Source organism: Luteimonas sp. BLCC-B24 (assembly GCF_028550595.1).
Classification (GTDB): Bacteria; Pseudomonadota; Gammaproteobacteria; order Xanthomonadales; family Xanthomonadaceae; genus Luteimonas.
Window position 1 is genome coordinate 1 of sequence record NZ_JAQQGN010000009.1, and the last position, 56,344, is coordinate 56,344.

Sequence of the window (56,344 nt, forward strand, 5' to 3'; positions counted from 1 at the left end):
TCTTGCGCATGTCCGTCCTCTCTCGGTGACGGACTCTACCTAGCTTCGAGTGGTACGGCTCAGTGGGGGCAGGTCAAACTTCTAAATCTGATCCTTCGGTCAACACTTCTGGCCCGCACGTTGTGAGGAATGCGATGAATGGTGTCAGGGGCAATTGTCTCGCAGCACACCCTATACAGAGGTAACGTCTGACTCGGGTGGTTTGGAGCGGTCGAAGACGTTGCAAGGCTGCCGATTCTGGTTGCAGTGCTCATGCAGACGATCTTCAGCTGCGGATCACGGCGTCGACAATGGATGGGTGGGCACGCGGCGAGTTTGAGGGCGGGCTGAGGCTCGAACCGGCTGCCCAGTGGCCCTACACTGTCGTTCCTCAAGTACTGTGAGATCGGTCGTGCCCGAGATCGTCTTCAAAGGCAAGGAATACGTCTACAACCACCATCTGACGGTGCCCTACCGACCGCTGGTGGCGGATGCCGAGAAGGGGGTTGGCGCGCCCGATCTGGCCGGCAACCTGGTGGTGCATGGCGACAACCTGCACGCGCTCAAGAGCCTGCTGCCGCGCCATGCCGGTGCGGTGGACCTGGTGTTCATCGATCCGCCCTACAACACCGGCAACGAAGGCTGGTGCTACAGCGACGGCGTCAACAGCCCGATCATGAAGGAGTGGTTGTCCAGCAATCCGGTGGACAGCGAGGACATGCTGCGGCACGACAAGTGGCTGTGCATGATGTGGCCGCGGCTGGTGCTGCTGCGCGAGCTGTTGAGCGAGCGCGGGTCGATCTGGATCACGCTCGATGATAATGAAGTGCATCGGGCGCGGATGGCGTTGGATGAGATTTTTGGTGGTGATAATTTTGTCGCAACGGTGATCTGGCATAAATCCGACAGCCCGAAGAACACGGCTGAATATTTCAGCCAAGATCACGATTACGTGCTTGTTTATGCAAAATCAAAGGAATCGTGGGAGCTAAACCTTCTCCCGCGTAGCGACGAAATGCTGGCGCGTTACAAGAATCCGGACAACGACCCGCGGGGGGCGTGGATGGTCAGCGATCTGGATGCAAGGAATTATTACTCGAAGGGTACTTACAGCATCGTTACACCTGCGGGAAGGACTATCGAGGGTCCTCCGCAAGGGCGCTATTGGTCGGTCAGTAAGGAGCGGTTCGAGGAGCTGGATAAGGACGGTCGGATCTGGTGGGGTCCCGATGGGCGCGCGGATCCAAACATCAAGCGCTTCCTGAGTGAAGTGAAGCAGGGCGTGGTGCCTCAGACGATGTGGCACTGGAGTGATGTAGGCAGCACCCGTCATTCCAAAACCGAGCTTGTGCGAATGTTCTCGGATCGCTCGACCGATGACATCTTTGTAACGCCGAAGCCTACTGCTCTGATCGAGCGGATCGTGCAGATCGGCGCCTCTCCCGACGCCATCGTCCTCGACAGCTTCGCCGGCTCCGGCACCACCGCCCACGCGGTACTCAAGGCCAATGCCGCCGATGGCGGCACGCGGCGCTTCATCCTGGTCGAGGGCGAGGACTACGCCGACCGGCTGACCGCCGAACGCGTGCGTCGTGCGATCAAGGGCTACGCCTGGGTCGGCACTCAGCGGGAACCCCTGCTGGAGCAAAAGATCACCTTCACCCAGTTCAAGAAGGCCGACCATTGGCTCGCGCAGGTCGAGGCGATCAAGGCCCGCGAGGGCTTCGCCGACGGCGACCTGGCCGAGCAGGGCACCAGGAAGGAGAAGCGGTTCGACCGGATCGCCGTCAAGCTCGACGATGGCGTGCTGCGGGTGGAAGGCGAGAAGAAAATTTCGAAACGAGTCGAGGGACTGGGTGGCGGATTCACGTACTGCACGCTGGGCGAGCCGCTCGACCTGGACAAGCTGCTGTCGGGCGAATCGCTGCCGGCATTCGACGCGCTGGGCGAATGGCTGTTCCACACGGCCACCGGCGGCACCTTGCCGCCGCGTCCAAAGAAGCGACCCGAGTGGTATCTCGGCGAGGCCACGGATGCGCACGTCTGGCTGGTCTACCGGCCCGAGCTTGCGTTTCTCACCAGCCCGGATGCCGCGTTGACGTTGTCGCGTGCCAAGGAACTGCAAACGTGGGGCCGCGAGCACGATGCCGAGCGCGGCCAGCCGAAGCGGCACCTCGTGTTCGCCCCGGCCAAGTATCTGAGCAACCGGCAACTGGCCGAACACGGCATCGACTACGCGCCATTGCCGTTCGCGCTCTATCGGGAGGCTTGAGATGAGCAGCCGCGAGCGCTTCGACCAGTATCGGCAGCAGTTCCAGACGGCCCTGGCGCGGCTGCGCGAGGTGCTGGTGCTCGACGAGAACGATGTCGTGCGGGATGCCTTGATCCAGCGTTTCGAGTTCAGCTATGAACTCGCCTGGAAAGCGATGCACGCGTGGCTGCGCAGCATGGGCGAGAACCCGCCGCGCATGGTGCGTCCGGTGCTGCAGGCCGCACTGCAGGCACAGTTGATCGACGATCCCGACGTGTGGGAACGCATCAAGGATTACCGCGACGAGACCAGCCACACCTACAACGCGGCCAAGGCGGTGGAAGTCGCCGCCTTCGTGCGCGCGGAGGCCGTGCCGGCATTCGAAGCGCTGGATCGCAAACTGGCGGCGCTTTGATGGCGAACGACGGGAGTGGAGATGTGGATTTCGGCATCGCGCCGGCCAGCGCGGCCAAGCTGACCGCGCTGCTCGAACGCATTCCCGGGCTGCGAACCGCGTGGATCTACGGGTCCAGGGCGCGCGGCGATGCACGACCGGATTCGGACATCGACCTGGTGCTCGACCTGCCGGAGGTCACGGCCACGGACTGGGCGCGGGCGGCCAACGCGATCCGTGATCTCGACATCATCTACAAGGTCGATGTGGCGCGCTGGCAGGATGCGCTGGCGCCGGATTTCCGCGCCAACATCGAGCGCGACCGCAGGGTCTTCTGGGCGAGCCGAATGCATTCGGTCGACATCGAATCCATTGGCGTCACCGCGCTGAAGCCGTTCCAGAGCCGGGTGCTGGGCGCATTCGATCGCTACTTGGACTTGCTGGTGCAACATCGCGGACAAGCCGAGGTGGCGGCCAAGGCGCTGCGCGCGGCTGAAATCGATCCTCCGCCGGAGCTGCGCGATTTTCCGCGCAGGGCCTGGGACGCGTTGCGTGGCGAGCAGGCATTGCCGCCTGCGTTCGTGGATCAGCCGCACTCGAGTCGCTTCGACGGCGCTGGCCATCCGATCCCCAATCTGTGCTTCAAGGTGCCGACCGGCGGCGGCAAGACCCTGCTCGCCGCCGCGGGCGTGGCGCGGGTCTTTTCGTCCTATCTCAATCGGCGCACCGGTCTGGTGCTGTGGGTGGTGCCGAACGAGGCGATCTATCGGCAAACGCTGAAGGCGCTGTCGGACCGCGACCATCCCTACCGCCAGATCCTCAATGTGGCCGGCGCGGGACGGGTCAAGATCCTGGAGAAGACCTCGCCGCTGACGCGCCTGGATGTCGAATCGCAGTTGTGCGTGATGGTGCTGATGCTGGCGTCGGCCGCACGCCAGAGCAAGGAGACGCTGCGCTTCTTCCGCGACCGCGGCAACGTGCTGGGGTTCCTTCCGCGCGAAGACGACATCGAGGGGCACTGGAACCTGCTGCAACAGGTCCCCAACCTGGACGTGTACGCACCGGTCGGCTTCCCGCAGGAAGACGCGCATCGGCAGAAGGGCAGCATCGCCAAGAGTTCACTCGGCAACGTGATGCGGATGCTGCGTCCGATGGTGGTGATGGACGAGGGGCATCACGCCTACACCGAGAACGCGCTGCGGACGCTGGATGGATTCAACCCCAGTTTCCTGCTGGAGCTGTCGGCGACCCCGCGCGTCGCATCGGCCAAGAACAGCGGCTCCAACATCCTGGTGGACGTGCGCGGTCGGGATCTCGACGACGCCGACATGATCAAGCTGCCGATCCACGTCGAGGCCCGGCACTGGGAGGACTGGCGCAGCTGCCTGAGTGCTGCCGTGGCGCAACTCGACGCCCTGCAGCTTGACGCCGAGCGCCTGCAGGGCGAGACCGCGCGCTACATCCGCCCGATCCTGCTGGTGCAGGTGGAGCGCACCGGCAGTGACCAGCGCGATGCCGGGTTCATCCATGCCGACGATGCCCAGGCCTACCTGTTGCAGATCGGCTTCCAGCCGCGACAGATCGCGATCAAGACATCGGAGAAGGACGAGCTCAAGCAGCCGGAGAACCAGAATCTGACCTCGCCCCAGAACGAGGTGCGCGCGATCATCACCAAGCAGGCATTGCAGGAAGGGTGGGACTGCCCATTCGCCTACGTGCTGTGTGCCCTGTCCGCGGGCCGCAATGCGGCGGCGATGACGCAGTTGGTCGGTCGCATCCTGCGCCAGCCCGGCACCGTCAAGACCGGATATCCCAGCCTGGACGCGTGCTACGTGTACTGCCACGACGTCGAAACCGGCGACGTCGTCAGGCGCATCAAATCTTCGCTGGAAGGCGAAGGCATGGGCGATCTGACGGTCAGCGTCCGGTCGAACGACCGCGACGGCAACGGGCAGCCGAATCTGTTGACGCTCAAGCGTCGGCCACAGTTCGCCAGGTTGCGCCTGTTCCTGCCCCGCGTGACCTGGGTGGAGAAGGGCGGACGGCGTGAGTTGGTCTACGAAAGCGATGTTCTTGCCGGCCTGGACTGGCACGCCGTCGATGTCGATGCGCTGGGCGTGCGTTGGGCACCGAGCAGCGTCGGCGGAGGAGACGGCAGGGTCTCGATCGGTCTGGACATCCTGGAGGATCGCGTGGGCATCCTTGTGGACGCGGACGTCCCCTCGCCGGATGTGCTTCGGCTGGATCGTGCGCGGCTGGTGCGGTCATTGCTGGACCTCGCACCCAATGCGTGGCTGGTGTGGCAGTGGGTTGAGGCCGTCATCGCAAGACTCCTGGCGCAGGGCTATTCGGAGGACGCGTTGGCCCGGTCATCGTCTTCATTGATCGAGCGCTTACGTGTGGATGTCGAACGCGAGCGGGATCGACTCGCGCAACTGCACTTCGACGCGCTCGCCGAGCAGGGGCGGATCGAATTTCGCCTCCGCGCGGACGCGACGGACTACGAATTGCCGCAGGTTTCCGAGGTGGACGTGTCGTCGCATCCGCCTTCGTTGCAGCGAGCGGATGCCAGGCCGGTAGACAAGAGCCTGCTGGAGCCTGCGTTGCGTCTTGCCGACATGAACGAATTCGAGGCCAACTTCGCGGGCTATCTCGACAGCCGCGAGGCGCTGCGTTGGTGGCATCGCAACGTCGCGAAGACCCAATACGGGCTGCAGGGCTGGAAGCGCAACAAGGTGTATCCGGACTTCGTGTTCGGGCACTGCATCGCGGGCGACACCTCGCGCACGGTTCTGCTGGAGACCAAGGGCGACCATCTCGCGGGCGCGAGCGATACCGAGTACAAGCAGCACTTGTTGAAGCGCCTTACGGCGATTTTCTCCGACGAGCGGGGTTTCAAAGCTGGGGAACTCGAACTGGCGCACGCCGGCAAGGAGGTGGTGGTCTGCGACTTGCTGTTCGAGCAGGCCTGGGAGGGCGAGTTCGCGGCTCGGTATTTCGGTTAGAGCATTCTCGATTCGGGGGCTGATGCTCCGTAGCGCCGAGCTTGCTCGGCTGCTCTTTCATACGCTCTGTGAAGCCGAGAGCAGCGGAGCAAGCTCCGCTCTACATGCGTCGGGCCTCGTGTCATCACTTGGATCAAGAGGCCGGCGTCGCGCAGGCGTCGGGTGCAGGCGGCGAGCCAGGGCACCAGCACCAGCAGGGAGGCGATCTGCAGCGGCAGCGGGCCGACGGCTTCGGCGACGATCCGGACCAGGGCCAGCACCATCGCCACGGCGATCACGAACCACCAGAAGTCCGCCCGGGGCGTGGTGCCCCTGAACTCCAGGCCGCGCAGCACGCCGTCGCGCATCGCGTCGAGCGCCGGCTGGCCGGACGCCGGGGTTCGCAGCAGCATGTAGGTAACGGGGTCAGGTTTACTTAATGTGGTTCGTCGACTGTTCGCCATGGGGCGGCGCCCCCGGCAACGGCGCCGCAACGACATGACCATGGCGTATCTGAGCAACCGCGACTCGCCGGTCTGCGACCGCCTGTTGACGTGGCTGCTCTGGCATCTGCCGCCGCCTGTTGAGAACGGTGAGCCGGGGGAGCATTGAGACGCATACGCGCCTGTGCCTTTTGCAGAAGGGGGGGCGGTTTCGAGAGCGGCGCCAGGCTTGCTTGGGCGGGTTCCACCTTGGGGCTGGGCGAAAATGCACACCCGTGAAACCGGAGGCGCCATGGGTGTCCCCGCTTCAGTCCAGCGTCTGGCGGCCGAGACAGCAAGATGGGGCGCGCGCATTGAGGGCATGACCGCGCCTGCCCCGCGCCCCAATCGTTTCAGCCTCGAAGATTCCATGATCGCCACCCTTCTCGTGGGCATGCTCTGTGTCTACCTGCTCAGCTTCTCGGTGATGTTCCTGCTCATCGGCCGCCGGCTGCATGGCGGGAAGATGGGGACCGATGCGTTTGCGGTCGGCAACCTGATGCTGGGCTCGGCCTATGTGCTGCAACTGCTGGAAGGGCCGCCGGGGTGGAGCGCGATGAGCGTGGCCAACCACTCGCTCACGCTGTGCGCACTGCTGGCCTACAGCGCGGGCGGAGCGCGCTTCTTCGGGCGGCCGCTGCCACTGGCCGCGCCCCTGGCGGTGCTGGGGCTGGGCTATGCGCTGGTGCAACTGGTTGTGCAGTGGGTCTGGGGCACGGAGGCACGCTATGCGCTGCTGTCGGCCCTGTGCGCGCTGTGCTTCGCGGGGATGGTGGCCGTGCTGCTGGCGGGGTTGCGTACGTTCGCGCGTGATCTGCGCGGCGAGGTGCTGCTGTTCGTCGTGCTGATCGCCGGCATCGGCGTGCTCAACGTGATGAAGCTCGCCAAGCTGCTGTCCGGCGGGCTGCCGGCGCTGAGCATGGACAGCCAGTTCCAGATGGTCTTCTACGTCTACATGTGCTCGCTGGCGACCATCATCCCGCCGGCCATCGTGTGGCTTGTGCTGCGGCGCCTGACCGATGCCCTGCGCGGAATGGCCGCGCACGATCCGCTGACCGGTCTGCTCAACCGTCGCGGCCTGACCGAAGCGCTGGACGCACGCTTCGCCCGGCGCGCCGGTGGTGCGCGTCTGCTGCTGGTGGACGTGGATCACTTCAAGCACGTGAACGACCGCTACGGTCATCAGGCCGGCGATGCGGTGTTGTGCGCGATTGCCGATGTATTGCGTGGCGCGGTAGGGGCGGACGACCTGGTCTGCCGGATGGGTGGCGAGGAGTTCGCGGCTGTCTGCATGGAGGCCGACGATGCCACCGCGCTGCAGTTGGCCGAGCGCATCCGCACCCGCATCGCCGACACCGCGCTGCTGCAGGCGCCCGGGGGCGAGGCGGTGCACTGCACGGTCACGGTTGGCGTCTCGGACACCTTTTGCGACGACGGCTCGCTGGCGCGGGCGATGCAGGCGGCGGATGCGGCGCTGTACCGCGGCAAGCACGCCGGGCGAAACCGGGTGGAGCGGGTGGCGTCGAACGTGGAGGCGCTGGCGCCTGCACGTTGACACTGCGAAGTTCGTCGGCCGCGCGGCGGTCTGTTGCGAATGATGGGGTCTGCGAATAAAGCGATTAACGGGGTCAGGTCCACGTTCAGTTCGACGGCGAGACCGGCTATCGCGCAGCGTTGCTCTCGACGCTCGCACGCACGCGCGAGTTGCTCGCCGACGGGTCGCTCTGAGCGGCGCGTCCGCGGCGACGGGTCGGTTACGATCGACGCGTCGTCGCGGGCCGTCGGGATGCCGTTCCAGCTCGGACGCCGTTACCAGGCGGCAGGCGCAGCGTCTTCGAGGGTGGCGCAGGGCGGGTGTTCACTCGCTCTCGTAGTCCGCACCGGGCGCGCCGGGAATGCCCGGCAGGCGCGGAACGATGTCCGGCACCAGGGCCGGGCGCGTTATGGGGGCGTGGCGCCCTTGCTCTGCGCCGGGTGTGCGGAACTGCACGGGTGGTCGCGATGGTTCGGCACATCGTGCGCGCTTCGCCCGGCGACGCGCCCGGCGCGTCCGTTGACACGCCGCGCACCCCTCCGGAAAAATCGCGCGACCTCACGGCGTGACCGCATGTCCGAGCCGCCGATCGAAGTGAGCGCCGAGGGCGTGGAGCCGAAGGCGCGCAAGACGGGACATCGCGCGAGCGATCTCGCCATCGGACTCGCGGCGCTGCTCATTTCGCTGATCTCGCTGGCCGTGGCGATCCACCACGGCAAGATGCAGGAACGGCTCGTGGCTGCGAACTCGTGGCCGTATCTCACCTACATCACCACCAACGGTGGATTCGGTGAGGAACCGGGGCGCATCGTGCTGGCGATCGAGAACGCGGGCAGCGGGCCGGCGCTGCTGCAGAACCTCGTGGTCCGTTACCGCGGCGAGGTGGTGAAGCATCCGCAGCATCTGCTCCAGCTGTGCTGCGGAGTCGCGCCGGGCGTGGATCTCACCCGGCAGGCGCCACCGCCGGCGGCTGCGGCGCAACTCGCACCCAGTGCCGTGGGCTCGGCGATCGGTGTCTACAAGCCGGGCATGCGCACCCGCGTGCTGGAGTACGCGGCCGATCCCGCGCAACAGGCCATCTGGGACGGGCTCAACAGCGCACGCGTGGAGCTGGAGTTCGATGCCTGCTACTGCTCGGTGCTCGACGAATGTTTCCGGTCCGACCTCGTCTCGATGACGCCCACGCGCGTCGACGCGTGCCCTGCGCGCGGGCCCGATACGTTCGGCGGCTGAGCGGCGACGGCATCAGAGCAACCTGGTTCGTGCCGCCGTCTGCCGGGCGAGTAGTCACCCTGGCTTTCATGCGTTCTGGCCCGACGTCGGCAGATTGATGACAGGGCTGACGCATCGGGCACCTGCAGGCAGCGGAGTCCGGCCTCAGTCGCAGCGCGGCAGGTGCACCGCCGACGGTGCATTCCGGTCTTCGCGGGCTCGCTGCGGGACAGTTGATGCGGCGCCGCCGTCGACGGGCCGTCGGGGCGCTGCGGTCTGCAACATCGAGGCCGTGCGCGCCAGCAGCTGCTGCAGGGCCGGAAGCGGCTCGCTGCACTCCACCAGCTCGGCGGGCCGTCCGAGCATCAGGATCTGGGCGATCAGCGCGTCGGGACTGTCGGCGCCGACCCGCAGCAGGCTGTGGGTGGCCGATTCGCACTCCAGGATGCCGCACCACAGAGGCAGCGCGGCTTCGAGTTCGGCCACCGTGCCCGGCACGCGCAGGGTGACGCGGCAGGCGAAGGGCGCGTAGGCGATGCCGCGTTCCAGCCGCGCGGCCACGTCGGCTGGAACCGCGCGCGGTGGAAACGCCGACCCCAGGCGCGGCGCGTGCACGCGGTCGACGCGGAAGCTGCGCCAGTCATCGCGGTCCTGGTCCCAGGCGATGAGGTACCAGCGGCGACCGAAGTTGGCCAGGCGCAGCGGTTCCACCCGCCGCTGGCTCGGCTCGCCCGTGTGGTTGCTGTACGCGAAGGCCAGCGTGCGGCAATCGCGGCATGCGGTGGCCAGGGTCTGCAGCAGGCCGGCATCCACCAGAGGCGGGCCGGTGCGCAGCGACAGCGTGACCGCATGCAGCGCACTGCTGCGCCGGCGCAGGCGCGCGGGCATCAGCTGGTCCAGCTTGGCGAGCAGTGCCAGGGCCGCGTCTTCGAGGCCGCCCACGTTGGCGCTGGCGGCGCGCAGTGCGAGGGCCAGCGTCACCGCTTCGTCGTCATCGAGCATCAGCGGTGGCAACTCGGCGCCGCGGCCGAGCGCGTAGCCGCCACCCACGCCCGAGGACGCCTCCACCGGATAGCCCAGCTCGCGCAGGCGATCGACATCGCGGCGCACGGTGCGCGCGTCCACCCCCAGTTCGGCAGCGAGCGCCGCACCGGCCCAGTGCCGCCGCGATTGCAGCAGGCTGGCCAATCGCAGCAACCGGGCGGACGTCGACAACACGCGGCCAGCGTATCGAGGACAGAAACTGTCCGCAACGCGGACTAGGCTCTGCGCATCCATCCACCGGGAGTCGCCATGACCACGTCCGCCGTCACGCTGTACCACAACCCCCAGTCCCGTTCGGCCGGCACACGCATCCTGCTCGAAGCGCTGGGCATCGACTACGCGGTGGCGTTGCTCGACTTCGCCAGCGGCCAGAACCGCACGCCGGAATTTCTGGCCATCAATCCATTCGGCAAGCTGCCCACGCTGGTGCATGGCGAGACGGTGCTCACCGAACAGATCGCCATCGTGATCTACCTGGCCGACCGCTTCCCCCAGGCCGCCCTCGCACCCGCGATCGACGACCCCCTGCGCGGCCCCTACCTGCGCTGGCTGGCGTTCTACGCCGGCTGCTTCGAGCCGGCCGTCGTCGACCGCGCCTACAAGCGCGAGCCCATCGAGGCCTCGGCCTCGCCGTACGGCGATTACGACACCGTCATCGCGACGCTGGCCGCGCAATTGGCGAAGGCCGACTATCTGCTCGGTGATCGCCTGACCGCGGCCGACCTGCACTGGGGCAATGCGTTGAAGTGGACCACCGGCTTCGGCATCGTGCCCACGCTGCCGGTGTTCATGGACTACATCGCCCGGGTCGATACGCACCCGGCCTGCGCGCGCGCCCGCGAACTCGACGCTGCGCTGCTGGCCACGATGGCCCCGTCGCCGACGACCTCGGCCGACTGACGGGTCGGGCGCCGCGTGCCGCGCCGGCGGATCGCGCGCTAGAACGGAATGACCGAGACCTCGCCCGGAATGTCGACCTGGCTCGCAAGGGCGATGGCGTCGTCCAGGGTCTCCGGGGCGTGTGCGCGGCGGTCAGCATCTCGTACGGCGCGGTGCCGTCGCCGATGCAGAACCAGTCGATGGCCTCCACGATGTCCTCCGCGTCGGCGCCCACCACGCCGACGTAGCGGACGCCTTCGTCGATCCATCCGGCCACGAGTACATCCAGTCCGGGGCGAAGGCCGCTTCTCGAGTGCAGCACGAGTTTTCGAACGGCTGTCATGGGGCGGAACGCTCCCGAAGTCACGGAGACGACGGTGCCAGCTTCACCCGGGTCGCGCCGCGGCCCGGTGAGTGTCGACGCGCGCTTGCTGCGTTGGAGCCACGTCCCGGCTTCGCGACGCCGGGCGCACGGTAGCGGGGCGGCGTCCGGTCACGAACGACGGGTGCCGCGCTGCGTGGGCGGTGCGGATGCGTCCATCCACACCGCCATGGGACCTGCCGGCTTGCCGAATCCGAACACGCGGGCGTCGACCATTCACGGCATGCAGGCCCGACCGCACGTAGCGTGTCCATCGACTCCTCGAAATGAAACGGTGAACGACATGCTCAAGTTTCTGGCTTCCACGGCCGGTGTCATCTTCCTGATCGGCCTGGTCGTGGTCATCGGTCTGTTGATGCTGATCTTCTAAGCGACAGGCAGCGCCCTCCGTGGGGCGCTGCGATCAGCCGGGTCCCGAGCCGACACCCGCTTTGCTGGACGTCCCGGCGCTGTCGTGGTGCGGCTCACGGCGCCGAGGCGGCCCGAACCCGTCATCGACCGCCCTGTCGTGATCACCGCGTCGCGTCGCCTCAGCGGCGGCGGCCGTTGGCCCCCAGGATGCCTTCAACGCGCCCTGAGCCAGTCGTGCAGCATCGACGGCGGCATCGGGCGCGCGAACAGATAGCCCTGGAACTGGTCGCAGCCCATGCCGATCAGGAGGTCGCGCTGGGCGACCGACTCCACGCCCTCGGCCAGCGCGCTCATGTGCATCACCTGCGAGATCTCGATGATCTTGCCGAGCAGGCGCTGCGCGCTGTCCTGGCTGACGGCCTCCTGCACGAACTGGCGGTCGATCTTGAGCTTGCGCACGGCAGTCCCCTGTCGTCCTCGGTGCCGGCGCCGGCTCACGCGTCGGTGCGGTCTCGGCGTGGGGCGTATCTCCCCACGAGACCTCACATGACCCTCCGTCCGCTGTCCGCTGCTGTCGCCATCGTCCTGTTGGCCCCCCCTTGCCTGCCCTCGCCCAAGGCGCACCCGCAACGTCGCCCGTCGATCTCGACCAGCTTCGCGTGGTCGGCGAGCGCCGGGCGCAATCCCCGCTCACCGCGCTGCCCGGCACGGTGTTGAGCGGGGATGCGCTCGTGCGTCGGCGCCAGGGCGGGCTGGGTGAAACCCTGGCCGGTCTGCCCGGCGTGCATCTGGACAGCTTCGGCGGCGGGGCCTCGCGCCCGGTGATCCGGGGCCAGACGCTGCCGCGCATCGAGATCCTGTCCGACGGCGCGGCGCTGTTCGATGCGGCCTCGGTCTCGCCCGACCACGCCATCACCACCGAACCGCTGCTGCTCGACGCGATCGAGGTCATCCGCGGACCGGCGGCGGTGATCTACGGCGGCAACGCCATGAACGGTGCGGTGAACCTGATCGACGGGCGCATTCCCAAGACGCTGCCGCGCAACGGCGCCAGCGGCAGCGCCGAGGTGCGGCTGGGATCGGGCGATCGCGAAACGGCCGGCGTGGGCGGGATCACCGCGTCGGCCGGGCCGCTCGCATTGCATGCCGAGGTCGCCCGTCGCCACGGCGACGACTACGACATTCCCGGCGGGCAGCTGCGCGATTCCTTCGCCGAGGGCAGTACCGGCGCGCTGGGCGCGTCGTGGATCACCGCGCGCGGCTACATCGGCATCGCCCACACCCGCCGGGGGAGCGAATACGGCCTGCCGGGACATTCGCATCTCAACGGCGTGTGCCACACCCACGACATCGATCTGCACTGCGAGGCCCACGGTGCGTACGAGGATCCGTTCGGCTCGTCGGACGACCACACCGCCTCCATCCGCCTGCGCCACGAACGCACCGACCTGCGCGCGGACTATGCCGACCCGTTCCCCGGCTTCGACCATCTGCGCCTGCGGCTGTCGTCCACCGATTACCGGCCTGACGAGATCGACGGCCCGGCGCTCTTCAGCCGCTACACCAACGAGGTGGAGGATGGCCGCATCGATCTCACCCACGCGCCGCTGTGGGGCTTTACCGGCACCTTCGGCGTGCAGTACACCGACGGCACCTTCAGCGGACTCAACGTCAACACGCTGCATCGGGAGTTTCCCGAGAACGGATATGCGCTGATGCCGCCCTATACCCACGTCACCCGCCAGTACGGCGTGTTCGTGAGCGAGCACCGCGCCTTCGGTGCGTTCGATCTCGATCTCACTCTGCGCAAGGACTGGCGGCGCATCCACGCGCCCGCGCCCGGCTTCCGCCATGCCCTCACGCCGCTCTACCAGGCGCTGTTCGAAGAGTGGTACGGACCCGACTGGGAGCAGGTGATCCGCGACGAAGTCACGGAGAGCTACATCGCGCGCAATCCGGAGGCCAGGCAGAACCCGCTGTCGGCGTCCATCGGCGGCACCTGGAATCTCGACGGCGGCTATGCGGTCGCGCTGTCGCTGGGCCGTACCCAGCGCGCCCCGAGCGTGCGCGAGCTCTATGCCTACGGCAACAATCTCGCCACCAACAGCTACGAAGTGGGACTGGTGCGCTCGCGCAGTGCATCGCCGACGTTCCCTGCGAACCGGCCCGATCTCATCGAGACCACACGCTCGGCCGATCTGACGTTCCGCGGCGCCGGCGGCCCGGTGGAGTTCGAGGTGGGCGTGTTCCACCAGGACATCGACGATTACGTGTTCGCACGCCTGATCGAAACCGACGACGCCACCGGCGTGGCACACAACTATCTGCTGTACACGGCGGCGGACGCCAGGTTCACCGGGGTCGACGGGCAGGTGAGCCTGCGCGTGGACGATGCGCACCGCATCACCCTGCTCGGCGACTCCGTGCGTGCCGATCTGCGCAGCGAGGACGACCGCGTGCCGCGGATGCCGCCGGGCCGCCTGGGCCTGCGCTACGAATGGACGCACGGCCCGTACGCGGCGGATGTCGAATACTTCCGCACCGCACCGCATCGCAGGACAGGATCGCGTCCTACGAAACGCGCACCGCGGGCTACGCATGCTCAATGCCGGCGTCGCCTATCGTCTGGCACTGAGCCCGCGCCAGTCGGCCGAGTTCTACATCCGCGCGACCACTCTGCTCGACGAGACCGCGTACGTGCACACCTGCTTCGTCAAGAACCAGTCGCCGATGCGCGGCCGGCACATGGTGCTGGGCGCGCGCTACACCTTCTGAGCCGGACGTGGCGCCGCACCCCGCGGGCGGCGCCGTGGTCGCGGGGCGCGGAGGGATCGAACGGAGTGCGGACGCACGGCGTCGCCTGCATCCGGTCTTGCCGGCGTCGTCGCTAGACTCGGCCGACCTCGACGCCCGGGAGCACCGTGGAGACCGAAGCCGACACCGAACGCCTCAATGTCGTCGAGCGCACGGGGCTCGAATTCCTGCGCCGCGGCTGCCGCCGCGACGGGAACGCGATCCGGCCGTGGACGGATGCCGACCGGGCGCGCGTTCGCGGACTGCAGACCTGGGCGATCGTGCTGTGCGGCCTCGCGGGTGCGGTGTCGGCCGCGCTGATCGGGGCGGCGGATCTCTGGCTGCAGGCGGTGCTCGTGCGCGGCGGCGAACCGTCGCTGCTGGCGCCGGGCGACGATCCCGCGTACTGGGCGGCGTATGGCGGCATCGCGCTGGTGCTGAGTCTGCTGGAAGTGTTGGCGATGTACTGGGTGCTGCTGCGCAGCGTGGCCGGGATCGCGGACGCCGCCGGGCTTTCCTTTTCCGGCCCCGAGGCCCGGGACGTGCTGACGACGGGCCTGTCGCGCGCGGCACTGGATATTCCCAACCCGCGCCGCGCGCTGCACGGCCTGGATCCGTACGCGCGGACCTCGCGGCTGAAGCTGCTGGCCTACACCGCGCTGTATCGCATCAAGGTCGGCGCGACCAGTTTCATCGTGCGCATTCTCGCGCGCCGCGTCCTGGCGCGCAGCGGCCTGCGCGTCTTGCTGCCGTTCGCGGCGGTGCCGGTGTTCGCCGGCTGGAATGCGCTGATCGCGTGGTGGGTGATCCGGGAGGCGCGTGTACGGGCCGCCGGGCCGCTGGCCGTGCGCGAGGCGATCGCCGCGCTCGAGCGCGCCGGTCTCGATGCGGACGGCCGGCGCCTCGCACTGGATGCCGTGGCCGAACTCGTCGTCGCGGCCGCCGATGCGCACCCGAACTACGATCTGCTGCTCGCGCACCTGCGCGAGACGTTCGACATCGAACCGCACATCCCCGACTGGCCGGACGTGCGCGCCCGTCTCGCGCGCGCGGACGGCGGCACGCAACGCGCCGTACTCGCGTTGATGACCACGACCACGGCCTTGCGCGGACACCGCCGGCGTCGGCAGCGGCGCGTTCTCGAAGCCGCCTACGCGGCCTGCGACACGCCGATGGGCGATGCGCTCGACACGGCACGACGGCGGATCGCCGAAGGGCGCTGAGTCCGCCACCGGTCGCACCCCGTGCTGCGTACCGGCGGCCGCCCGGAGCGTCGGAGACTGCGCCGCCGTGCACGTTCGATGCGGAGGCGCCGCGGCACTTGCTGCCGGGTCCGGCACGGCCGGACGACGCGGCGCCGGAGACGGGCGTTCCGCGCTCCCGACATGCGCCCTGCGCGCGCGGCGTGGGTGATCCTGATCGCGGCCGCTCGGGCCCAGCGCGGCATCCCGCGGTGGGCGGCCCACAATGGGCGCGCGCCGACAGAACTCCTGCGTGTGTTCGGCTAGCATCGGGCGTCCACACATGAGGGATCGTGATGCGGCTTGCCGATTTCATCGACACGAACGCGGACCGGATTCTCGAAGGCGCGGTCAGGTTCGCGCGGACCCAGGCGCCGGCCGGCGTGTCCTTCAGCGAGAAGGAGCTGCGCAACCATATTCCGGAAATCCTCAAGGCCATCGCGGCCGACCTGCGTTCGCCGCAGAGCGCCGCCGAGCAGCATGCGAAATCCGAGGGGCGCGCGCCGATGCCCGAGGGTCCGGAATCGGCCGCCACCTATCACGGTCGAACGCGCGCCATCGCCGGCTTCGGTATTTCCCAGATGGTGGCCGAGTACCGCGCGCTGCGCGCCGCGGTGCTGCGGTTGTGGGCCGAGGACCGGCAGTTGGCGGGCGATTCGCTCGAGGACATCGTGCGTTTCAACGAGGCGATCGACCAGGCCGTGGCCGAATCACTGGCGGAGTTCTCGCGCGAGGTGGAATCGTGGCGGCAGATCTTCCTCGGTGCACTCGGTCACGACCTGCGCGGCCCGCTGACGGCCGTGGTGTTCTCCGCCGATGCGCTGGCGTCCCGCACCCGCGATACGCCCTATGCCCGGCAGGTGGACCGCATCGTCAGCGGTGGCCTGCGCATGACCCGGTTGCTGGATGATCTGCTCGACTACAGCCGCAGCAAGCTCGGCGACGGCATGGTGATCCATGCCGAGGACTGCGATCTGGGGCGGGCGCTCGGCGAAGAGCTGGAGCTGCTGCGTGCGGCGCTGCCGGAGACCACGATCGACTTCGAGGCCCGCGGTGAGACCGGTGGCCGCTTCGACGCCTCGCGCCTGCGCGAAGCGATGCACAACCTCGTCGCCAACGCCGCGAAATACGGCACGCCCGGCGCCCGGGTCGACGTTCGGGTCGCCGGCGAATCCGGACACGTGACGATCCGCGTATCCAACGCGGGCGAGCCGATCAGCGACGAGGCCTTGCGGGTGATGTTCGACCCGCTGCGGCGGGGCGCGCGCGCGGCGACCAAGGACGAGAACGTCAGTCTCGGTCTGGGCCTGTTCCTGGTGCGCGAGATTGCGCGCGCGCATGGCGGACGCGTCGATGCGGCCTCGGAGGACGGCGTCACCACGTTCGCGATCACGTTGCCGCGGCCGACCTGACGCACACGGGGCCTGCTGCCGCGTGCGTGGCCCCCGCATGCGGCCCGTGCCGCCTGTATACGGCGGCGGTGTGCCTGGCCTGGATCGACGCGTCAGGCGGCCCGGCCGCCCGGGCGCGACGTCCGGCCGAGCGGTGACGCATCACGTCGCGGACGTGGCGGAGCGGCGACTCACCCAACCGTGGATGAGCCCGGCCTGGAAGAACGGCGTCGGCGTCTCGAATCCGCCGGCGGCGAGCATCGAAGCGACCTCGGCCGGTGGCAGCACGGCCACGTCGCGCGTATAGGCCTCGCGGATGCGCTGCAGGGCCTCGGGCGAGACGTCGGCGTTCGACATCATCCGCATCCATGCCGGAAGCAGCACGGCATAGGCCGGCGACGTGGTGTCGAAGGCGAGATCGGAACTCGCCAGCAGCCCCCCGGCGCGCAGGCGCGCGGCGATGTCGGCGAAGAAGCGCACCCGCAGCGCCCGGTCCACGATGAATTGCGATACGAGAAAGCAGGTGGCCGCGTCGAACGGTGCCGCGGCCGGAAGCGTCTCGAGAAAGCCGTGGTGGAAGTGGCAGCGCCCGGCGAACCCCTCGGCCTCGGCGCGGGCGCGGCAGGCCTCGATCATGCCGCCGGACGGGTCGACCGCGACGAACTGCCAATCGGGAAAAGCCCTCGCCAGATGTGCCAGCTCCTGCCCCGTGCCCACGCCGACGCAGAGCACGCGGGCGGCCCGGGGCAGGTCGGACAGCAGCGGATCGAGCAGCAGGTACATGCAGTCGCGGATGGCGGCGGTGTTCGCCCATTGCCGGTCGTAGCCGGGCGCCTGTTGGTCGAAGAGGGCGACGAGGTCGTCTTGCTGCATGGCGGGCACCTCTGTGTGGGGTCGTCTTCGATGCTAGCGAAGGCGTCAAGTGCGTCGCGCCGCGGCCGTGCCGCTGCGTGCTCGCCGTGCCCCGACGCAGGCCACTGCTGGAGCGCCGCCCGTCATGCCCGGGCGCACACGCCCGGGCACGACCGTGCGTCCGGATGACGCGCGTCGCTACGGCGACGCGGGCTCCGTACAGCGCGCCGCGGGCTCGGTGCCGTCGAGAAACGCGGTGGTCGCCGCGACGAAGCAATGCGGCGCGACGTAGGCGAGCAGATGCGCGCCCGCGTCCACGGTGCTCATCCGCACCGGCCCGATGCTGCGCAACGCCTCCACCTGGGCCAGCGCGCCGGCATACGGCGTATTGGGATCCAGGGTGCCGTGGACGACGAGCGTGGGCGGCAAGGCCGCCGGCATGCCGCCGAAGAAGCGGTCGCGCGGGTAGAGCGGCAACGCGGTCGCGGCGAGGAAGCCCGGGATCGGGCTGGTGAACAGGGCATCCTGCGCTTCCGCCTCCACGGTGGCGACATCGAGCCCACGTCGGTCGTTGTTCTCGGAGGCCGAAATCAGCATCACCAGCGGCAGCGAGGGCGGGGCATAGGGATCGGCCGTCAATCCGGAATGGATCGCCTGCAGATCGGCCAGTGCGTTCTGCAACGGCGTCGTGTCGTCGCGTGACAGGGCATCGAGGATCGCCGGTATGCGCGCACGCAACGCGGGGAAGTTGAGCAGCGCGCCCAGCGTGCGGCGCAGGTCGCCGCCGGGCACCCCGGCGCGCCATCCGGCGTTCGGGTCCCCCGCGAGCAGGGCCTGGTACGCCGCCACGCCGTCGGCACCGAGCAGTGCGCGCCCGACCGCGTCGACGACCGCCGTGCGATGGCTCAGATCCCAGTGCGCGGCCGATTCGGGCGGCACCAGCCCGTCGAGCACCAGGCCGTCGAGCGGGACCGGCGCCACCTGCAGCATCCGGAGCGCGAGCTGCGTGCCGTAGGACACCGCGTACACGCGCACCTCGCCCGCGCGGCGGTGGCGCGTGATCAACGTCGACAGATCCTGCGCGGCCTGGGTGATCGTGAACGCCGCGGTGCGCGCGGGCTCGGCATGCAACGCGCCGATGCACGGACCCCATTCCTCGCCGGCCAGCGACACGCCGTCGGCGCTGTCGGTGGCTTCCTGCGCCGGGCACAGCCGGGTCGATCGGCCCGTGCCGCGGTGGTCGGGCAGCACGAGATCGTGATCGGGAAACGCCGCGCGGAAGGTCGCGAGCAGCGGATGGAACGCGACACCGGGCTCGCCCGGTCCACCCGCGATCAGCCACACCTCGCCCCGCCGCGCCCCGGGAGACGCGGCCGGAATGCGGCGCACGAAGACCTCGATCGCGCCCTCGTCGGGCGCCTCGTGCCGCAGCGGCAGCGCCTCACGCCGGCACGTGCTGCCCGCGAGCGCCGGATGCGCCGACGCATCCGCGCAGGCTTCGAACCGCTCGGCGGCCCATGTGGGCCCGCCGAGCCACGGCGCCAGGACGAAGCAGGCGAGAACGGACAGGCGCATGCGAGTGCTCGGGACGGCGGGTCTCGACCCTATCAATGGCGTCGAGACCGCACGCGCGCCGGAAGTCATGGGCGGCCGGCACCCGCGTCTCAGTCAGTGCGCCGCCCGCTCGCCACGCTGCGCCGATGGAATGGCAGATCGACCCCTTGCTGCGTGAGGAGATCGCGGTGGCCCGGCGTGCGCCGAGGGCCATGCCGATGCGCTATGCGTGGCGCCGGAATGCCGAAGTGTGGCTGCTCGTGTGGGATGGGGAAACCGTGGGCGCGGTGTATCCGGGCGGACGCTACTGGCTGCGCTGGCGACGGCGGGAACATGCCGGCACCGCTGCGTCATCAGCGCAGGCGCGGCGGTTCATGGCGCGCTGGCTCTACGCACGGCGTGATGCCGCGCCGCTGCTCGACGACGACCTGCCGCCGAAGACGCTGGTGCCGCTCGAGACCTTCCTGCGCGAGTACGAAACGCTCGAGTCATGACGCGACCTGGGGCCTCTGGACACATCCGTCATGCCCGCGAACGCGGCACTCCCGCGTCTTCGAGCGATCGAGCCGGACGGCGCTGGATTCGCTGGCCGTACGGCTGTCGGGCCGCGCATCCGTGTTCACGGGAATGACCCGCAGGAGCGGACCTGCGCGCACTGTCCTAGCGGCCGCGGGGCGGCTCGCAGCCCACGCCGTCGTCGTCGCGATCGAGATGCGGGCCGTAGCCCGGATCGCCCCGGTGCACCGGGGCGGCGCCGGCGGCGCGGGCTTCACCGCAATTGCGGAACACGGGGTGCGCGCGCGATGGCGGCGCAGCGTGGGCCGGCCGCGCGGCGGGGCGCGGGGCCGGCGACGGGACGGGCGCGGGCGGCGGCGCAGCCGCGCGGTGGCAGTGATCGCCGCCGTTCGTGCGGTCGTTGTGGCAGCCGTGCCGGTCGAGGCCGCCGCCGTGCGCGTGAACGGTGCCGAGCACGGCCATGCCGGTGAGCGCGCCGAGCACGGCATGGAGGCGTCGGGGCAGGGCAGGCATGGCGGTCGGCAGGCGAGGGCTCACCTGCAGGCTTGCATCGTGCGTGCCACGGGTGCGCGCCGCATGATGCGCAGGTGGTCCGAGCGCCCGGGCTGCTCGGGCATCTCGTGTCGTGGTGTTTCATCGGTCGGCTCCCGCGCCGCCCGGCTCGGCGCCGCGCGTCGCCCCTCGGGCCTGGGACGCGAAGCCGCGTCGTCCACCGCTGTTCTGCGCGCCTCTGCGGCCATGTTCGTATTCACCACCGCTCCGCACCTGCAGCGCTAGGGTCGCGCCTTCATCGATGAGGACGCCCCCATGAATCCGACGACTTCCCTGCTCGCGGCCGCGCTGGTGCTCGCGCTGGCGGCCTGCAACAACCAGGATCCTGCAAACGACACCACCGGCCTGTCGGTGGAGACCACGGCCACCGAGCAAGGCGTCGACCATGCGGAACGCGACGTCGAAACCGGCGACGCGGCCGAGCTGGCCGAACACGATCGCAGCGCGCTGCGCAGCGTCGCCGAACTCGATCGGCATCTGGTGGAGGCGGCGGAGACCGCCCTCGGGAAAGACGTCTCCGGCGGTGTGCGCGCGTTCGCCGAGGCCGTGCGGGACACCCATCGCCGCAATCGGGTCGCCACGCGCAATCTGCTCGACAGCGGTGTGCCGGGCAGCTACGCCGCCACCGCGGGCGACACCGCCGCGGTCACCGGCTCCAGTGCGCCGCAGGCACCGCGCGGTGACGCCGCCGGTGCGCTCGCGCCGCGCAGCGAGCGGGCCGAGTCGGAGACGGAGCACGATGTTGCGCTGACGGCCGAGAGCCGCGCGCTGCGCGAGCGCTATGCCGCCGCGCGCAGCCGGGTGTCCACGCTCGACGGCGACGCCTTCACCCGCGCCTGGCTGACCGGCATCGTCGACGATCACGAAGCCGCGCTGGCGGATCTGGACACCCTGATTCCTGCGGCCACCGACGAAGACGTGGCGCGGCATCTGCAGCAGACCCGCACGTCGCTCGCCGAACACCTGGACACCGCACGCGCGCTGCAGGCTGCGCGCTGACCGCACGCATCGCGTCGTGGCCTGCGCGCGGCGCGCGCGATGAATCCCCGTCGCCGATGACCGCCACGGCGCGGTGATCGCAAGGCCGCAACTTCGAGGCCCACCGTCCGAGGACACCGCAATGCCAGAGTCCACCATGACCGCCATCGCCATCCGCGGTGGCACCGGCGCGGCCGATGCGCTGTATCCGGTCGAAGTCCCGCGTCCCGTGCCGGGGCCGGGCGAGGTGCTGATCCGCGTGCGTGCGGCCGGCGTCAACCGGCCCGACATCGTGCAGCGCCTCGGCAAGTATCCGCCGCCGCCCGGCGCGCCGGCCACGCTGGGCCTCGAAGTGGCCGGCGACATCGTGCACGGCGCCGGGCGCTGGAGGGAAGGCGACCGCGTCTGCGCCCTGCTCGGCGGCGGCGGGTATGCCGACTACGCGGTCGCCGATGCGCGCCACGTGCTGCCGATGCCCGAAGGCCTGGACTGGGCGCAGGCCGCGGCACTGCCCGAAACCGTGTTCACCGTTTACGCCAACGTCTTCGAGCACGGCGCGTTGCAGCCGGGCGAATGGCTGCTGGTGCACGGGGCCACCTCGGGCATCGGCGTGGCCGCGATCCAGATGGCCAAGGCGGCCGGCGCCCGTGTCATCGCCTGCAGCCGCGGCGCCGACAAGGCCGCGCGCACGCGCGCGCTCGGCGCCGACGTGGCGGTGGATACGTCGACCGTGGACTTCGCGGCCATCGCGAACGAGCACGGCGGCATCGACGTGGCCCTGGACATGGTCGGCGCGCCCACGCTCGCGCGCACGCTCGAGGCGCTCAATCCGAAGGGCCGCATCGTCTACATCGCCGCGCTCGGTGGCCCGGTGCTGGAGGTGCCGGTGATGACGCTGATGCAGAAGCAGGCCGTGCTCACGGGATCGACGCTGCGCCCGCGCAGCGCGGACGAGAAAGCGCGCCTCGCCATCGCCGTGGAGCGGGTGGTCTGGCCGTGGATCGCCGAGGGCCGGGTGAACGCGATCGTCGACCGCAGGTTTGCGCTGGCCGACGCCGCCGCGGCGCATGCGTATCTCGAAGCCGGCGCACACGTGGGCAAGGTCGTGCTGGAGGTCGGGTGAGCGCATCGCCGCCCCGCTTCGACATCGGCGCGGTGCCGGCGCACTGGGTGACGCTCGACGACGACGTGATGGGCGGGCACTCGCGCAGCCGGGTGACGCTGCGCGGCGGCGTGCTGGTGTTCTCGGGCACCACCTCGCTGGAGGACAACGGCGGCTTCGCGTCGATCCGTGCGCGCGGTGCATTCGACTTCGACGGTGCCCTGGGGCTGCGGCTGCGCCTACGCGGTGACGGGCGCCGCTACCAGCTGCGCCTCGCCACCGACGCGCGCCACCGCGGATCGAAAGTGTCGTGGCGTGGCGAGGTCGCCGCGCCCGCGGACACGTGGACGGACGCGGTCGTGGCGTTCGACCGGATGCAACCCACGTACCGCGGCACCGTCCTCGACGGGCCGGCGCTGATGCGTTCGAAGGTGGAAGACGTCGGTGTGCTGGTGGGTGACGGACGGGCGGGTCCGTTCATGCTGCAGATCGCGGGCATCGCACCCGTCCACGGCGTGTCTTGAACACTCGCACGCGATCCCTCGATGCAGGGACTGCAGACGCCGGCGCCCCGCCCCGGCAGCGCGTCACCGCTGCCCGACGCGGCGCGGTCCACGGTCGCGCTTCCTCCCCCCGACGAGATCGATCATGACCCACGCGAAAACCGGAAACGAAGGCGCGTTCGCCGACCAGACGGCCGAGGGGCCTTCGGATCACAGCGAAGGCCGCGGCAATCCCGGCCAGGGCCCGGAATCCCTGGGTGCCGACGATGGCGACGGTGGACACGACAAGGCCGGCTCGCCGTCGCGGCAGGGGCCGGTACCGGACGCGCCGGCCGACGACCACGACTGATCGACGCCGGCGCCCTGCGCAGCGGATTGCGGGCTGAGCGCACCCGCGCATGTGGCGGGCGCGGCACGTGGTCTGCGCCTGCTGTCGGTGCCGCATCGCGGCGCGCTGAGCGAATGCATGCGCGGGGCCGCAAGCGTCAAGGGCGCCGGTGCCAGGCGTCAATCCTGCGGCGCCGCCTCCGCGCCGGGCTCCTCGTCCTCACCGCCGTGTCGCGCGTACCAGGCGGCATAGGGCGTCGTGCGCGCGAGGTGGCGGGTGTAGTCCGGTGCGCCGTCGGCCCACCAGACCGGTCCGCGTTCGCCGAGTGCGCGCTTGCCGGCATCGACCGCGCGCCTGGCTTCGGCGAGTGCGGCAGCATCGTCTGCGCGCTTCGCCGACTTCACCGCGCGGCGCGCGTCCATCAAGGCAGCCACCAGGCGTTGGCGTTCGGCATCGGACAACCCGGGATCCGTCGCACGCCACAGGCGGCCGCGCACGACCAGATAGCGCTGGTCCGGTGTCATCAACGGCGGCCTGGCCCCGGTCACGGCATGCAGTATGGCGCGGCCGACGCGGCCCGATCGCCGCCGCGGCCGCACGGATGCTTCACGGAATGCAAAGGCGCAGGCCGCGACGATCGGCGCCCCGGCCGCACGCGTGCGGCCCGTCTCTGCGAGGTGCACCGATGACGCCGTCCTGTTCCGCAACACCCCACGCGCTGGTCCGGGCGCTCGCGCCGCTGCTCGCGGCAGTCGCGCTGGCGGCGTGCGCTCCGGATGCCGACGGTGCCGCCTCGGCCGACGCCGCCACGGCGCCCGCGCCCGCGGTGCAAACCGCCGACACGGACGCGCCGCCAACGCCGGCCTCCACGCCGGGCGCGGCAGCGGGTACGGTCGGCGGGGACGGCTCGGAGATCGTGCTGGAGGTGCTGACGGCGCAGGAACTCGGCGGCGCCGGGCTCGAAGGCGAACTCGCGTGCAGCTTCTCCGAAACCGGGGCCACGGGTCCGCTGCTGCACGCGATGGGCGCCGTCGCGTCCGACGCGCCGGCGCTGGGGGTGGTCAAGGTGGCCGGTTACATCGAGCCGATCCGCGCGCCGGGCGGCTTCGACGGCATGACCCGGAACCCGGTGTTCACCGGCCAGGGCAAGACGATCCGCATCGTCGAGACCGGCGCAGCGACTGCAGGCGGCGAGTCGCCACCGCGACCGGCCACGTTGACGTACCTGCGCGCCGATGGCGCCAGCCGCAGCTTCGACGGCCAGTGGCAGTGCGGTCCGTGAGCGCACATCGCGCGCGCGCATGAACCCCTGCACAGGGCGCCACGTGTGCCTCGTGGTGCCCTGCGGTCCGACCGGCACGGTGACGCTGGCCGGCATCGCACGCGGCGATGTCAGCGTGCGGTCTTCACCGCGCCGGCGCCCGGGCCCGCCCCCAGTTCCGCACCGGTGAGCGGATCGGCGTCCGGCGCCGACGCGGTGCGGGCCGCGAATGCCTCCACCGCTGCACGCTGGCGCTCGGTCAGCCCGACGCTCGCCGAGCCGTCGCCGCCGTCGACCGCCGCCTGCGCATCGCGATCCTCCACGCGCTCCCAGAGTTCGCCCGAGTTCCACGGGCCGCGGGCATCGCCCGGCTCGCCCTGGGACATGTCGAAGTAGACATCGGTGAAGGCCGGATCGCCCGGCAGCTTGCCCGGCGGGAAATTCGGCTGCATCGCATACAGGGCCTTCTCGAACGACTTCTGGTGCGCGACCTCGCGCGTCATCAGGAAGGTCAGCGCGTCCTTGATGCCGGGGTCGGTGGTGAGGTTGATCAGACGCTCGTAGACCATCTTGGCGCGCGCTTCGGCGGCGATGTTGGAGCGCAGGTCCGCGGCGGGCTCGCCGATCGTGTCGACGTAGGCCGCCGTCCACGGCACGCCGCTGGAGTTCACCAGCGCCGGTCCGTTGCCGTAGAGGATGGCCTGGGTCTGGCTGGTGCTGTTGCCGGTGAGATTGCGCATCTCCGCCATCTCGTCCATGCCTTCGGCGAGTTCGCCCTTGGCGCCCTTGTTGAGCATGGTGATGATGGAGCCGATGATCTCGAGATGGCTGAGTTCTTCGGTCGCGATGTCGAAGAACAGATCCTTGCGGCCCGGATCGTCTTCCGCCAGGGCCTGGGTGAAGTAGCGCATGGCCGCGGCGAGTTCGCCTTGCGGTCCACCGAACTGTTCGAGCATCAGCGTGGCGAGCTGCGGATTGCCGGCTTCGACGCGAACGGTGTACTGGAGCTTGCGGTTGTGCATGAACATCGGGATCGGTCCTCGTGCGTGGGGCGGCACATGCGCGCCGCCTTGCACGCTCCCTGTTTGCGGGTGACCGGCCGATGATCGCGTCCGGGATTCACGGCATCGGGTGCGCAAGCACGTCGCAGTGCCCCGGTGCGCCACACGGCACGCCGGCGCCGCGCGTCGGAAGCCGGCGATGCGCCCTGCAGAAACTCCCCGTCGGCCGTCGAGGCGGCGTCGCGGTTTCACGGCCCGCCGCCGGGCCGCCGTCGCACGGTGGACCCCCGCCTTCCGGAGCACGTGGTGCGTCCCTCGCGCTGTACGTTCGGCTACGACCTGGCCCAGCGCCTGTGGGTGCTGACGGACGACGTCACGCACGCACAGCTCGGGACATTCGCGTGCCGGAGTTCCGAAGGCGCACGGCGAATGGTGGCCGAACTCGTCCGCGCAGGTGCGCGCGTGCGGTTGCGTGATGCCGACGGACGGTATCTCTCGCGCGACGCGGAGGCCGCCTGGCTGTCGGCACGTGCGGTGGATCGCTGACGCGTTCCAGCGACCGTTGACGGGATCGGAGGATCACGCGTGCATGCGCGCAATGATCCGGTCCGCCGTCCGAGCGACATGGCGGTGCGTCACACCCGGAACGCTGCGGGCACACCATGCGGCACCGCGCGCTTCGGGCACGGCGAACGCGCGGGCGGGATGACACGGCTGACGCCGTGTTCGTTCGCGCGATTACCGCGGCGCTGCACGCGTGATGCGTGCAGCGCGGCGGTGACCGTCGTACCAGTGATGGACTCGCAGGCGCCGCGCGCGATGCCTGCAGGTCCGTGGCGGCTCAGGGCCGGATGCTGCCCTCGATGGAATCGTCGAGCGTCTTGCCGATCGCCGCGCCGACGACCATCTTGGTCGCCGCGACCAGATCACCGTGCTTGTTGTCCCAGTAATAGCCCGACGACGGCGTGACCCGGATCACCGTGATGCGCGGATCGTCCTTCCCGCCGGTGAACCAGGTTTTCATGATCGGGTTCCACAAGGCGTCGATGCGGTCGCGGTCGCGGCTGATCGTCGCCTGGCCCTCGAGCGCGAGAAAGCCCGAATGCTTGGACGACTGCAGCAGCAGGCGGACCGCAGGGTCGGCTTCGATCTCGGCGTTCTTGTGGCTGTCGGACGCGCTCAGAAACCACAGCGCGCCGGCGTCGTCGGCCTGCTGGATCGCCATCGGGCGGATGCCGCCGGTGTCGCTGCCCGGCAGCGGGGTCGTGGAGAAGAAGCAGGCGTCGGCATCGTCGGACATGTCGCGGATGCGCGCGACCGCGTCGGCACCGGCGAGGTGCTCGAGATTGTGCCCGGGCTGGTTGCGATTGATCGAATCCATGGGGGACCTTCGTTGGAGGTGCACGGGGAGGGGGGACACACGCGCCGGCGTACGCGATCAGGAGCGCCGCTCCGGCCGTGGACGCGGCCTTTGGATGAAAGGCCGCTGCGCGCTCAGGACTCGCCGAAGCCGCGGCTGGACTGCGCACCGAAGTTCGGTGCCGGCTCGACATCGACGCTGTCGGCCAGACGCACCGGATCGCCGTGCGGCGCGGTGCGTGCACCGCCGTCCAGTTGCGGGGCGGCCGGGGTGGCCGGGGCTTTCTGGCGCTGCCAGGCGCGGTAGGCGACGTAGCTCAGGGCGCCGGCGGCGAAGATTCGGAACAGCTTCATGACGGGGGCTCGTGCGGGTGTGGGTGGGCGTCGAGAATGGAAGCGGCGGAGTGATCCGCGCGTGACTCCATCGGGTCCGGACTCCAGCGATGCGCACGGGGGCGCCGCGGGCGCTCAAGCCGGCGTGCGTCGCGTCCGATAGAGACGGGGCGCCTGGCGGTCGCGCCTCTGCGCATGCGCCAGGCGCAGACGCACGCGCAGTGGCGCGGATGCGCCGATCGGTCGTACCGTCGTCACTCTCGGGCTCGCCAGACCTTATGCGCTCAATCGAGACATCGCCGGGAGCGCCACCGTCCGCAGCGCCGCCCCGGCGCCGGGCGGCGTCGACCGGCGGCCGGATCTGGCCGCCGATGGCATGGGCGCTGCTGGCACTGGCGATCGGTCTGGTGATCACCGTGATGCTGGGTCAGCGCGAGCGCGAGGCGGCGCAACTGCGTGCCGACACCCTGCACGCCTCGCTCGCCGACGCCGCGCAGACGCGCCTGCGCGAGCCGCTCGATGCCGCCTCGATCGCCCTCCGGGCCATGCAGACGGTCTTCCTGTCCAACGACGTCATGGACCAGGCGGACTTCGCGCGCTACCAGGCCAATCTGCGCGCCGTCGAGCACGTGCCGGGCTACCGCATCACCGGCTTCGCCCGCTACCGGCCGGCCACGCCGGAACACGGCCTGTCGTATCGCTACGAACTGATCACGCCGCTGGAAGGCAATACGGCCGTGCTCGGCTTCGACGTCACCGCGCAGCCGGCGAACCTGCGGGCGCTGCAGGCGGCCCGCGACCGGGACACCGTGGTGATGTCGGCGCCGTTCCGGCTGGCCCAGGTGCCCACGCCGGGCACCGAGGCGCTCGGGGTCACCTTGCGGCTGCCGGTCTATTCCCGGGGGCCGGTGCCCGCGGACGTGGACGAGCGGCGGGCGCGCGAGATCGGCGCGCTGGCGATCAGCCTGCAACTCGATCCGATGGTGCGCGCCACGCTGGAGGGCCGGATCCTCGAATTCATGCATCTCGAGATCCGCGACCCGGATGCGCCGGACGACGCGGCCACGGTGTTCGTCAGCGGGCCGCGTCCGGCGCACGCCGGCGCGGTGTTCGTGCGGGCGATCGAATTCGGCGGGCGGCGCTGGGAACTGCGGCTGCAGCCGCTGGCCCCGCACCAGGACGGCTCGCGGCTTCGCGCGACCCTGCTCGCGGGCACCGCGATCAGCGTGCTGCTGGCGTTGCTGCTGTGGTCGATCGCCAGCACCCACCGCCGCGCACTGGCCCTGGGCCAGGGCATGAGCGCGCGCTTCAGCGAGAGCGAGGCGCGGTTCCGCACGCTCAACGAACTGCTTCCGGTCCTGGTGCTGTCGGCCGATGCCGCCTCGGGTCGCATCACCTACGCCAACCAGGCCGCGCGTCAGCGGCTGGGCGACATCGAGGGGCGGTCGCTGGCGGACATGTTCGTCGATCCGGAGGTCCGCTCGGCCCTGCAGGTCGCCGCGCGCGACGGCGGCTGGGACGGCCGCGAGGTGCGGATGGCCGGCGTCGATGCGCCGTTCTGGGCGCGTGCGTCACTGGCGCCGGTGGTGGTCGACGGAGCCGCCCACCTGCTGCTCACCGCGGCCGACAACACCGAACATCGCGAGCTGACCGAACGCCTCAGCTACCAGGCCTCGCACGACGCGCTGACCGAACTCTGCAACCGGCGCGAGTTCGAACGGCGCCTCACCCGCGCGCTGAGCCAGCGCATCGGCCAGCCGGGGGTGCCGGCCTTCGCGTTGCTGTATTTCGATCTCGACCAGTTCAAGGTGATCAACGACCTCTCCGGCCACATGGCCGGCGACCAGTTGCTGATCGAACTGGTGATGGCGCTGCGCATGAAGATGCGCGAAGGCGATCTGCTCGCGCGCCTGGGCGGCGACGAATTCGGCCTGCTGGCCTTCGATGTCGACGAGGCCGCGGCCCTGGCGCTCGGCGAGCGCCTGCGCCGCTGCATCGAGGCGGTGCGGTTCGTGTGGCAGGGGCGCACGTATTCGGTCAGCGCGAGCATCGGCGTGGTCATGGCCGACCGTGCGGGCCTGAGCCTGAAGGACCTCATGGCCTGGGCCGACAGCGCCTGCTACCAGGCCAAGGAGGACGGCCGCAACCGCGTGCACCTGTATCGCGACGACGACGACAGCACCCGGCGCCTCGGCGAGATGGAGTGGGCCAACCGCCTGCGCGTGGCGATGGAGCAGAACCGTCTGCTGCTCGATTTCCAGGAGATCGTGCCGGTCCGCGAGACGCCCAGCGAGGGGGCCCATGTCGAGCTGCTGCTGCGGCTGCGCGACGAGAACGGCCACGAGGTCACGCCCGGCACCTTCCTGCCGGCCGCGGAGCGCTACGGCCTGATGCCGGCGGTGGACCGCTGGGTCATCGCCACGGCCGTGGCGCATTTCGCGCAGCTGCACCCCCACGGCGCCGCGCTGCGCACCTGTGCGATCAATCTCTCCGGCGCGAGCGTGGAGGACGACGACCTCGCGGATTTCATTCTCGGCTGCATCGCCGAACACGGCGTGCCGGCCGAGCGCTTCTGCCTCGAGATCACCGAGACCGTCGCCGTGCGCAGCCTGATGAAGGTGGCCGGCGTGATCGAGCGCCTGCGCGCCGCCGGGTGCCGGATCGCGCTCGACGATTTCGGCGCGGGCATGTCCTCGTTCGGTTATCTGAAGAACCTGCCGGTCGACATCATCAAGATCGACGGCAGTTTCATCCGCGAACTCGACAGCGATCCGATGAGCCGCACGATCGTCAGCGCGATCGTGCAGATCGGCCACCAGCGCGGGCTGGAAGTGGTGGCCGAATGGGTCGACGACATCCGCGTGCGCGACGTGCTGGCGGAGCTGGGCGTGGACTACGGCCAGGGCTTCGCGCTGCACCGCCCGGAGCGGGTGCTGTTCCTGCGCTAGGCGGCGTGGGGTCCGGCGTGGCCCGCAGCCGCGCTCAGCCGTAGTAGGCGAGGAACATGTCGACCGCGGCCTCGGCCACGCGGGTCTGGCGCGCGTCGTCGAGCGGCGGCTGGCCCATCGACAGCTGCGGCCACAGCGCGAAGCTCTTGACCAGCCCCTGCAGCTGCATCGACGCGAACAGCGGATCGTCGGTCTTCAGCCGCCCGTCGGCCGCCGCGGCGCGCATCCACACCGTCAGGCCCTCTTCGCGGTGTCCCAGGCGCGCGAGCATCGCGCGCGCGAGGTCCGGCGAATGGAGGCCCGCCGCCATCGCCACCCGCGCCACGTCGACGAAGCCCGGATCGCGCAGCAGCTCGAGCTTCTGCCGGACCAGTTCCAGCAGCTGCGGGCGCAGCGGCCGGTCGGCGCGGTAGGCGAGGTCGGGGCCGACGATGCCGCGTTCGAGCATCGTCTCGAGAATCCGCAGGAACAGGGCGTCCTTGCCCGGAAAATGGTTGTAGACGGTGCGCTTGGACACCCCGGCCCGCGCGGCGATGCGATCCATGCTGGTGGCCTCGTAGCCCGAGGCGCGGAACTCCGCGATCGCGGCCTCGAGAATCGCCGCGTGCTTGCGGTCGGTCAGGCGGCGCGGGGCGGTCTCGTCGGTCATCGGCACAATTCTACACCGACCGGTTTACTTCCCTGATGCGCTATGTAAACTGCACGGTGTAGTTCATTGGAGATGCCCGTGTCGTCTTCACCGCCGCCGTCCCGCCCGCGCCGTCGGCGCCTGCTGCCGTCCCTCGTCCTGCTTGGAGTCGCGCTCATGAGTGCCTGTCTGCTGTCGTATGCCCGCACCAGCCATCCGGTCGCCGACTATGCGGCGTCGCCGCAATCGGACGCGGGCCGCTTCCGCAACGTGCGCGAGCGCCCGGCGATGGGCCTGGGCAACGGCCTGCGCGTGTTCTGGGACATGCTGTTCAACAAGCCGGCAGGCGCGGTGCCTGCCGGCCCGCTGCCCGTCGTGCCGCTGACGCGCGCCGAACTCGAGGCGGCGCCGGACCGCAGCCTCTACCGCCTCGGCCACTCGACACTGCTGCTGAAACTGCGCGGCGGGTTCTGGATCACCGATCCGGTCTTCGCCGAACGTGCGTCGCCGGTGGGCTGGGCGGGCCCCAAGCGCTTCCATGCACCGCCGATCGCCCTCGACGCCCTGCCGCCGCTGCGCGGCGTGCTGCTGTCGCACGATCACTACGATCATCTCGACCGTGCCACCGTGCGCGCACTGGCCGAACGCGCCGAGGTCTTCCTCACGCCGCTCGGCGTCGGCGATCGTCTGATCAGGTGGGGCGTGCCGGCGGACAAGGTGCGCCAGTTCGACTGGTGGCAGGGCACGACGGTCGACGGCCTGCAGTTCACCGCCACGCCCGCCCAGCACTTCTCCGGCCGCGGGCTGTTCGACGGCGATCGCACGCTGTGGGCGTCGTGGGTGATCGTGGATCCGGCGCCGTCGGCCGATGCGGACGCGCTGCGCCTGTTCTTCAGTGGCGACACCGGCTATTTCGACGGTTTCGCCGAGATCGGCCGTCGCTTCGGCCCCTTCGACGTGGCGATGATCGAGACCGGCGCCTACGACCGGCGCTGGGCGTTCGTGCACATGCTGCCCGAGGAGACGGTGCAGGCCCATCAGGATCTCGGTGGCCGCGTGCTGCTGCCGGTGCACAACGGCACCTTCGACCTGGCGATGCACGTCTGGACCGACCCCTTCGAGCGCGTGTCGGCGCGTGCCGCCGAGCTCGGCATTCCCCTGTCGACGCCGATGATGGGCGAGCGCGTCGATCTCGCCGCGCCGCAGTCGACCTCGGCCTGGTGGCGCGCGCTGCCGGCGGCTGCCGCCGCGGACTGACCCGCGGCGCGACAGCCTGGATGGGCTGGATGCCCGGCAGCGGCGAGCATCGATCCGCGCCGCGACGCAGGCGATGCACGCCGGCAGCGCGGCCGGCGTCGTCAGCGCTTGACGGCCAGCACGCCGTCGAGCGCGTATTCGGTGCTCAGGCCGGATGCGACCAGGCGACGCGCGACCTCGCGCGGCACGTCGCGGCCGCTGGTCAGCCGGTTCGGCGCGCCGGTGTAATGGAACAGGCGCCCACCGCGGCGCAGCACGCGCGCGAGATGGTCGTAGAACACCTGCGAATACAGCTCGCCGGCGATGCCGAAGCGCGGCGGATCGTGCAGCACCGCATCGACGCTGGCATCGGCGATGCCGACGATGGCCCGGGAAATGTCGGCGTGGGTCAGCTGCAGGCGGCCGCCGGTGTCCACCGCATCCGGATCCGGTGACCACGGGTTGAGCGTGCGCAGCCACAGCACGTCCTCGTTCTTCTCGAACGAACGGATCTGCGCCACGCCCGCGTCCAGACAGCACGCCGCGAAATAGCCGAGACCGCCGCAGGTGTCGAGCACCACCTTGCCGCGCGGGGCGACCAGCGCCACCTTCCGGCGCGCGTCGTCGATCGGCGAGATGCGCGCCGAGACCAGCATCTTGATGCCGTCGATCTCGAACGTCGGCGGGCCCCAGTCGGTCGGTACCAGCTTGATCAGCGAGCGGCCGAAGCGCGACACCGCTGCCCAGTCGTCCCCGTCCGGCACGTAGAGCGTGCGGTCCTTGAGCGTGCCCGGCCACGTATAGGCGCGGCCACGCCACGACCAGTGCGCGTCGTCGAGCGTCACGGCCTCGACGCTGCGCCCAAGGTCCAGCGAGCCGCGCCACACGCCGGTGCCGGCGCGGTGCGCAGCGCGCATCGCCTCGGCGATCTCGCGGGTCAGCAGGGGAGCGGTGGCGTGGGGCATCGCGGCGCCGGACGCGGAACGGGCGGGCATCGTAACCGGTCGGCTGCCGGCCACTGTGCGGGCGCCCGTGCTTCGACGAGAATCGCCGCTCCGGACGGAGCCCGTCCATGCTGGAAGTCGTCACATGCGTGTTGCCGCGATCACCCTGGCCGTCTCGGCCGGGTTGCTGCTGTCGGGGTGCGGGTCGGGCCGTCCGGGTAACGGGGGCGGCGCGGGTGCCGCCATTGCCGCGCAGGCGGACCCGGACACCCCGGTGCTGGCGCTCGACGGAGAGGTCGCCGGCGAGATCACCTCGTCGAGCGGCATCAACTACAGCGACGGCAGCCGCTATCAGCGGTTCTCGCTGCCGCTGAGCGAAGGCCAGGCCGTGTCGCTGACGCTGGACGGGCCACTCACCGGCCTGCTGGCGGTCTTCAACGGCGACCAGATGATCGCGAACGGCGAGGGCCCGGGCCTGGCGTTCCGTGCGACGACGACTGGTGACTACCTGGTCGCGGTCAGTGGTCACGGCGCCAGTGCCTACGGGCCGTTCCGTCTCCGCGCGAAGGCCATCGACGCCTACGACGGCGCGCCGCTGGCGGGCGAGGGCGAGGTGATGGACTGGCTGACCGGTCGCGCGCAGGACTACACGCTGCAGATCGAACGCGCGGGCCTGTACACGATCACGCTGGCCTCGTCGGCGTTCGACCCGGTGCTGCGCGTGCGCGGGCCCGGGGTCGAGGCGGAGAACGACGACGGCGGCAGCGGCACCGATTCCCGTCTGCGCCTGTATCTCGAGCCCGGCACCTACACGATGAATGTCGCCGCGCTGCAGGGCGAAGGGCGCGGCGACTTCGCGCTGGCGGTGCGTCATGCGCCGCTGCCCGGCGGCCTGGTCACCACCGACGGCACCGCGCTGGTGTCCGGACGAACCGCGGTGGCCCACGTGGACGGCGGTGGGCGCCGCTTCGTGCTCGACGTGCCGCAGGATGCGCAGGTGACCATCGACGCACGCTCCGAGGATCTCGATACCGTGCTGCACGTCGACGGGCCGGGTGGCACCTTCGAGGACGACGATGGCGGTACGGGCACGAACGCGCGTGTGTCGACCCGTCTGTCCGCGGGACGCTACGCGGTGCGGGTGGAGGGCCTGGGCGGGGGCACGGGCATGGTCGATGTGGACGTGCGCATCGACGGTGTCGACGCCCCACCCGTCGACGGCGTGACCACGCCCTGAATCCGCCGGCCGAGCGGTCGCGCGGCGCCGTCGTCGACGCAACGCGACCGCCGAAACCGCGACCGGGTTCCTCATCGCCGTAAACGCATCTTGAACGCGGGACGCGCGATCGCGTACAGCGAACGTGAAGGTTTGTGTGCGCTTCAGGCGCGGCGGGCTTTACTGCGGCCCGCGTCGCCGCCTTGGCGTCGTGCAATTTCCCCCGCAGACGCGCGCTCCACGGGCGCGTCCAAGACCAAGAAAGGAAGGCCCCGATGAAGAAGCTTCTGATTCCCGCGGCGATCGCCGCCGCGTTGTGCGCCCCGACCGCGTTCGCCCAGAGCATGGGGGGCGACACCTACCGTCCCGACCTGCAGGTCGGCCAGGGCAACGGCTTCATTGCCGGCAACGTGGGCCGCACCGACGGCGGCACGGCGGGCCGGTTCGGCACCGGTGATTTCAACGTGTTCGAAAGCCGCGACGGCCGCAAGACCGGCTATGGCCTGGTCGGCGGTTACCGCTGGAAGGTCGCGCCGAGCTTCGGCATCGGTGTCGAAGGCGGCTACACCGACCTCGGCAACATCGAGATCCGCAACATCGACCGCAGCGCCGACGTGAACCAGCGCGCCGACCGGAACGCGCTGCGTGGCTGGCAGGTCGGCGGCAACGCGCGCTGGCACGTGACCCCGGCGTGGTACGTCAGTGGCCGCGGCGGCTACTTCCGCGCGTCCGACAACAATGTCGACTACTACAACTCGCTGGGCCAGAACCTGGGTCTCGAGAGCGGCGGCAGCGACGGCCGCAACAGCTGGTACGCCGGCGTCGGCACCGGCTGGAATGCCACCGAGAACTTCAGCGTCGGCGTGCACTACGACTACTACCGCGCGAAGGCCGGCGACGTCCGCGACCCGGTCTCGGGCGCGCGCTTCGACGGCCCCAAGCGTTCGACGGCGCTGCTCGGCCTGACTGCCGAATACGCGTTCTGAGCACAGGTCCCGGCGCGCTACGTGCGCCGGGACGTCTCGCAGGCAACGAACAAGGGCGCCCTCGGGCGCCCTTGTTCGTGTTCGTGTCCGACGCGGACGCCGCCCGCGCCCGCGTGGCGATCAGGCCGCCGTGGCGGTGAACACCCGGGCCCCGGCCGTCTCGCGCGACGCGTCCGCCGAGGCGAACCGGGTGACGTTGGCGACATCGACGGCGAGGTGGCGCGCGAGATCGCGTTCGTAGCTGCCATCGGCATTGCGGATGCGCAGGACGCCGTCGGCGCCGATCAAGGCGCGCACGTGCCCGCCCTCGGTGGCCTCGCGCCGGCTCAGAAACGCACGCACCACGCGTCCGGATGCATCGTGCCGGAGCACCCACAGGCACTGCGACATGTCGTATTCGAGTGTGTAACTGTCCACGGGGCGCTCCTCCTGTTGCGGTGGCGCGAGTCTGGGTGGACGTGCATCTCGGGCGCGTGAACCGCGCGGTGCACGCGCTGCAGGGATTGCAGCGGCCGTCCGCTGCCGCCGGCGCCTTGCCGGTCACGCGTCTCCGACGGCGGCGGCCCGTGCCCGGAGTGCCGCCCGCGCGACGCGGCCGCGCTCATTCGACCAGATCGACCTGCAGCCTCGCGGTCTCGCCGAGCAGCCCGAAATGCCCGGTCGCAAAGGTGTAGCTGGCGTTCTCGCCGGCGATCTGCGAACTGTGCACGCCGCCAACAGTGCAGAGGCCGGTCGCACACACCACCTGGTCGATCCACGATTTGATCGACACCACGCGCAGCCCGAGCGGGTGGCCGCGCAGCCGCGTCAGCAGCGGGCTGTTGACCGACAGGCCCTGGGCGCCGCAGGTCGACGTGGCGACGTTGAGGGGATAGGTGCCACACGACCACAGGCCGCGCGTGGCGCCGGCGATGCCGACGAAGGTGTGCACGTCGCCCGCGAGGCGGTAATCGACGATCTGCTTGGCGGCCAGGGTGACGCCCATCGAATGCGCGATCACATCGATGCGGCCGGTGCACGAGCGCGCGATCGCCTCGACCAGCGCATCGAGTACCGGCGCCTCCTCGCTGCCGCTGTGATCGTTGCAGGCCGCGCAGCTGCGGCTGCCCCAGGCCGGGCGCAGGATGTCCGCGTCCGCCCAGCCACGCGCGCGCAGCTCGATGTAGGTGGCGTCGAACTGCGCCGGCGTGCCGGTATTGCCGTGCACGAGCACGACCGCGTCGCGGCAGGCGCCCTCGGCGCCGAGGGTGGCGGGTGCCAGCACGAGTGCGAGCGCGGCGCGGATGCCGCAATGGAACAGAGACATGACGTTCTCCCCCGGCCCGGTCGGGGCCGCACGTGACGGCGCGCCCGGGCGGGCGCGTCACCGGCACGTGGTGGGGGACAGCAGCCGGCGCGGCCATCGCACCAGCGCCGCGTGCGCTGCGCGATTGGTCCAATGGCCATCCGTGACCGGCATCACGCCCGGTCCGCACCGCCCGCTGCGCTCAGGGCGCCAGCCCCACCCAGACCTGCATGTCCACCGTGGTCAGCCCGCCGTGATTGGTCAGGAAGGCCACGTCGGCGGCGTCGCGGCCCGTGGCCACGACGATGCGGCCGCCACGCGGCCGGTCCTGGGTGGGATCGAAGGTGGTCCAGCGGCCGTCGCGCCAGACCTCGAACCAGGCTTGCAGATCCATCGGTTCCAGCCCGTGCAGATAGCCCACGACCATGCGCGCCGGAAGCCGCAGGGCCCGGCACAGCGCGATGCCGACGTGGGCGTAATCGCGGCACACGCCGGCACCGTGGCGCATCGTGTCCAGCGCGTCGGTGCTCGCGTTGCTCTCTCCGTAGCGGTAGGCGATGCGCGAGCGGATCCAGTCGCAGATCGCGTCCACCTGCGCCGCGCCCGGCGCGGCCCCGCCGACGATGCCGTGCACGTCCTCGAACAGCCGGTCCGAGGGGCAGTAGCGACTGGGCAGCAGGAACTGCACGGTCTCGTGCGGCAACGCCGCCGGCGGCGTCGCCGGGGCGTGCCCGGCCAGCGGAATGTCGGCGTCGGTTTCGACTTCGATCTCGGCGCGCAGCGTCATCCGGCCGCGCGGCACGACGAAGCGCTGGCAGACGTTGCCGAACGCGTCGATGTATTGGTCGGGACGCACCTGGGGCGTGAACCGCCACGATTCGCTCACCAGCCACTGCAGCGCATTGCTGCGCGGACGCAGCATCGCCACCACGGCGCAGTCGTCCTCCGCTTCCACCACGATCTCGCAACCGGCCTGCAGGCGCATTGGACGTATCCCGGACGAAGCGGCGAACGTAGACGAGCGGCTGTGCAGCGCGTGCACACGCCCGGCGTCACGGCCTGCGCGCCGGTCACGAGCGCACCACGTACGCACGCATACGGTGGCCCGCCGTCTCCAGGAGTGCCCCTGATGAACCAGCCTGCGCAGCAGCAGTCCGTCCCCGGCGTCGAACGCAAGCTCGATCCGCCCGCCGACCACGGCGAGGACAGCTACCGCGGCAGCGGCCGTCTGCAGGACAAGGTCGCGATCATCACCGGCGGCGACAGCGGCATCGGACGCGCGGTGGCCCTGGCCTACGCACGCGAAGGCGCGGATGTGCTGGTGAGCTATCTCAGCGAGGACGAGGATGCGCACGAGACCCGGCGGCTGGTCGAGTCCGCCGGCCGGCGCTGCGAACTGGTCCCCGGCGACATCGCCGATCCCGCGCACTGCCGCGCGATCGTGCAGAAGACCGTCGATGCCTTCGGTCGCATCGACATCCTGGTCAACAACGCCGCCTATCAGATGAGCTACGAGTCGCTCGAGGAGATTCCCGACGACAAGTGGGACTACACCTTCCAGGTCAACATCACCGCGATGTTCCACCTGTGCAAGGCGGCCGTGCCGCACATGAAGCCGGGCGCGTCGATCATCAACACCAGCTCCATCAATTCCGACAAGCCGAAGGAAACGTTGCTGCCGTATGCGGCGACGAAGGGTGCGATCGCCAACTTCAGCGCCGGTCTGGCGCAACTGCTCGCGAGCAAGGGCATCCGCGTGAACTCGGTCGCGCCGGGCCCGATCTGGACCCCGCTGATTCCCTCGACGATGCCGCCGGACCAGGTCGCGTCCTTCGGTTCCCAGGTGCCGCTCCAGCGCCCCGGCCAGCCGGCCGAATGCGCCCCGATCTATGTGCTGCTCGCCTCGGACGAAGCCAGCTACATGAGCGGCGGCCGCTATGCGGTGACCGGCGGTGCGCCGATCCTGTAAGCGCCTTCCAACCGGCTCGACACAGGCGCTGTGTGAACCGGACATTGCCGACGCGTCGCCCCGACCGCGGCGACGCGTCGAACTTCACTCCTGCATCTCACGGCGCTGCCTACAACCTTCGACACCCTGCAATCCCCGCAGGCGGAGCGATGACGATGGACAAGAACCGGACCGAAGGTGCGAAGAACCAGATCAAGGGCACCGCGAAGGAAGTCGCCGGCAAGGTCACCGGCAATACTGGCAAGGAACTCGAGGGCAAGGCCCAGAAGACCGCCGGCAAGGTGCAGAGCGAAGTGGGCAAGGCCAACGACGCGATCCGCAAGGACTGACCACACCGCTGCACGACGGGACGGGCGGCTTCGGCCGCCCGTGCTGTTCGCGGCGGGCGTTCACAGCACTCGAGGCACGCGTGTCGCGAACGGCTCGGAGCGGACGGCTAACCGATCACGCGCTCGAACGGCGGCAGCGCATCCAGGATCGTCTTGCCATAGCGCCGGCTGAGCAGCCGCGAGTCGAGGATGATCACGCGGCCGGTGTCGCTCGAGGTGCGGATCAGTCGCCCGGCGAACTGGGTGAGCGTGCGCAGCGCATGCGGAATGGCGATCAGGTTGAAGGCGTTGAGGCCGCGGCCTTCCAGCCATTCGCTCAGGGTCGAGGTCTGCGGGTCGGTGGGCACCGCGAAGGGCACCTGGGTGATCACCACCGTGGTGCAGGCTTCGCCCGGGAGATCCAGACCTTCGCCGAAGGAGTTGAGGCCGAACAGGACCGAGCCGTCCTTGGCCGCGACGCGCCTGAGGTGCTCGGCGACGACCTGCGATTTGTTGGTGGCGGTCTGCATCTGCACCTGCGCGCGGCGCGAGGCCGGCAGCAGGTCGGCGACCTTTTCCATTTTCCAGCGCGAGGTGAAGAGCACCATGCTGCCCTTCTTCCAGTCCAGTTCGCGCACCAGGTACTCGGCGATCGCCTTGGGATGGCCCTCGCGGTCGTCGGGCGTGACCGGGAAGTTCGGCACGATCAGCTGCGCCTGCCGGCGCAGGTCGAACGGCGAGGGCAGCGAGACCATCTCGGCATGGTCGGGCAGGCCGGTGTCGATGGCGAAGGACTGGAAATCCCCGCCGCCGGTCAGCGTGGCCGAGGTCATCACCACCGAGTCGATCTCCTTCCACAGCAGCTGGCGCAGCACCTGGGCCGCCGAGACCGGCGAGCAATGGCAGACCAGATCGCCATCGCGGGTGGCGGTGACCCAGCGCGCGAACGGCGGTTGCCCGTCGCGGTCCTCGCGGCGCCAGCCGGTCCACAGCGCGTGCTGCTGCTCGATCGTCTCCAGCGCCATGCCGAGGCTGCGCTGCAGCTTCTCGCGCGCGGGATCGTCCTGCTTGCTGCGCGCGACCAGGGTCTGCGCCGCGTGCACCCAGTTGAACAACGCGCGGGTGTCTTCGCCGAGGGCCTCGATCGCCGGCAACCAGGCCTCGGGCAGGCGCCCGTTCGCTGCGCGCCACATCGGGTCGCGGTCGTCGGGTTCGGGTCGCCACACCGCATCGATCTCGAACCGGAACGCCTTCAGCGCCTTCGCCACGCGCGTCGCCAGTTCGATCGCCTCGTTGGGCAGCAAGGTGCCGATCTTCTCCTTGTCGACCAGCCGGTAGGCGCCGGCGATCAGGATCTGCATCCGCGACACGCGCTTGGCCATGTCGCCCAGCGGCAGTTTCGCCGCGCCCTGGTCGATCGCGACGCTCGCCACGTGGTGGCCTTCGTCGAGCACCAGCAGCATGTCGGCCGGCGCGGCCAGCAGCGGCTGGCCGTTCTCCACGTCGCCCAGCGACAGCGACGACAGCAGCAGCGCGTGGTTGGTGACGACGATCTGCGCCTCGCGCACGGTGGTGCGCGCTTTCAGGACCGGGCATTGCTGGGCGAAGCTGCAGCGCCGACCCGCGCAGCCCGAGGCGGGCGTGGTGATGCGCGCGCGCAGCGCGGGGGACACCGGTTCGGGCGCGGCGTCCAGATCCCCGTCCCACAGGCGGTCGGCATGCGCTTCGAGCAGCCGGCGCGCGGCCTCGGCTTCGTGCGGCGCCAGCGGCCGGTCGTAGAGCTGGGCCTCGTAGTCGCCGCCTTCGTCGGCGCCGAGCGGCGCGTCGCCGAACGCGGTGTCGCCGAAGATATGGGCCTGGCTGGTCTCGCCGTGCAGCTCGGCGGCGTTGCGCGTGCACAGGTAGCGCGTGCGGCCCTTGGCCAGCGCGACGGTGGCCTCGATCCCGGTCGCCTTCAGGAACGCCGGAATGTCGCGTTCGACCAGCTGCGACTGCAGGGCGACGGTGCCGGTGCTGATGACCAGCTTCTTCTTCGTCGCCAGCGCGATCGGCACGCCGGCGGTCATGTAGGCCAGGCTCTTGCCGACGCCGGTGGGCGCCTCGGCGACGCCGATGCCGCCGGAGGTGGCCAGCGCACGCGAGACCAGCCCGATCATCTGGCTCTGCGAGCGGCGCGTGCTGAAGCCCGGCGTGTTGGCCTGCAGCTTGGCGTACGCCGCGCGGATGTCCGCCTTCAGCGCATCGGTCAGCACGCGCGGCGGCGCGTCGGCTGCGGCGCTGGCAGCCGGCGGTGTGGTCTCGGGTTCGCCCATGCGGCCATTGTCCCACGGCCGGTTCGCGGGGACCGAGACCGGCCTCCGACGCGCGGCGGCCGCGTTCAGTCGTGCGGCGCGTCGGCTGCGGATGCGCCGGAGCGCGCGTTCGCTCCCTCCGCTGCGGGCGCGAGCATCACCAGCCGCTCGCCCTCGAACCGGTACTCGAGCGCGGCCTGCAGGGCGTGCAGCGCCTGCACCTGCGCGCACAGCGCGTCGACGCGACGTTCGAGCTCGGCGCTCCGGGCGTCGATCCGGCGTGTGAGTTCGGCGTCCAGACGCTCGGCGCGTGCGTCCATGCGCGCGGCGCGGCCGGTGATCACCTGCCACATCACGCTGCGGCCCAGGCTGCCGTTCATGCGCTCGGCGACCGCCTCGATGCGCGCCTCGAAGCCGGGCCCGAAGACATCCTGGTCCCAGCGGCCGCGGCCCAGCGTGCGGTCGATGTGGGCGGTGGTGTCGGCGTGGAAGCGCTCGACCTGACGCACCTGGCGCGCGCTGCCGGTCATGGCCTCGACCACGCCGGCCAGCGCTTCGAACGCGAGCCCCGCGCTCTGCCGCGCGACCTCGGCCACGTCCGGCATCAGCGCACGCGCGCCGGACTCGAGCTGGCGCAGGCGCTGCGCATCCGCGGTGCTCACCGTCTGCACGGTGCGGTCGACACTCAGCGTGCCGTCGTGGAAGAAGATCTCTTGGGGACGGCCCTGGCCGCGATAGAGCCACACGCCGCCGGTGTCGACGAGCACGTTGTACGGCGTGGACACCGCGCACCGGTCGGCCGACAACGGCGCGGCGGCCTCGTCACCCGACGCGTGGGCCAGCCCGGCCACCAGGACCAGTGCCAGCAGGACGACGAGGCGAGGAGAGCGACGGCGGGTCATGGGCGTGGCGTCCGGGGGACTGCGGCGAGCATGCCGCGCGCCGCGTCCGCGCTCGCGTGCTTGAAGTCACGAGGGTGTCCGCCGGCAGGGCCGACGCGCGCTGCGCGCATCAGCCGCGCGTGTGCGACAGCGCGGCCATGCGCGCCTCGAAATCCCGGGCGACCTCCGCCAGCGTCGTCGCCTGCAGCCGGGTGCGCAGCAGCGCTTCCGCTTCCTGCAGGGCGGTCGTCAGGCGCGCGTTGACCGCCTGTTCGACGAGGCAGCGCGGGTCGTCGTCGGCCATGCCGATGGCGAACAGCGCGGGCTCGCCCAGGGCGGTGTAGATGTCGAGCAGGGTGATCGCGTCGAGCGGCCGCGCCAGTGACCAGCCGCCGCCGTGACCCTTGTCCGAGCGCACGTACCCGGCCTCGCGCAGACCGCCCATCGTGCGGCGCACGACCACGGGATTCGTGCCGAGCATGCCGGCGATGTCGTCCGACGTCGCCGGCCCGTCACGCTCGGCGAGATGGATCAGGACGTGGAGCATCCGGCTGAGGCGACTGTCGTTGCGCATGGGGCTGTTCGGAGTACGGACGGCAATCTTACGCCACAACCGAAGTTGCGCGATCACGCTGCGCGGCGCATCATGGCACTTCAAAAGTGGCGTGAGATAGCGCGCAGCCCGCGCGCCCTGCCGCAGGGAGACCGCAATGGACTACGCCGTGATCGCGATCGGAGGCAGCTTTGCCGGCCTGGCGGCGGCGCAGGCACTGGGCCGGGCGCGCCGGCGGGTGCTGGTCATCGACGGCGGACAGCCGCGCAATCGCGCATCGGCCGCCGCCCACAACGTGCTCGGCCACGACGGCAAGCCGCCCGCGCAGCTGTTGGCCGAGGGCCGCGCCGAACTCGCGCGGTATCCCACCGCCACATTCAGGGCCGGGACCGCCGACGCGGTGACCGGCGCACTCGGCGCGTTCCGCGTCCTGCTCGACGACGGCAGCGCGGTCGGGGCGCGGCGCCTCGTGCTGGCGACCGGTCTGCGCGACCGGCTGCCCGATCTTCCGGGTCTGGCATCGCGTTGGGGGACGAGCGTCCTCCACTGCCCCTACTGCCACGGTTACGTCGCCGACCGGACGCTGGGCGTGCTCGCCAACCATCCGGCCGCTGCGCACCAGGCGGTGTTGCTGCCGGACTGGGGGCCGACGACGTATTTCAGCCAGGGCCGCTTTCCGCCCGATGCCGACACGGCGGCGCGGCTGGGCGCACGCGGCGTCGTCATCGAACACAGTCCGATCGTGGCGCTGCTGGGCCCCGCGCCGGCACTCGAGGCCGTGCGTCTGGCGGACGGACGTGTCCTGGCGATCGCGGCCCTGTTCACCGTCGCGGAGAGCGAGGCGGCCAGCCCGCTGGCGGCCCGGCTGGGCTGCGCCTTCGACGAGGGCCCGCTGGTGCCGTCGATCCGGGTCGACGCGATGCGCCAGACCACCGTGCCCGGTGTCTACGCGGCAGGCGATGCGGCGAGTCCGATGCACAGCGTGACGCTGGCGATCGCCGGCGGCGTGATCGCCGGCGTCGGCGCCCACCAGTCCCTGGTGGCCGAGGCCGCGGGCGGTGCGACGGCCCACTGACAGCGCGTGGCCGTGGATTCACCTCCGGTCGCGCGGCGCGCTCCGATACTGCGCGCATGTCCAGGTGGCGTGCGTTTCTGCTGTGTGCCCTGCTGGCCGCGCCCGCCGCGGCGACGGCGACCCGGCTCGATCAGGTGCTCGACGAGGCGGAGGCGCTCGCGCCGCTGCGCACGGTGATCGTCGCGCGCGACGGCGCGGTGCTCGCCGAGCGCGGCTACCACGGCGGCTCGCCGTCGCGCCCGACCAACATCAAGTCGGCCTCGAAGTCGGTGGTTTCGGCCCTGGTCGGCATCGCGATCCAGCGCGGGCTGCTGGAGGGCGTCGACCAGAAGGTCGCACCGCTGCTCGCCGATCGCCTGCCCGCAACGCCCGATCCGCGCATGGCCGAGCTGACGATCGGCCATCTGCTGTCGATGCAGGCCGGCCTGCAGCCGACCTCGGGACGCCAGTACGGCCGCTGGGTGGCCCAGCGCGACTGGGTGCGCGCGGCCTTGGCCCAGCCCTTCGTCGACGATCCGGGCGGCGGCATGCTGTATTCGACCGGGTCGACGCATCTGCTGTCGGCGATCCTGGTCCGCATCGGCGGCAAGCCGACGCTGCAGCTCGCGCGCGAATGGCTGGGGGCGGAGCCCGGCTTCGCGATCACCGGCTGGGAACGCGATCCGCAGGGCATCCATCTCGGTGGCAACCAGATGGCGATGACGCCGCGCTCGCTGCTGGCGTTCGGCGAGCTCTACCGCAACGCCGGCCGCACGCGCGACGGCGCCCAAGTCCTGCCGGCGACGTGGATCGCGCAGTCGTGGCGTCCGCGCACGCGTTCGGTCTACACCGGCGACGGCTACGGCTACGGCTGGTTCACCCGGCGCATCGACGGGCACGACGTGCGCTTCGGCTGGGGCCACGGCGGGCAGATGCTCTACGTCGTGCCGGGGCTGGACCTGACCGTGGTCATGACGTCGGACGAGCGCACCGGCACCGCGGGGTCGGGCCATCTGCAGGCCCTGCACGCCCTGATGGCAGGCATCATCGCCAGCCAGCGTGGCGCGGATCACTGACGCCGACCGCGCCGGCTGATGCGCGGAGGCCGCCGTCCACCGGTGGCCGCGCCGCCGCATTGCGCGGCGCGCGGGAACGTCCCTCGTAGACGACGCGCCACTGCAGTGCCGCGTCGCGTGCCGGCGCCGGAGGCGGGCCCATGTCGGCCGCCTTCACCGGGGTGACGCCGCGTCGCCTGCGGCGGCCTCGGCCATGCCGCGCGCCCACTGTGCGCGGTCGTCGAAGCGGATGATGTACCGCGCGCCGACGTCACGGCTGATCGCAGTGGCGAGTCCGCGACCGGCACGCGCACTGCGGCACAAAGTCTCGAACACGGATGCGCCGAGCACATCGGCGGTGTAGACGTAGACGGCACCGTGCGCGAACTCGACCGAGAGCGTATTCCCGGCGATCGCCCAGGCGGTCACGCCGCTGTCGCCATGCTGGTTGGTGTAGGGCTGGAGCCGGAACCCGGTCATCGCGCGCCCAGCGCGCCGACCACACCCGGGGTGTCGCGCGGCGACCTCATTGCCGCACGGTCGCGGGCGTCCGCGCAACGGCGCTGCGGTGTCGCGGGCGTCTGCTCCGGCGACGCATGACCGCACCCCTCGCTGCGCCGCGCGCGCACGCCCGGAGCAGCGCGATGCGCGCCTCAGGCCGCGGCGGACTGCGACGCCAGCACCGCCGCCTCGACACTGGCGACGAGTTCGTGCTGGCGGAAGGGTTTGCCGAGGATCGTCAGGTCGGGACCGAAGTCCGCCATGCTCGTGTACCCCGACACGATGACCATTGCCGTCGACGGCAGGCGGCTGCGCACGTTGCGCGCCAGTTCCGCGCCGGTCATGCCGGGCATCAGGTGATCGGTGATCATCACGTTGGGCGTCAGGCCACCGTCGATCGCACCGATCGCTTCCTCGGCCGATGCCGCCTCGACGACCTGGAAGCCCATGTCCTCGAGTGCGTCGACAGTGCACATGCGCACCGCGTCCTCGTCGTCGACGACGAGGGCGATGCCGCGGGAATCGGTTGGGGTGGTCACGTTCTGGTCCTCGTGGTGGTCTTCGTTGGCGGCCGCCGCCCGGCTCCCGACCGGCAGCCAGAGTTCGATGGTGGTCCCCGCGCCCGGCGCGCTGTCGATGACCAGGCGGCCGCCGAGCTGTGAGGCCAGTCCGTGGGCCATCGACAGGCCGAGCCCGGTGCCCTTGCCGACGCCCTTGGTGGAGAAGAAGGGCTCGATCGCGCGCTGGCGCGTGGCGTCGTCCATGCCCAGGCCGGTGTCGGTCACCGACACGACGACGTAGTCGCCGTCCGCGAGCCCGTCGACCGCGCTGTCCTCGCGGGCCGAACGGTTGTGCACGCCGAGCGTGAGCACGCCGCCCTCGGGCATCGCGTCGCAGGCGTTGACGCTGAGGTTGAGGATGGCCATCTCGAGCTGGTTGGGATCGGCGACCGCCGGCCACAGGCCACGGTCGATCTCGACGCGCATCTGCACCCGCGGGCTGCTGGAACTGTCGATCAGCTCGGCCATTCCGGCGACCAGCGCACCCACGTCCACGTCCACCGTCTGCAGGGGCTGGCGGCGCGAGAACGCGAGCAGGCGGTGCACCAGCATGGCGGCGCGGTCCGCCGACCGCCGCGCGACGGCGACCATGCGCGCGCGGCGGTCCTCGCGCGCGGTCGGGTCGCCGGCGAGATCCAGTGCGGTCACGATCGGCGTGAGGAGGTTGTTGAAGTCGTGGGCGACGCCGCCGGTCAGCTGGCCCATCGCCTCGAGCTTCTGCGACTGGCGCAGCGCGGCCTCGGCATTGCGGCGCTCGGTGGTGTCGATGGCCTCCGGCACGATCGCGATGATGCGGCCCGCCGCGTCGCGGATCGGGCGGATCGACAGATCGTAACTGCGGCGTCCCGACGGCAGCGACACGGCGATCTCGTCACGCGCCGTCTCGCCTGCTGCGGCGCGCAGAAACAGGCTGCGCACGTGCTCCGGCATCCCCGGCGTGCCGCTGAACCACGGCGTGGTCCACAGGGTGCGGCCCACCACATCGTCCATCTCCACGCCCAGCGCCTCGAGCACGGTGCGGTTGGCGTCGGTGAGCGTGCCGTCGAGCGTGCACATGGCCTGCAACTGGTAACTGGTTTCGAACAGCACCCGCAGCTGGGCCTGGGACCGCGCCAGTGCATCGGCCGCGGCCTGGATGTCGGTCACATCGCGGGCGCTGCAGTAGACGCGGCCACCTTCTGGCGTCGCCACCCAGGACAGCGTGCGCAGGCTGCCGCCACGGGTGCGCCAGCGGTTCTCGAAACTGCGCACCGAACGCCCCTCGCGCAGCGAGCTGAGCACCTCGCGGGTGACCGGCTGGTCCTCTTCGCTGACGTGCGCCCACCAGCTGTGTCCGTTCAGCTCGTCGGCGTCCCAGCCCAGCAACTGTGTCCACGCCGGGTTGACCGACTCGATCGTCCCCTCGAGGTCCACCACGGCCAGCAGATCCGGCGTCACCTGCCAGGTCAGCGAGCGGTCGCGCGCGCGTTCGATCACCTGGCGTTCGAGATCGCTGTTGATGGACTGCAGTTCGGCCTCGCGCGCGCGAAGCGCGAGATCGGTCAGGCGCCGCGCGGTGACGTCCACGCCCTGCACGAAGATCCCGGCCACGCCCGCCTCGTCGACGACCGGCTGGTAGACGAAATCCAGATACCGCTCCACCGAGGCATCCCCGGGCTCGGCCTGGACCACGAAGCGGGCCCCTTCGGCCGAATACGCACGTCCGTCGCGGAACACCCCGTCGAGCAGTTCCAGATACCCCTGGGCGACGATCTCGGGCAGGGCCTCGGCCACCGGCCGCCCGATCACGTCGCGGTGGTGGCCGATCAGGCGCTGGTAGGCCGGATTGACGTACTGGAACACGTGGTCGGGGCCGCTGAGCATCGCCATGAAACTCGGCGCCTGCTCGAACATGCGGCCCAGCTGCTCGACGTCGGCGCGCAGGCGCCGCTCGTTCTGCACCTTGCGGGTGACGTCGGTGGTGATGTTGAGGAAGCCGCAGATCGTGCCGGCCTCATCGCGGACCGGAGTGTAGGAGAACGTCCAGTACGTCTCTTCCGGATAGCCGTTGCGCAGCATCGTCAGCGGCATGTCCTCGCTCCACGTCGAGGTGCCGGACATCGCGCTGTTGACCAGAGGCCGGATGTCGGCCCAGACATCCGACCAGATCGCCTGCAACGGCTGGCCGAGCGCACGCGGCTCCTTGCCGCCGAGCATCGGCGCGTAGGCATCGTTGTAGAACAGCGTGAGTTCCGGCCCCCAGCACAGGCACATCGCGAAGCGCGAATCCAGCATCAGGCCCAGGGCCGTACGCAGCGACTGGGGCCAGTGCTCGATGGGGCCGAGCGGGGTGGCCGCCCAGTCGAACACGGCGATTTTGCCCGCCATCGCGCCACGCGTCGGCAGGAAATCGAGGGCGCCGGTGGCGGGGGCGGACACGGTCAGGAGTTGCCGGGTGGGACGTCAGGACGCGGCATCCTGCCACAGGGCCCCGTGGTGGAGTGATGAGGACGTCACGCGCGCCTGCAGCCGGGCCGCGTCGCCCGGCGCGCAGCCGGCGGCGGTGTTGTCGAAGATCACCCAGCGCGGCGTGTCGGCATGCGCCTCGACCGCGTCCGCGATGCGTGCGAGGGCATCGGGCGGGTAGCCGCTGTAGTAGACGCGCGGCGCCCCGTGCAGTCGCCAGTACGCCAGCGCCGACGTCCCACCGGGGCGATCGCCGGACGCATGCCGCGGCGGATCGGCCGCGACGCGTGCGACGCGGTGCCGGCGCAACAGGGCGTCGGCGCGGTCCGAGAACCAGCTCGCGTGGCGCGGTTCGCAGGCGACGTCGCCTGGCCACCGACGCCGGAGCATCGCCATGAACGTGGCGGCGATCCGCGCGTCGAACACCAGCGACGGCGGCAGCTGGACCAGGAGCGCGCCGAGGCGAGCGTCGAGCCGGCCGGCGGCGGCGAGGAAGTCGTCCAGCGCCGGGCCACAGTGCTGCAGGCGGGCGTCGTGGGTGATCGTGCGCGGCAGCTTGACCGAGAACCGGAAGTCCGGTGGCACGCTGGCCGCCCAGCGCGCATACGTCGTCGGCCGGTGCGGGCGATGGAACGAGGAATTGATCTCGACGCAGTTGAACACGGTGGCGTAGCGGGCAAGCGCGCTGTCGCCGTTGCCGAACAGCCCGGCGTTGCGGGCGCCGATCGACCAGCCCGCGCAGCCGATGCGCAGTGCGCGTCCGTCACTGGAATCGGCGGGCATGCGACGGCAGCGCGACTGCGCTCAGCCTTTGATCGGCGGATAGGGCTGGGCACGGAGCAGGCGGGCCAGATGCACCGCGTTGCTGGCGACCGTGCGGATCGTCTCGCGCACCGGGTCGGGCGTTGCGTCGAGATCCTTGAAATCCGTGCTGCCCATCGCCTCGCCCACCCAGTACGGCGGCGACCCGGCGGGAATGGTGAACCCGACGTCGACCAGGCCCTGGCACAGCTGCGCGTGCACGTGGTGCGCGCCGTCCTCGTTGCCCACGACCGCCGGAATCGCGACCTTGCCGAACGTCGGATAGCGGCCGTCGTCGCCGATCTCGTCCAGCACCGCGTCGAGACGTTCGAGCACGCGCTGGGCGATGCTCGACGGATGGCCCACCCAGATCGGCGTCGCGATGACGAAGATCTCCGCCGCCATGAGCCGCGCGCGCAGCGCCGGCCACGCGTCGCCGTCGCCCTCGTCGGCACTGACGCCGGGTTTGACGTCGTGATCCACGACCCGGGCGCTGGACGTGCGGACGTCGTGCTGCGCCAGGGCCTCGAGCACCTGGTCGAGCATGGACTGGGTCGACGACGGGGCATCGCCGGATTTCAGCGTGCAGTTGAGGCCGAAGGCGGTCAGGGACATGGGCGGTCTGCGATGCGGGAGGACGCCCACTGTTCGCGTCCGCGTGTTGACGTGCCGTCGTCGTCGCGCGACCGCCGGCTGAACCGGCGTGCAGTCCGCGCACCCGCGGCCGTGCTGCCGGCGACACCGCATTGCTGCAATGCAGCATAATGGGCCGCTTCGCCTGCCCGTGCCGCCATGACCCGCGCTGTCTCAGAACCGGCTCCTCTTTCGCGTCGCACGGCCGGCTGGATTCTGGGCGTGCTGGCGCTCGGCGGTTTCGCCATCGGCACCAGCGAGTTCGCGATGATGGGGTTGATGCCGGAACTGGTGCGTGCCTTCGGCGTCAGCGAGCCCCAGGTCGGCCACATGATCAGCAGCTACGCGCTCGGCGTGGTGGTGGGCGCACCGCTGTTCGCGGTGCTCGGCGCCGCCTGGCCCCGCCGCTCGCTGCTGATCGCGCTGATGGCGTTCTACGCACTGGGCAACCTCGCCACCGCGCTGGCGCCCACGTATCCGACGATGCTGATCGCGCGCTTCGTCGCCGGCCTGCCGCACGGCGCGTATTTCGGTGTCGCGATGCTGGTGGCCGCCTCGATCGGTGCGCCGGGTCAGCGCGGCGCCGCGGTGAGCCGGGTCCTGCTCGGGCTGTCGATCGCGATCCTGGTCGGGAATCCACTGGCGACATGGCTCGGACAGCTGTCGAGCTGGCGCTGGACCTTCGCCTTGGTCGCCGGCCTGGCGCTCGTCACCGCGGCCTGCGTCTGGCGCCTGCTCGCCGCCACGCCCGCCGACGCGACGCACACGCCGATGCGCGAACTGCGCGCGTTCAACCGGGCCCAGGTCTGGTATGCGCTGGCGATCGGCGCGATCGGCTTCGCCGGCATGTTCTGCGTTTTCAGCTATCTGGCGCCCACCCTGATCCACGTCACCGGCGTCGCCGAGCGCTGGATCCCGATCGCCCTCGCGGCGTTCGGCGTCGGTGCGATCGGCGGCAATCTCGCCGGCGGCTGGTTGTTCGACCGGCTGCAGTTCCGCGCGGTCGCCGTGATCCTCGGCTGGTCGCTCGCGGTGCTGCTGCTGTTTCCGCTGGCGGCGCAGACGCCGTGGTCGATCCTGCCGGCGATCGTCGCGCTGGGCACGATGGGCGCACTGGCGCCGGTGTTGCAGGCACGGCTGATGGACGTGGCGGGCGATGCACAGACGCTCGCCGCCGCGTCGAACCACGCCGCGTTCAACACCGCCAACGCGCTCGGTCCATGGCTCGGCGGCCTGGCGATCGGCGCCGGCCTGGGCTGGACGGCCACCGGCTACGTCGGTGCGGTGACCGCCGCGGCGGGGCTGGCGATCTACGTCCACGCGCGCCGCGATGCGCGCCGTGCGCGAGCGGCCGACGCGGTTTGCTGAGGCCGCCGCCTTCACGCGCGGTGCTCGTTGACGCATCGACACTGCGGGTCGAACCCACGATCCCGGAGTGAGCGATGGCATCGCGAAAGAACAAGGCCGCTGAGGACGCACAGACGATCGCGAAGCTGATCGAGGACATCGACATCACGATGTTCACCACGGTCGGCAGCGAGGGCTATCTGGTCAGTCGGCCCCTGTCGACCCAGAAGGCCCAGTTCGACGGCGAGAAGGTCTGGTTCTTCGTCGCGTCCGACAGCCCCAAGGTCGCGGAGATCGCGCGCAACTCCAAGGTCAACCTGGCCTATGCGTCCAAGGGCCGCAACACCTACGTCTCGATGGCCGGCGACGCCTACGTCAACAACGATCCGGTCAAGATCGAGGCGTTCTGGAACGATGCGCTGAAGGCCTATTTCCCGCGCGGCATCCACGATCCCAAGCTCACGCTGATCGAAGTCGCGGTGCGCACGGCCGAGTTCTGGGATGGGCCGGGTTCGTTGATCGGCAAGGCCATCGCGTTCGCGATCGCGCGCGTGACCAAACGCGACGACGCGATGGGCGAGAACCGCATCGTCGACCTGCGCCCGGGCCGGGTGACGTCGACGACGCCGACGGGTCGCAAGACCGCACGCGCGTTATCCGGCAGCGCCGGCGCACGCACAGCGCCGGCCAAGAAGGCGGCGACCAAGAAGGCACCGGCGAGGAAGGCACCGGCGAAGAAGGCGCCCGCCACGAAAGCTTCGGTCAGAAAAGCGCCGGCCAAGAAAGCGGCGGCGAAGAAGACCGCGGCCGGAACGGCGACGTCCACCCGCCGCTGACGCGCGCCGTTCGCGCCGTCCCGTCGACGGCCCGCACCGCGCGGGCCGTTTCATCGTGTCTCCCACGCGGACGGCGCAGCGCGCCCCATCGCCCGGCACGCCCGTAGCCGGCACACTGGGCGCCCCCTGTCCATGACGCCGCCATGCTGCCCGACCACGACTTCGATCCCGACGACACCTTCGCCACCGGCGACGAGGCCCCCGAACTCGACGACGACGCCAGCTTCGAGGCCGTGGTCTGGCAATGGCTGCTGCTGGTCAACCCGGGGGACGACGAGGCGGCGCAGCAGCAGTTCCGCGACTGGCAGGAGCGCCATCGCGACGACGATCCGGCCGATGTCGCCGTCACCGCATTGCTGGACGTCACCGACTGGCGGTCGAGCATCCGGGTCGACGAGTCCGAGCCGGCAACGCTGATCGACGCGATCGACACGCTCGCGGGCCGCTTCCGGGTCGAGATCGACTGGGGCGTGGAAGACCCGACCGACACCGCGCAGCTGGCCGGCATCTCGCCCGGCGCACTGGTCGACACCGCCTGCGACCAGCTGCGGATCGCGGGATACACGCTGTGGGTCTGGGACGACGGCGAGGCGATCATCTCCGGCGCTATCGCGGCGCGCGACGACGATGAAGGCATGCGCGTGATCGGACATGCACTGGGTCTGGATCTGCGTCCCGGCAACGGCTGAACAGGGGGCCTGCACGCTGTATTCCACGCGCGCCTGCTAGCGTCGGCACGTCGATCACCGCATGGGAGGGTGCGATGGACGCGAAGCGGAATGGCACGCAGCGGCATGCCGCCTGGGCGACGCTGCTGCTCGCCTTGGCCTGCAGTGGCGGAGTATCGGCGGCCGGCCCGGGGGCGGAGGCGGTCGATCCCGCGTATCCGACGGCGCATGAACGCGAAGCGCCATGGCTCGAACCCATCGGGCGCCACTATCCGATCCGGCGCATGTCGTCGTTGAAGGCCGAGTACCGGCGCATCCGCGAACTCCGGCGCGAGCAGATCCAGCCCGAGTACGAACGCCGCGTCGCCGAAGGCGAGGACGATGCCGACGCCTGGCGCGAGGCCACGCTGCGCGAGGTGGCGCGGCGCGACCTGCGTGACCTGCGGGCGCGCCTGGATCGCTGAGTCGCATCGCGGCCGAGGCGGGACGGACACCACCGCGCGGCGTCGCCGTACCTGGGAGCAGGTGCCGGAAGTCGCGCCGGTCGGCCGGCGAACTTTGGGACTTGTGGAAGCGCGCGGGCGCCGTCGGCGCATCACGGCGCGTGTCACCGATCAGTGCGTCGCGCGCACCTCGCCGGCCGATGGACGTGCGCTCGACAGGCTCAGTGCGGCACCGGCGCGCGCGCCGCGTCGGTCTGCGCGAGTGCGGCGTCGGCGTCCTTGCGGGCCTGCGCGTCGACGTCCAGGCCCGCATCGGGATCGTTTCCGCCGGGCGAGAGCGCCAGCTCGACCAGGATCGGGAAATGATCCGAACCGATGTCCGGCAGACGGCGCATGCCCACGAGCGTGAAATGGCGACTGTGGAACAGGTGATCCAGCGGCCAGCGCAGCCCCGGCAGATGCGCGTGGAAGGTGTTGAACATGCCCCGGCCGATGCGCGGGTCGAGCAGGCCACTGACCTTGCGGAACAGGCGCGTCGTGCGTGACCAGGCCACGTCGTTGAGATCGCCCGCGACGATCACCGGCACCGGCGATGCATGGGCCGCGCGGCCCACGGCCACCAGTTCGGCATCGCGCCCGGCCGAACTGTCGGCCTCGGTCGGGCTGGGCGGGCGCGGGTGCAGCGCGTGCAGGGCGATGTGCCGGCCGTCGAGCACGACGGTGGCGTGCATCGAGGGAATGTCGTCTTCGACCAGATAGCGGATCTCCGGCTCCAGCAACGGCAGGCGCGAATAGACGTGCATGCCGTAGAGGTTGTCGAGCGGGCAGCGGATCACGTGCGGCATGGTGTCCTGCAGGCCGTCGAGCTGACGTTCCCACCAGGCGTCGGTTTCCAGCGCGATCAGCACGTCCGGCGCATGCGCGCGCACCAGGGCCAGCAGGCGGTCCGCGTCGCGGTTGTGCATGAGGACGTTGCTCGCCATCAGGCGGATGCGCGGCTGCGCATCGGCCGGCGCCCATTGCACTTCGGGCCGGGCCAGCCGCGTGTACGGCACGATCCACCACGCCTGCCACAGCATGCAGGCCGCGTTGACCGACACGATCGCGAGCGTCCAGGCGTCGTCCAGCGGGTGCAGCGCGAGATGCAGCCCCAGCACCAGCGCCGACAGCACGGTCAGCTGCAGCCGGGGAAAGTCGAAGCCGCGGATCCACCACGCACCGCTGCGGACCGTGGGCGCGAGCGTGGCCAGCACGAGCAGGCCGGTGGCGATCGCGAAGACGGCGGTGAGCATGGCGCGGCCTGCAGTGAAGAGCGCGCACTATCGGCGATCGCCGTGAATGCGCCGCGTGAATGCGGTCTCAGCGCGGGGCGCGTCCCTCGGGGCCGCCGTACCAGAGCGCGAGCTCGTCGCGGCTGCGCAGCATCCGCGTGCCCTGCCGCGCGAAGCGCCACAGCAGGCGCATCTGCATCCAGGTCGAGGCATGGGCGAGCTTGCGGCCCGAGGTCTGCACCGCCTCGCGCAGGATCACGAAGCGTCCGTGACGCGCCAGCGCCCGGCTCATCGCCACGTCCTCGCCGGCGAACAGGGTGATGTCGAAGCCGCCGACGGCATCGAAGGCCTCGCGCGTGCAGAACAGGAAGCAGCCCGGCGCGATGCCGGTGTAGCGGAACGCCTGCCCGACCAGCCAGACCCCCAGCCGCAACGGCCAGCGCCGTGGGCCTTCGAGGCGGACGCGGCACCCACCGCCGACCGCGCCCGATGCCAGGGCATCCATCGCCGCCCGCAGCAGGGCCGCATCCACGCGGGTGTCGGCGTCCACGAACACCAGTCGCGGCGCGAGGCTGGCCGCCGCCCCCGCATTGCGGGTCGCGGCGATCTGCCGGTGCGTGACCTGCAGCAGGCGCGCGCCGCCGGCCACGGCGAGCACTGCGGTGTCGTCGGTGGACCCGTCGTCGACCACCACGCACTCGGCATCGAGCCCGACCGCGCGGCACGCGTTACGCAGCGCCTGCAGCGTGGCCGGCAGGCATGCCGCCTCGTTCCAGGCCGGCACGATGAACGCCACCTGCGGGGCGGGGGTCATCCGCGGCTCAACGGTTCAGCGCCGACATGCCGGCCGCCGGATAGCGCGTGCCCGCGGCCGCGTCGGGCGGAAAGATCGCATCGATCCGGGCGCGGTCGTCTTCGGTGAGATGGATGTCGAGCGCGGCGATGTTCTCGTCGAGATAGCCGATGCGCTTGGTGCCCGGAATCGGCACGACGTCCTCGCCCTGGGCCAGGACCCAGGCCAGCGCGAGCTGTCCCGGTGTCACCCCGTAGTCCTGGGCGATCGCCTGCACCTGCTCGACCAGGGCCAGATTGCGATCGAAGTTCTCGCCCTGGAACCGTGGCGCGTGGCGGCGGTAGTCGTCGGCGTCGAAATCCTCGACGGTGCGGATCGTGCCGGTCAGGAATCCCCGGCCCAGCGGCGAGTACGCGACGAAGCCCACGCCCAGTTCGCGGCAGGCGGCCAGCGTGCCGGTGGTCTCGGGTTCGCGCGACCACAGCGAGTACTCGCTCTGCAGCGCGGTGATCGGGTGCACCGCGCAGGCGCGGCGGAGTGTGTCGGCCGAGGCTTCGGACAGGCCGAGATAGCGCACCTTGCCCTGTTCGACCAGGCGCGCCATCGCGCCGACGGTGTCCTCGATCGGCACCTGCGGATCCACCCGGTGCTGGTAGTAGAGATCGATCGTCTCGACCCGCAGCCGCTTCAGGCTGGCCTCGCAGGCGGCGACCACGTATTCGGGCCGCCCGTCGATGCCGCGGACCTGGGGATCGGCGGGATCGAGCTTGATGCCGAACTTGGTGGCCAGGAACACGTCGTCGCGGCGGCCGTCGATCGCGCGGCCCACGAGGTCCTCGTTGGTGTGCGGGCCGTACATGTCGGCGGTGTCGAGCAGGGTCAGGCCCTGGTCCAGCGCGTGATGGATGACGGCGATCGAATCGGCATCGCTGCCGCGGCCACCGTAGAACGCGCTCATGCCCATGCAGCCCAGGCCGATGGCCGAGACGGTCGGGCCGCCGAGGCCGAGGGTGCGGGTCTTCATCGAATGGCTCCGTCGCGGAAAGGGGCGTTCACTGTGCGTCGGCGCGTGGCAAGCCGGCGTCGAGATCGGCGCGGGTCACCGTCTCCGCGCCGGGCGAATGCGTGTCGTCGTGATGCACGGGCCGGCTGCGGGCCGCCGACGGGTCCTTCGGCAGCGCGTCGCTGACTTCGTTGCGCAGTCTCGGCAGGGCCTCCGGATGCGCGCGGTTGAGAAACGCGAGCATGCCCTCGCGCACCGCGCAGCGCAGGTCGAACAGGTCGCCGGAATTGCGCGCGCTCACCAGCAGGCGCACCTCGATCGTGTGCCTGTCGGTCTCGGTCACCTGGGTCACGCAGACCCGGCGGTCCCAGCGCGGATCGGCCTCGCACAGGCGCTGCAGTTCCTCGCGGATCGCGCCGATCGGCGCGCGGTG

52 protein-coding genes and 2 pseudogenes (1 of these 54 cut by a window edge) are annotated in these 56,344 nt (G+C 70.6%); 28 read left to right on the forward strand and 26 right to left on the reverse strand.

The features are described from left to right. The first annotated feature begins 391 nt into the window (after positions 1-391). Genes PQS31_RS14960 through PQS31_RS14970 form a run of 3 tightly spaced genes read left to right on the forward strand, consistent with a single transcriptional unit; the run spans position 392 to position 5,629 of the window. Positions 392-2,251: a site-specific DNA-methyltransferase gene (locus PQS31_RS14960; RefSeq protein ID WP_272763556.1), complete on the forward strand. Its 1,860-nt coding sequence runs from the start codon at positions 392-394 to the stop codon at positions 2,249-2,251. 1 nt (position 2,252) lies between these two features. Next, entirely contained in the window at positions 2,253-2,645 is a 393-nt protein-coding gene (locus PQS31_RS14965) for an HI0074 family nucleotidyltransferase substrate-binding subunit (RefSeq protein WP_272763557.1), read from the forward strand. 23 nt (positions 2,646-2,668) lie between these two features. After that, on the forward strand, positions 2,669-5,629 hold the full coding sequence (locus PQS31_RS14970) for a DEAD/DEAH box helicase family protein (RefSeq protein ID WP_272763558.1): 2,961 nt from the start codon (positions 2,669-2,671) through the stop codon (positions 5,627-5,629). Here the strand turns inward: PQS31_RS14970 and PQS31_RS14975 are convergent. Beyond that, positions 5,626-6,021, reverse strand: coding sequence for a DUF805 domain-containing protein (locus PQS31_RS14975; protein ID WP_272763559.1), 396 nt, complete (start codon positions 6,019-6,021; stop codon positions 5,626-5,628). The two genes, PQS31_RS14970 and PQS31_RS14975, sit on opposite strands and share 4 nt — an antisense overlap. A 439-nt stretch (positions 6,022-6,460) precedes the next feature. Between PQS31_RS14975 and PQS31_RS14980 the strand changes: the two genes are divergently transcribed. Further along, positions 6,461-7,645 carry a GGDEF domain-containing protein gene (locus PQS31_RS14980; RefSeq protein ID WP_272763560.1) on the forward strand — a complete coding sequence of 395 codons (1,185 nt, stop codon included), beginning with the start codon at positions 6,461-6,463 and terminating at the stop codon, positions 7,643-7,645. 552 nt (positions 7,646-8,197) lie between these two features. After that, positions 8,198-8,857: a hypothetical protein gene (locus PQS31_RS14985; RefSeq protein ID WP_272763561.1), complete on the forward strand. Its 660-nt coding sequence runs from the start codon at positions 8,198-8,200 to the stop codon at positions 8,855-8,857. Positions 8,858-9,001: 144 nt separating this feature from the next. On the opposite strand, the gene PQS31_RS14990 is transcribed toward PQS31_RS14985, so the two are convergent. Then, on the reverse strand, positions 9,002-10,054 hold the full coding sequence (locus PQS31_RS14990; protein WP_272763562.1) for a WYL domain-containing protein: 1,053 nt from the start codon (positions 10,052-10,054) through the stop codon (positions 9,002-9,004). A 75-nt stretch (positions 10,055-10,129) separates the two neighbouring features. Here PQS31_RS14990 and PQS31_RS14995 point away from each other — a divergent pair, with 75 nt between their 5' ends. Further along, the gene (locus PQS31_RS14995) at positions 10,130-10,780 is read left to right on the forward strand and encodes a glutathione S-transferase family protein (protein ID WP_272763563.1); all 651 of its coding nucleotides are present in this window, start codon (positions 10,130-10,132) and stop codon (positions 10,778-10,780) included. 925 nt (positions 10,781-11,705) lie between these two features. Here the strand turns inward: PQS31_RS14995 and PQS31_RS15000 are convergent. After that, complete coding sequence (locus PQS31_RS15000; RefSeq protein WP_272763565.1) at positions 11,706-11,951, reverse strand: EAL domain-containing protein; 246 nt, start codon at positions 11,949-11,951, stop codon at positions 11,706-11,708. Between the two features lie 140 nt (positions 11,952-12,091). On the opposite strand from PQS31_RS15000, the gene PQS31_RS15005 reads away from it, so the two are divergent. The 3 genes from PQS31_RS15005 (at position 12,092) to PQS31_RS15015 (ending at position 16,938) form a co-directional block, all read left to right on the forward strand. Further along, positions 12,092-14,383, forward strand: a complete 2,292-nt coding sequence (locus tag PQS31_RS15005; protein WP_272763566.1) for a TonB-dependent receptor — start codon at positions 12,092-12,094, stop codon at positions 14,381-14,383. A 30-nt stretch (positions 14,384-14,413) separates the two neighbouring features. Beyond that, positions 14,414-15,508: a hypothetical protein gene (locus PQS31_RS15010; RefSeq protein ID WP_272763567.1), complete on the forward strand. Its 1,095-nt coding sequence runs from the start codon at positions 14,414-14,416 to the stop codon at positions 15,506-15,508. 314 nt (positions 15,509-15,822) lie between these two features. Beyond that, the gene (locus PQS31_RS15015; RefSeq protein WP_272763568.1) at positions 15,823-16,938 is read left to right on the forward strand and encodes a sensor histidine kinase; all 1,116 of its coding nucleotides are present in this window, start codon (positions 15,823-15,825) and stop codon (positions 16,936-16,938) included. Between the two features lie 141 nt (positions 16,939-17,079). Here the strand turns inward: PQS31_RS15015 and PQS31_RS15020 are convergent, their stop codons facing one another. After that, positions 17,080-17,790, reverse strand: coding sequence for a class I SAM-dependent methyltransferase (locus tag PQS31_RS15020; RefSeq protein ID WP_272763569.1), 711 nt, complete (start codon positions 17,788-17,790; stop codon positions 17,080-17,082). Between the two features lie 177 nt (positions 17,791-17,967). After that, positions 17,968-19,344, reverse strand: coding sequence for an alpha/beta fold hydrolase (locus tag PQS31_RS15025; RefSeq protein WP_272763570.1), 1,377 nt, complete (start codon positions 19,342-19,344; stop codon positions 17,968-17,970). A 125-nt stretch (positions 19,345-19,469) separates the two neighbouring features. Here PQS31_RS15025 and PQS31_RS15030 point away from each other — a divergent pair, with 125 nt between their 5' ends. Next, entirely contained in the window at positions 19,470-19,817 is a 348-nt protein-coding gene (locus PQS31_RS15030; protein ID WP_272763571.1) for a hypothetical protein, read from the forward strand. Between the two features lie 166 nt (positions 19,818-19,983). Here PQS31_RS15030 and PQS31_RS17045 read toward each other — a convergent pair whose 3' ends face one another. Beyond that, entirely contained in the window at positions 19,984-20,352 is a 369-nt protein-coding gene (locus PQS31_RS17045) for an excalibur calcium-binding domain-containing protein (RefSeq protein ID WP_345781608.1), read from the reverse strand. Positions 20,353-20,646: 294 nt separating this feature from the next. Between PQS31_RS17045 and PQS31_RS15040 the strand changes: the two genes are divergently transcribed. From PQS31_RS15040 to PQS31_RS15055, 4 genes are all read left to right on the forward strand, one after another. Beyond that, positions 20,647-21,390 (forward strand): DUF4142 domain-containing protein, encoded by a 744-nt coding sequence (locus PQS31_RS15040; RefSeq protein WP_272763573.1) that lies wholly within the window; start codon positions 20,647-20,649, stop codon positions 21,388-21,390. A 121-nt stretch (positions 21,391-21,511) separates the two neighbouring features. Beyond that, a complete protein-coding gene (locus tag PQS31_RS15045) occupies positions 21,512-22,492 on the forward strand; it encodes an NAD(P)H-quinone oxidoreductase (RefSeq protein WP_272763574.1) in 981 nt (326 codons plus the stop codon). Beyond that, positions 22,489-22,995 carry a CIA30 family protein gene (locus PQS31_RS15050; protein ID WP_272763575.1) on the forward strand — a complete coding sequence of 169 codons (507 nt, stop codon included), beginning with the start codon at positions 22,489-22,491 and terminating at the stop codon, positions 22,993-22,995. Before PQS31_RS15045 ends, PQS31_RS15050 begins: the two co-directional genes overlap by 4 nt. A 124-nt stretch (positions 22,996-23,119) precedes the next feature. After that, the gene (locus PQS31_RS15055) at positions 23,120-23,323 is read left to right on the forward strand and encodes a hypothetical protein (RefSeq protein ID WP_272763576.1); all 204 of its coding nucleotides are present in this window, start codon (positions 23,120-23,122) and stop codon (positions 23,321-23,323) included. Positions 23,324-23,481: 158 nt separating this feature from the next. On the opposite strand, the gene PQS31_RS15060 is transcribed toward PQS31_RS15055, so the two are convergent. Continuing rightward, positions 23,482-23,850 (reverse strand): hypothetical protein, encoded by a 369-nt coding sequence (locus PQS31_RS15060; RefSeq protein ID WP_272763577.1) that lies wholly within the window; start codon positions 23,848-23,850, stop codon positions 23,482-23,484. Between the two features lie 137 nt (positions 23,851-23,987). On the opposite strand from PQS31_RS15060, the gene PQS31_RS15065 reads away from it, so the two are divergent. After that, on the forward strand, positions 23,988-24,584 hold the full coding sequence (locus PQS31_RS15065; protein WP_272763578.1) for a hypothetical protein: 597 nt from the start codon (positions 23,988-23,990) through the stop codon (positions 24,582-24,584). Positions 24,585-24,694: 110 nt separating this feature from the next. Here the strand turns inward: PQS31_RS15065 and PQS31_RS15070 are convergent, their stop codons facing one another. Continuing rightward, complete coding sequence (locus tag PQS31_RS15070; protein ID WP_272763579.1) at positions 24,695-25,591, reverse strand: manganese catalase family protein; 897 nt, start codon at positions 25,589-25,591, stop codon at positions 24,695-24,697. A gap of 279 nt (positions 25,592-25,870) precedes the next feature. On the opposite strand from PQS31_RS15070, the gene PQS31_RS15075 reads away from it, so the two are divergent. Continuing rightward, positions 25,871-26,110, forward strand: coding sequence for a hypothetical protein (locus PQS31_RS15075; protein WP_272763580.1), 240 nt, complete (start codon positions 25,871-25,873; stop codon positions 26,108-26,110). 295 nt (positions 26,111-26,405) lie between these two features. On the opposite strand, the gene PQS31_RS15080 is transcribed toward PQS31_RS15075, so the two are convergent. Continuing rightward, a complete protein-coding gene (locus tag PQS31_RS15080) occupies positions 26,406-26,945 on the reverse strand; it encodes a pyridoxamine 5'-phosphate oxidase family protein (protein WP_272763581.1) in 540 nt (179 codons plus the stop codon). 113 nt (positions 26,946-27,058) lie between these two features. Then, on the reverse strand, positions 27,059-27,277 hold the full coding sequence (locus PQS31_RS15085) for a hypothetical protein (protein WP_272763582.1): 219 nt from the start codon (positions 27,275-27,277) through the stop codon (positions 27,059-27,061). A 350-nt stretch (positions 27,278-27,627) separates the two neighbouring features. Here PQS31_RS15085 and PQS31_RS15090 point away from each other — a divergent pair, with 350 nt between their 5' ends. After that, complete coding sequence (locus PQS31_RS15090; RefSeq protein ID WP_272763584.1) at positions 27,628-30,204, forward strand: EAL domain-containing protein; 2,577 nt, start codon at positions 27,628-27,630, stop codon at positions 30,202-30,204. A gap of 34 nt (positions 30,205-30,238) precedes the next feature. Here PQS31_RS15090 and PQS31_RS15095 read toward each other — a convergent pair whose 3' ends face one another. Continuing rightward, complete coding sequence (locus PQS31_RS15095) at positions 30,239-30,853, reverse strand: TetR/AcrR family transcriptional regulator (RefSeq protein WP_272763585.1); 615 nt, start codon at positions 30,851-30,853, stop codon at positions 30,239-30,241. Between the two features lie 156 nt (positions 30,854-31,009). On the opposite strand from PQS31_RS15095, the gene PQS31_RS15100 reads away from it, so the two are divergent. Further along, a complete protein-coding gene (locus tag PQS31_RS15100; protein ID WP_272763586.1) occupies positions 31,010-32,089 on the forward strand; it encodes an MBL fold metallo-hydrolase in 1,080 nt (359 codons plus the stop codon). A gap of 101 nt (positions 32,090-32,190) precedes the next feature. Here the strand turns inward: PQS31_RS15100 and PQS31_RS15105 are convergent, their stop codons facing one another. Further along, positions 32,191-33,063 (reverse strand): SAM-dependent methyltransferase, encoded by an 873-nt coding sequence (locus PQS31_RS15105; protein WP_336314357.1) that lies wholly within the window; start codon positions 33,061-33,063, stop codon positions 32,191-32,193. A 94-nt stretch (positions 33,064-33,157) separates the two neighbouring features. Between PQS31_RS15105 and PQS31_RS15110 the strand changes: the two genes are divergently transcribed. Then, the gene (locus PQS31_RS15110) at positions 33,158-34,249 is read left to right on the forward strand and encodes an ABC transporter substrate-binding protein (RefSeq protein ID WP_272763588.1); all 1,092 of its coding nucleotides are present in this window, start codon (positions 33,158-33,160) and stop codon (positions 34,247-34,249) included. Between the two features lie 254 nt (positions 34,250-34,503). Next, positions 34,504-35,214, forward strand: coding sequence for an outer membrane beta-barrel protein (locus PQS31_RS15115; protein WP_272763590.1), 711 nt, complete (start codon positions 34,504-34,506; stop codon positions 35,212-35,214). Positions 35,215-35,334: 120 nt separating this feature from the next. On the opposite strand, the gene PQS31_RS15120 is transcribed toward PQS31_RS15115, so the two are convergent. The 3 genes from PQS31_RS15120 to PQS31_RS15130 form a co-directional block, all read right to left on the reverse strand. Next, a complete protein-coding gene (locus PQS31_RS15120) occupies positions 35,335-35,631 on the reverse strand; it encodes a hypothetical protein (protein WP_272763591.1) in 297 nt (98 codons plus the stop codon). Between the two features lie 184 nt (positions 35,632-35,815). Beyond that, positions 35,816-36,520 carry a lipase gene (locus tag PQS31_RS15125; RefSeq protein WP_272763592.1) on the reverse strand — a complete coding sequence of 235 codons (705 nt, stop codon included), beginning with the start codon at positions 36,518-36,520 and terminating at the stop codon, positions 35,816-35,818. Between the two features lie 181 nt (positions 36,521-36,701). Next, entirely contained in the window at positions 36,702-37,484 is a 783-nt protein-coding gene (locus PQS31_RS15130; protein ID WP_272763594.1) for a transglutaminase domain-containing protein, read from the reverse strand. 144 nt (positions 37,485-37,628) lie between these two features. Here PQS31_RS15130 and PQS31_RS15135 point away from each other — a divergent pair, with 144 nt between their 5' ends. Together PQS31_RS15135 and PQS31_RS15140 are read left to right on the forward strand one after the other, a co-directional pair. Beyond that, positions 37,629-38,468 (forward strand): SDR family oxidoreductase, encoded by an 840-nt coding sequence (locus PQS31_RS15135; RefSeq protein WP_272763595.1) that lies wholly within the window; start codon positions 37,629-37,631, stop codon positions 38,466-38,468. Positions 38,469-38,623: 155 nt separating this feature from the next. Next, positions 38,624-38,797 carry a CsbD family protein gene (locus tag PQS31_RS15140; protein ID WP_272763597.1) on the forward strand — a complete coding sequence of 58 codons (174 nt, stop codon included), beginning with the start codon at positions 38,624-38,626 and terminating at the stop codon, positions 38,795-38,797. 107 nt (positions 38,798-38,904) lie between these two features. Here PQS31_RS15140 and dinG read toward each other — a convergent pair whose 3' ends face one another. The 3 genes from dinG to PQS31_RS15155 form a co-directional block, all read right to left on the reverse strand. Next, positions 38,905-41,088 carry an ATP-dependent DNA helicase DinG gene (gene dinG / locus PQS31_RS15145; protein ID WP_272763598.1) on the reverse strand — a complete coding sequence of 728 codons (2,184 nt, stop codon included), beginning with the start codon at positions 41,086-41,088 and terminating at the stop codon, positions 38,905-38,907. A 65-nt stretch (positions 41,089-41,153) separates the two neighbouring features. Next, positions 41,154-41,969: a DUF2884 family protein gene (locus PQS31_RS15150; RefSeq protein WP_272763599.1), complete on the reverse strand. Its 816-nt coding sequence runs from the start codon at positions 41,967-41,969 to the stop codon at positions 41,154-41,156. A 109-nt stretch (positions 41,970-42,078) separates the two neighbouring features. After that, positions 42,079-42,522 (reverse strand): Rrf2 family transcriptional regulator, encoded by a 444-nt coding sequence (locus PQS31_RS15155; protein WP_272763600.1) that lies wholly within the window; start codon positions 42,520-42,522, stop codon positions 42,079-42,081. A 136-nt stretch (positions 42,523-42,658) separates the two neighbouring features. Between PQS31_RS15155 and PQS31_RS15160 the strand changes: the two genes are divergently transcribed. Further along, complete coding sequence (locus tag PQS31_RS15160) at positions 42,659-43,576, forward strand: NAD(P)/FAD-dependent oxidoreductase (protein WP_272763601.1); 918 nt, start codon at positions 42,659-42,661, stop codon at positions 43,574-43,576. Between the two features lie 56 nt (positions 43,577-43,632). Continuing rightward, positions 43,633-44,631 carry a serine hydrolase gene (locus PQS31_RS15165; RefSeq protein ID WP_272763602.1) on the forward strand — a complete coding sequence of 333 codons (999 nt, stop codon included), beginning with the start codon at positions 43,633-43,635 and terminating at the stop codon, positions 44,629-44,631. Between the two features lie 246 nt (positions 44,632-44,877). Here the strand turns inward: PQS31_RS15165 and PQS31_RS15170 are convergent. From PQS31_RS15170 to PQS31_RS15185, 4 genes and pseudogenes are all read right to left on the reverse strand, one after another. Continuing rightward, a pseudogene (locus PQS31_RS15170) lies at positions 44,878-45,090 on the reverse strand (hypothetical protein); the annotation flags it as partial. A gap of 173 nt (positions 45,091-45,263) precedes the next feature. After that, positions 45,264-48,089 (reverse strand): PAS domain-containing protein, encoded by a 2,826-nt coding sequence (locus tag PQS31_RS15175; RefSeq protein WP_272763604.1) that lies wholly within the window; start codon positions 48,087-48,089, stop codon positions 45,264-45,266. Between the two features lie 24 nt (positions 48,090-48,113). After that, a complete protein-coding gene (locus tag PQS31_RS15180) occupies positions 48,114-48,899 on the reverse strand; it encodes a DUF72 domain-containing protein (RefSeq protein ID WP_272763606.1) in 786 nt (261 codons plus the stop codon). Between the two features lie 21 nt (positions 48,900-48,920). Continuing rightward, positions 48,921-49,532 carry an NAD(P)H-dependent oxidoreductase gene (locus PQS31_RS15185; RefSeq protein WP_272763608.1) on the reverse strand — a complete coding sequence of 204 codons (612 nt, stop codon included), beginning with the start codon at positions 49,530-49,532 and terminating at the stop codon, positions 48,921-48,923. A 177-nt stretch (positions 49,533-49,709) separates the two neighbouring features. On the opposite strand from PQS31_RS15185, the gene PQS31_RS15190 reads away from it, so the two are divergent. The 4 genes and pseudogenes from PQS31_RS15190 (at position 49,710) to PQS31_RS15205 (ending at position 52,865) form a co-directional block, all read left to right on the forward strand. Then, complete coding sequence (locus PQS31_RS15190) at positions 49,710-50,918, forward strand: MFS transporter (protein ID WP_272763610.1); 1,209 nt, start codon at positions 49,710-49,712, stop codon at positions 50,916-50,918. 74 nt (positions 50,919-50,992) lie between these two features. Continuing rightward, positions 50,993-51,499 (forward strand): annotated as a pseudogene (locus PQS31_RS15195) (pyridoxamine 5'-phosphate oxidase family protein); the annotation flags it as partial. A gap of 377 nt (positions 51,500-51,876) precedes the next feature. Next, positions 51,877-52,422 (forward strand): hypothetical protein, encoded by a 546-nt coding sequence (locus tag PQS31_RS15200; RefSeq protein WP_272763611.1) that lies wholly within the window; start codon positions 51,877-51,879, stop codon positions 52,420-52,422. 74 nt (positions 52,423-52,496) lie between these two features. Next, positions 52,497-52,865 carry a hypothetical protein gene (locus tag PQS31_RS15205; protein WP_272763612.1) on the forward strand — a complete coding sequence of 123 codons (369 nt, stop codon included), beginning with the start codon at positions 52,497-52,499 and terminating at the stop codon, positions 52,863-52,865. A 200-nt stretch (positions 52,866-53,065) separates the two neighbouring features. Here the strand turns inward: PQS31_RS15205 and PQS31_RS15210 are convergent, their stop codons facing one another. The 4 genes from PQS31_RS15210 to PQS31_RS15225 form a co-directional block, all read right to left on the reverse strand. Then, complete coding sequence (locus PQS31_RS15210) at positions 53,066-54,136, reverse strand: endonuclease/exonuclease/phosphatase family protein (RefSeq protein ID WP_272763613.1); 1,071 nt, start codon at positions 54,134-54,136, stop codon at positions 53,066-53,068. A 67-nt stretch (positions 54,137-54,203) separates the two neighbouring features. Beyond that, positions 54,204-54,929 carry a glycosyltransferase gene (locus tag PQS31_RS15215; RefSeq protein WP_272763614.1) on the reverse strand — a complete coding sequence of 242 codons (726 nt, stop codon included), beginning with the start codon at positions 54,927-54,929 and terminating at the stop codon, positions 54,204-54,206. A 7-nt stretch (positions 54,930-54,936) separates the two neighbouring features. Next, positions 54,937-55,932, reverse strand: coding sequence for an aldo/keto reductase (locus PQS31_RS15220; RefSeq protein WP_272763615.1), 996 nt, complete (start codon positions 55,930-55,932; stop codon positions 54,937-54,939). 28 nt (positions 55,933-55,960) lie between these two features. Beyond that, positions 55,961-56,344: the 3' end of a mechanosensitive ion channel domain-containing protein gene (locus PQS31_RS15225; protein WP_272763616.1), read on the reverse strand. Its footprint extends 783 nt past the window's final position; 384 of the gene's 1,167 nt are visible here — the last part of the coding sequence; the start codon falls outside the window, past its right edge; its stop codon occupies positions 55,961-55,963.

Bases quoted from the DNA above. Each gene is read 5' to 3' on its own strand.
- PQS31_RS15115 (WP_272763590.1), top strand. From the start codon at position 34,504: ATGAAGAAGCTTCTGATTCCCGCGGCGATCGCCGCCGCGTTGTGCGCC.
- PQS31_RS15215 (WP_272763614.1), bottom strand. From the start codon at position 54,929: ATGACCCCCGCCCCGCAGGTGGCGTTCATCGTGCCGGCCTGGAACGAG.
- PQS31_RS15150 (WP_272763599.1), bottom strand. From the start codon at position 41,969: ATGACCCGCCGTCGCTCTCCTCGCCTCGTCGTCCTGCTGGCACTGGTC.
- PQS31_RS14995 (WP_272763563.1), top strand. From the start codon at position 10,130: ATGACCACGTCCGCCGTCACGCTGTACCACAACCCCCAGTCCCGTTCG.
- PQS31_RS15100 (WP_272763586.1), top strand. From the start codon at position 31,010: ATGAGTGCCTGTCTGCTGTCGTATGCCCGCACCAGCCATCCGGTCGCC.
- PQS31_RS14975 (WP_272763559.1), bottom strand. From the start codon at position 6,021: ATGCTGCTGCGAACCCCGGCGTCCGGCCAGCCGGCGCTCGACGCGATG.
- PQS31_RS15105 (WP_336314357.1), bottom strand. From the start codon at position 33,063: ATGCCCGCCCGTTCCGCGTCCGGCGCCGCGATGCCCCACGCCACCGCT.
- PQS31_RS15165 (WP_272763602.1), top strand. From the start codon at position 43,633: ATGTCCAGGTGGCGTGCGTTTCTGCTGTGTGCCCTGCTGGCCGCGCCC.
- dinG (WP_272763598.1), bottom strand. From the start codon at position 41,088: ATGGGCGAACCCGAGACCACACCGCCGGCTGCCAGCGCCGCAGCCGAC.
- PQS31_RS15210 (WP_272763613.1), bottom strand. From the start codon at position 54,136: ATGCTCACCGCCGTCTTCGCGATCGCCACCGGCCTGCTCGTGCTGGCC.
- PQS31_RS15025 (WP_272763570.1), bottom strand. From the start codon at position 19,344: ATGCGCCTGTCCGTTCTCGCCTGCTTCGTCCTGGCGCCGTGGCTCGGC.
- PQS31_RS15190 (WP_272763610.1), top strand. From the start codon at position 49,710: ATGACCCGCGCTGTCTCAGAACCGGCTCCTCTTTCGCGTCGCACGGCC.
- PQS31_RS14985 (WP_272763561.1), top strand. From the start codon at position 8,198: ATGTCCGAGCCGCCGATCGAAGTGAGCGCCGAGGGCGTGGAGCCGAAG.
- PQS31_RS15135 (WP_272763595.1), top strand. From the start codon at position 37,629: ATGAACCAGCCTGCGCAGCAGCAGTCCGTCCCCGGCGTCGAACGCAAG.
- PQS31_RS15095 (WP_272763585.1), bottom strand. From the start codon at position 30,853: ATGACCGACGAGACCGCCCCGCGCCGCCTGACCGACCGCAAGCACGCG.
- PQS31_RS15045 (WP_272763574.1), top strand. From the start codon at position 21,512: ATGCCAGAGTCCACCATGACCGCCATCGCCATCCGCGGTGGCACCGGC.
- PQS31_RS15160 (WP_272763601.1), top strand. From the start codon at position 42,659: ATGGACTACGCCGTGATCGCGATCGGAGGCAGCTTTGCCGGCCTGGCG.
- PQS31_RS15090 (WP_272763584.1), top strand. From the start codon at position 27,628: ATGGCATGGGCGCTGCTGGCACTGGCGATCGGTCTGGTGATCACCGTG.
- PQS31_RS15110 (WP_272763588.1), top strand. From the start codon at position 33,158: ATGCGTGTTGCCGCGATCACCCTGGCCGTCTCGGCCGGGTTGCTGCTG.
- PQS31_RS15180 (WP_272763606.1), bottom strand. From the start codon at position 48,899: ATGCCCGCCGATTCCAGTGACGGACGCGCACTGCGCATCGGCTGCGCG.
- PQS31_RS15080 (WP_272763581.1), bottom strand. From the start codon at position 26,945: ATGGATTCGATCAATCGCAACCAGCCCGGGCACAATCTCGAGCACCTC.
- PQS31_RS15015 (WP_272763568.1), top strand. From the start codon at position 15,823: ATGCGGCTTGCCGATTTCATCGACACGAACGCGGACCGGATTCTCGAA.
- PQS31_RS15040 (WP_272763573.1), top strand. From the start codon at position 20,647: ATGAATCCGACGACTTCCCTGCTCGCGGCCGCGCTGGTGCTCGCGCTG.
- PQS31_RS15065 (WP_272763578.1), top strand. From the start codon at position 23,988: ATGACGCCGTCCTGTTCCGCAACACCCCACGCGCTGGTCCGGGCGCTC.
- PQS31_RS15030 (WP_272763571.1), top strand. From the start codon at position 19,470: ATGGAATGGCAGATCGACCCCTTGCTGCGTGAGGAGATCGCGGTGGCC.
- PQS31_RS15155 (WP_272763600.1), bottom strand. From the start codon at position 42,522: ATGCGCAACGACAGTCGCCTCAGCCGGATGCTCCACGTCCTGATCCAT.
- PQS31_RS15140 (WP_272763597.1), top strand. From the start codon at position 38,624: ATGGACAAGAACCGGACCGAAGGTGCGAAGAACCAGATCAAGGGCACC.
- PQS31_RS15085 (WP_272763582.1), bottom strand. From the start codon at position 27,277: ATGAAGCTGTTCCGAATCTTCGCCGCCGGCGCCCTGAGCTACGTCGCC.
- PQS31_RS15070 (WP_272763579.1), bottom strand. From the start codon at position 25,591: ATGTTCATGCACAACCGCAAGCTCCAGTACACCGTTCGCGTCGAAGCC.
- PQS31_RS15125 (WP_272763592.1), bottom strand. From the start codon at position 36,520: ATGTCTCTGTTCCATTGCGGCATCCGCGCCGCGCTCGCACTCGTGCTG.
- PQS31_RS17045 (WP_345781608.1), bottom strand. From the start codon at position 20,352: ATGCCTGCCCTGCCCCGACGCCTCCATGCCGTGCTCGGCGCGCTCACC.
- PQS31_RS14980 (WP_272763560.1), top strand. From the start codon at position 6,461: ATGATCGCCACCCTTCTCGTGGGCATGCTCTGTGTCTACCTGCTCAGC.
- PQS31_RS15200 (WP_272763611.1), top strand. From the start codon at position 51,877: ATGCTGCCCGACCACGACTTCGATCCCGACGACACCTTCGCCACCGGC.
- PQS31_RS15020 (WP_272763569.1), bottom strand. From the start codon at position 17,790: ATGCAGCAAGACGACCTCGTCGCCCTCTTCGACCAACAGGCGCCCGGC.
- PQS31_RS15130 (WP_272763594.1), bottom strand. From the start codon at position 37,484: ATGCGCCTGCAGGCCGGTTGCGAGATCGTGGTGGAAGCGGAGGACGAC.
- PQS31_RS14965 (WP_272763557.1), top strand. From the start codon at position 2,253: ATGAGCAGCCGCGAGCGCTTCGACCAGTATCGGCAGCAGTTCCAGACG.
- PQS31_RS15185 (WP_272763608.1), bottom strand. From the start codon at position 49,532: ATGTCCCTGACCGCCTTCGGCCTCAACTGCACGCTGAAATCCGGCGAT.
- PQS31_RS15220 (WP_272763615.1), bottom strand. From the start codon at position 55,932: ATGAAGACCCGCACCCTCGGCCTCGGCGGCCCGACCGTCTCGGCCATC.
- PQS31_RS15055 (WP_272763576.1), top strand. From the start codon at position 23,120: ATGACCCACGCGAAAACCGGAAACGAAGGCGCGTTCGCCGACCAGACG.
- PQS31_RS15205 (WP_272763612.1), top strand. From the start codon at position 52,497: ATGGACGCGAAGCGGAATGGCACGCAGCGGCATGCCGCCTGGGCGACG.